We start from the raw sequence: 57,671 nt of genomic DNA, 5'->3' as shown, positions 1-57,671 counted from the left end.
GCGTACGCATCGAGGGCGTGCGCTATCTGCCGGTCAGCGACGCCGGCGCCTACCTGTCGCTGGGCGTGGCGACCCGCAAGGGCGACCGCAATCCGCTGGTGGAACAGTTCCTGTCCAACCTGGAGCCGGCCCGCGAAGGCTGACGACGCACCACCGGTAAACGGACGAAGCCCCCGGAAACACACGGTTTCCAGGGGCTTCGCCGGGCAGGCAACGCGACAGGCTCAGCGCCCGATGCGTCCCTTGCCACGGGCCAGCCGGTGCAGCACCGCGACGAGGGCATCGACCTCTTCGCAGGTGTTGTAGAAGGCCAGCGACGGCCGCACCGTGGCTTCCTGCCCGAAGCGGCGCAGGATGGGCTGGGCGCAGTGGTGGCCGGAGCGCACCGCGATGCCTTCCTCGTTGAGGGCACGGCCGACTTCCTCGGGCCGGTAGCCGTCGAGCACCAGGGACAGCACCGAAGCCTTGTCCCGGGCGGTGCCGATCAACTTGAGGCCGGGCACGGTGAGCACGCCGCGGGTCGCATAGACCAGCAGGTCATGCTCGTAGCGGGCGATGTTGTCCATGCCGATGCGCTCCACGTAGTCGATCGCCGCGCCAAGCCCCACCGCGTCCGCGATGTTGCCGGTGCCGGCCTCGAAACGGGTCGGCGGCGCATGGTAGATCGTCTTCTCGAAGGTCACGTCGGCAATCATGTTGCCGCCGCCCTGCCACGGGGGCATGTCCTCGAGGACGGCGCGCTTGCCATACACCGCGCCGATGCCGGTCGGCCCGAAGACCTTGTGGCCGGAGAACACGAAGAAGTCCGCGCCGATGTCCTGCACGTTGACCCGCATGTGGGACACCGACTGGGCACCATCCACCACCGCCACCGCGCCGGCACTGTGGGCGATTGCGACGATCTCCTTGACCGGCACGACGGTGCCGAGGGCATTGGAGACCTGGGTCACCGAGACGATCTTGGTGCGGCTGGTGAGCAGCTTGCGGAACTCGTCGAGCAGCACCTGGCCCGTGTCGTCCACCGGGATCACCTTCAGCTTGGCGCCCTTGGCGGCGGCGAGCTGCTGCCAGGGCACGATGTTGGCGTGGTGCTCCAGGTGGGAGACGATGATCTCGTCGCCCTCGCCGACGTTCTTCCAGCCCCAGGTCTTGGCGATCAGGTTGATGCCTTCGGTCGCCCCGCGCACGAAGATGATCTCCTCCGTGGACGCCGCGCCGAGGAAGCGCGCCACCTTGCTGCGCGCCCCTTCGTAGGCGTCCGTCGCCCGTGCCGCCAGTTCGTGCGCGGCGCGGTGGATGTTGGAGTTCTCGTGCTGGTAGAAGTAGGCCAGCCGGTCGATCACCGCCTGCGGCTTGTGGGTCGTCGCGGCGTTGTCGAACCACACCAACTGCTTGCCATTGACCCGCTCCTGCAGGATCGGGAAATCCCGGCGTACCGCCTGCACGTCGAAGGCCGGATGGGCCGCCGACTGGGGCTTGGGCGCTTCCGCCTGGCGGCTGGGTTCAAGCCCCGTGTCCAGGAAGTAGAAATGCCCGGGCGCGCTGGCCGTCGGCGCCGTGGCGGCACGCCGGTCACCGGCGATCTCCGCCAGGATGGAGTGCAGCTCGGCCTCGCCCGGCAGCCCGAAGGACTGCGGCACGACGCGGTTCTCGGCGACCGGCAACGCGCCCTGCGGCGCCGACTGCACGGCACTCGCCTCGCCCAGGAAGTAATAGGGCGTGGACGGTGCCGGCGTCGGCGGCGAAGCCGGCGGGCTGAAGGTCGGCAAGGCGGCCGCGTAGGCTTCCGGTACGCCGAGGGCGGGGTTGCCGGCCTTGCCGGCGGCCGCAGCGTGATCCAGCGGCACCGACTCGGCGGCGACCGGCGCCACCGGCGCGGCGGCCGTCAGCTGTGGACCGACGTCGCCGAGGCGGATCTCCGGCGGCACCTCGGGCTGCGGCGCGGCGGCTCCGAAGCCGCCGAGGCTGTTCGGCCCCGGCAGCCCGTTGGGCAGCGCAGCGAAGAACTCACCGGCCAGCCGGGCCAGCACGCTCTCGTCGGGCACGCCCGCCGGTGCGTTGCCGCCCAGGGCCGCGAGCCCCTCACTTGTAGGTGTCGGGATAGTCATGGTACTTGCCGATCTCCACGTCATCGAGGACAGCCAGTGCGTCTTCGGTCAGCACGGCCAGCGAGCAGTACAGCGAAATCAGGTAGGACGCGATGGCGTTGCGGTTGATGCCCATGAAGCGCACGGACAGGCCCGGGCTCTGCTCGCCGGCCAGACCGGGCTGGAACAGGCCGACCACGCCCTGGCGCTTTTCGCCGGTGCGCAGCAGCAGGATCTTGGTCTTGCCGTCCTCGATGGCCACCTTGTCCGACGGCACCAGCGGGATGCCGCGCCAGGTCAGGAACTGGGAACCGAACAGGCTGACGGTCGGGGGCGGCACACCGCGGCGGGTGCATTCGCGGCCGAAGGCGGCGATGGCCAGCGGGTGGGCCAGGAAGAAGCCGGGCTCCTTCCACACTTTGGTGATCAGGTCGTCCAGGTCGTCCGGGGTCGGCGCGCCGGTCAGCGTGGAGATGCGCTGCTCGTCGGACACGTTGGCCAGCAGGCCGTAGTCCGGGTTGTTGATCAGTTCGCTTTCCTGACGCTCCTTGATGGTCTCGACGGTCAGGCGCAGCTGTTCCTTGATCTGGTCGTGCGGGCTGCTGTACAGGTCGGAGACGCGGGTATGCACGTCGAGGATGGTGGTGACCGCGTTCAGGAAATACTCGCGGGGCGCCTCGTCGTAATCAACAAAGGTCTGCGGCAGCTCGGACTCGTCGCGCTGGGAGCAGGCCACGCGCACGTCGCGGGGGTTCTTGACCTTGTTCAGGCGGTAGATACCAGCCTCGACCGGCAGCCATTGCAGCAGGTGCACCAGCCAGCGCGGGGAGATCGTGGAAAGCTGCGGAACGGTTTTGGTGGCATTCGCCAACTGCCGGGCGGCATTGTCGCCAAGGGCAGTCGGAACATCGATATGGTCGGCCATGGGAGCTCCTTATGAATTAAAAGTGGAATCGTTATGAAATCTGGAGATAAGCGAGTGTCCTTTCCGGACACCTTCGCTTCAACCGGCTATAGACGGCAAAGGCCCGGGCGGCGGGCCTTTGCGCAGAGCGTCAGGCTTCCAATCGGCTTAGAAAAGCACTGCCCTACTCCGCCGCCAGGCCCTCGAAGCGGGCGATCAGCGCCGACGCGGGCAAGCCGAGCGCATAGGCCAGCTTGCCGACGGTGAGCAGGGACGGCATGGCCTTGCCGCGCTCCAGGTCACCGACATAGGTGCGGTTGAGGTCGGCATATTCGGCGAGCTGCTCCTGGGACCAGTCGCGCTCCTCGCGCAGGCGGCGCACCAGGGCGCCAAAGCGGTTGGCCAGACCGGAGAGACCGATGGATGTGAGCATGGTGTGGGTCCTAGTTCGAGTCGGTGCGGGTTCAGTCCTGGACCCACGGCAGGCCACGCAGGCGCCAGCCGCCGAGCGCGCCGCGGCGCTGCTCGCCGTCCAGGTCGCCCTCGAAGCCCTCGAGAATGTTGAATGCATTGAGGAAACCGGCCTTGGCGGCCGCTTCGGCGGCGGAGACGGAACGCTTGCCGCTGCGACAGAGGAAGACCACCAGCGCGTCCTTCTTAACCTTGGCTTCGAGCTCCTTCACGAAGCGCGGATTACGGGTCATCGACGTGCCGGTCGCCCAGGCAACGTGGATGCCCACAGGCACATGGCCGACGAACTTGCGCTCTTCGGCGGTGCGCACGTCCACCAGCACGGCGCGGCCGTCGGCGACGAGCTGCCAGGCGTCGGTCGGCGTGAGGCCGCCGGCATAGGCCAGGCCGTCCGCCAGGGCCTGCTGGCGGGCGTTTTCGAGAAGGGTTTCGGCGATGTCGGCACTGCCGCCGGAGGGTGCTGTCGCACTGTCCGCAGAAGCCGAATCGATGGAGGCATCGAGCATGAGCGTTCTCCCGCAAGTGAATGGCCGGCACCTGATGTGGCCGGCTGACGGGAGAACATTAACGATCCGCTCCGGCGGAACGAACCAAGAAGATTTCAGAAGCCTTGCAGTCCGCGCCTTATATGCACTGCACTAAATCTGATAAGCAAACCGCCCGCGACGGGCGCGGGCGGTGCGGTCTCGCTTATTTGTCGAACTGCGTTGGGGCTTATTCGGCCTCGAAGACGAACTGCTGGGTCGCCACGATCTCCCCGTCGCTGGCCACGCACTTGTACTGCAGCATGGCGTTGCGCACTGCGCCGTGGAGGATCTTCGGCCCGGACAGGATCGTCACCTCGCGCACCGATCCGCCACGGATGACCGCCTGGGCCTTGACCACGCCGGTCACGCCTTCGGCGCCGCGGGGCACCTCGGGACGCACCTGGGTCGGGCAACTGGCGGCCATCTCGGCGCGCACCGGCTTGGGTGCGGCCACCGGTGCCGGCGGCGCGGGCGGGGCCGGCGGCGCGATGACCGGCGGCTCGGCCGGCGGCGTCGGCGTGGCGGCGGCAATCACCGGCGCGGCAACCGGCGGCGCCACGTCGGGCGGCGGCACATAGGCCGGCGGCGGCGGCGTGTTCGGCTTGACCGTCGGCTCCACCTTCACCACCTTCGGCGGCGGGGGCGGCGGAGGCAGCGTCACCTCCTGGATCACCGCCGCCTCCAGCGGCTTCTTGATGACCTTGACGACTTCCCGGGCCAGGCCGGACACCAGCGCATAGCCGAGCACGACGTGCAGGCCGACGACGACGATCAGCCCGGTCGCCTTGCGCTCCGGCGCCTTGGGCTGAAAACTGTAGTTGTTTGCGGTGATCGCGTTCATTCTATGAATTGCTCGCTGCCAATGACACCAATCTTGCTCAAACCGACCCGCTTGGTCGCCGCCAGGATGCCCGCCACCACTTCGTAGCGGGCATGCCGGTCGGGCCGCAGATGGACTTCGGGCTGGGTCGCCAGCGCGGCGACGTCCTTCATCTTCTGCTCCAGTTCGGCCCCGTCCGCCACCGGAACACCCTGCCAATGCACGATGCTCCTGGCGTCCACGTCGATCTTCACGACCTCCGGCTTCACGTCGCTGGGCGGCGGCGTACCGACCGGCAGGTTCAGATTGACCGCGTGCAGCTGGATGGGGATCGTGATGATCAGCATGATCAGGAGCACCAGCATCACGTCAATGAGCGGCGTGGTGTTGATGTCCACCATCACCTCGGCGTCGCTGCTGCTGCTCGAACCTACGTTCATACCCATGATTTCGCTCCCTTTCAGCCGCCACGGGCCGGCGGTTCGGTGATGAAGGCCACCTTGGCGATGCCGGCACGCTGGCACGCATACAGGACCTTGCCGACGCCTTCATACTGGGCCGTCAGGTCGCCGCGGATCTGAACCTCGGGCTGCGGACGCAGCGCGGAAACCTTCTTCAGATGCTCCACCAGCGCCCCGGTACTGGCGACCTTCGAATCCTGGATGAAAATGGCGTTGCTCTTGTCCACCGAGATGACCAGATTCTCGGGTTTGGACTCCCGGACCTCGACGGTTTCCTTGGGCAATTCGACCGCCACCGACGTGGTGGCGACCGGGATGGTGATGAGGAAGATGATCAACAGCACGAGCATCACGTCCACCAGCGGCGTGGTGTTGATCGCGGCGATCACGGCGTCGTCATCCCCCTCGGCGGGTGCTGCACTGATGGCCATGGCGTTGCGCTCCGGCGCTCAGGCCTTGCTGGCGGAAGCCAGGATGACCGAGTGCAGGTCGCTGCCGAAGGCGCGGACGTCGTCCAGCACGCTCTTGTTGCGGCGAACCAGCCAGTTGTAGCCGAGCACCGCCGGCACCGCGACGGCCAGGCCGATGGCGGTCATGATCAGCGCCTCACCGACCGGGCCGGCCACCTTGTCGATGGACGCCTGGCCGGCCACGCCGATAGCGGTCAGCGCGTGGTAGATGCCCCACACGGTACCGAACAGGCCGACGAACGGGGCGGTGGAGCCGACCGTCGCCAGGAAGGCCAGGCCACCCTGCAGACGGCTCTGGATACGTTCGATGGCGCGCTGGATGCTGAGCGTCACCCACTCGTTGAAGCCGACGTGCTGCAGCAGGCCGTCGTGCTTCTTGGTCGCCTCGATGCCGGCTTCGGCGATGAAGCGGAACGGGCTGGAACCCTCCAGGTTCTCGGCGCCCTGCTGCACGGAGCCGGCGCTCCAGAAGTTGTCGGTGGTCTTCTTGGCCTGGCGGCCGATCTTGGCCTGCTCCAGCAGCTTGACGACGATGATGTACCAGCTGCCGATACTCATGGACAGCAGGATCACCAGCACGGTCTTGGTGATCGCGTCGCTGCCCTTCCACAGGGCTTCGAGGCCGTAGGGATTGTCGACGGACTCGCTGGCCGCCGGCTTGCCGGCATGCAGGTCGGTGCCCACGGCAGCGGACGGCGCGGCAGCGGGCGCTGCGGATTCGGCCGGAGCCACGGCGGCACTCGGCTGGGCCAGCACCGAACCGGAGAAGGAGGCACCCGAAGCGGCGATCATGACCGAAGCGATGACGGCCGAAATGCGGGAACGTCCCTTGGTTATCTCAAAATTGAACATGCTAATTCTCCAAACTGATAAACAGGATCGGCAAGGCAAGGCACCGAAATATCGAGGAAAGAGGCAAAAAAGCCGCCAGACGGAATAAGCTAATTCACCATTCGAATAAGGAATTGCCGCCAGCGGAATCGAAAAATGCCCTCACCGCTCGTCTCGCACGCTCCATGCCAGAATTAAAAACACTTAAAAAACAAAACAATGCCAATCCACAAAGGAAAACCGCCAATTCACTTGCTGATCGTTCAGCACATCCGCTGGTGCACAGCCAACAGTTGTGCTGACAAAGGCGCAGATATGTATTCCAGAAATTCTTTGTTACTAATAGGGGAACTCCGTACCTACAATGAGCGCCAATAAAACCCCGGTCTTGACGAAAAATGAACCACGCCCCGCACATCATTACTTTCCCTGACCCACGCTCGGTTTCCATGTCCATCCGCGCCAGCGCCGTCGTATTTGCCGACCCGCGCTCGCTGCAGCTGCTGTCCCTGATCGACCGGGTGGCGCCGAGCAACGCCAATATCCTGATCATCGGGGAAACCGGCACCGGCAAGGAGCTGGTGGCGCGCCAGGTTCATCTTTCCAGCCTGCGGGCCGGCCAGCCTTTCCTGGCCATCAATTGCGGGGCGTTTTCCGAAACCCTTTTCGAAAGCGAATTGTTCGGCTTCGAAAAAGGCGCATTCACCGGGGCAATGACATCCAAGGCCGGCTGGTTCGAAGCGGCCAATGGCGGCACGCTGTTCCTCGACGAGATCGGCGACCTGCCGCTGCCCATGCAGGTCAAGCTGCTGCGCGTGCTGCAGGAAGGCGAAGTGGTGCGCATCGGCGCGCGCAAGCCGGTCAGGGTGGATGTGCGCCTGATCGCGGCAACCAATGTGGACCTGGAAAAGGCCGTTGCCGAAGGCCGTTTCCGCGAGGATCTGTATTACCGGCTGAAAGTCGTTTCCCTCGACCTGCCAATTCTGCGCGAGCGTCCCCGCGACATTCTTCCACTGGCCCGCCATTTCATCCACAAATACGCCACACGCCTGGACATCACCGAACCGGCTATTTCCGCGCAGGCGGAAAGGGCCCTGCTCGAATACCAGTGGCCGGGCAATATCCGCGAGCTCGAAAACGTCATCCATCGGGCGCTGCTGGTCTTCCATGGCCGGCAGATCGAGGCCGACGACCTGCACCTGCTTGGCCCGCAGATCGACCGCACGCCGCGCGATCAGCCGGCCACCCCGGCCGACCTGGAGGATTCGTTCACGCGCTATCTGAAGAATCTGTTCGAGGAAGGCAAGGAAGGCCTGTTCGACCATATCGTCGACCACACCATCAATACCGCCTACGAATGGGAACATCTCAACCAGGTCCGCACCGCGCGCCTGCTCGGCATATCCCGCAATGTGCTGCGCACCCACCTGAAGCGCATGCAATTGATCGATTGAAACGATGGCCGGCAAATCCTACGTCGACGCCAATTACCGTTTCATCGCCGCCTACCAGGAAATAAACGCCCGTATCGCCCAGCGCCAGCAGGCGCTGGCGCTTTACGTGACGCTGGTGGTCAGCATGCTGGCGGCCCTTGTGGCCCTAAAGCCCGGCGTGATTGCCGGGCATGTGCCGGTCGAATGGCTGATCCTCGGTTTCCCGGTGGCCTCCACCTGCCTGGCCTTTCTCAATTTCAAGGCCGAGCGGGCCATTACCAATCTGCGCCGCTTCGTGTCGTCGCTGGAGCGGCTGGAACTCGAAAGCCATGGCCTGCCGAGCTACAACACCGATCCCCAATGGGCCGCCGGTGCCAACAAGGCGCGGCGCTTCCACGATTTCGCGGCCGCCGTGCTGGTGGCAGGCGGCAATGGCATCGGCCTGGCGGCGGGCCTCAGCATCTATCCGGAACGCCTTGGCGACAACACCCTGCTGCTCGGCCCGGCGATCCTGATCAGCCTGCTGTCCCTGGCCGCCCTGCTGCTCAGCCCCAAATGGAGTTTCCGGCCGGACGAATAAGCCCGCGCCTGCTGGGCAGCCAACAGCCCCACAACAGCCATGCTGGCAAATCAACCCATTCCGGCCGGCCAGCCCGGTCACCGCCATTTCCTGCTGCTGCGCAGGAATGCAGATGAAAACGCCGCCCACCACGGGATTTCAGGTGTTTGGACGATCAAATCGAATAGGAAATAGTTTTTCTCGAAAAGAGAAAAAAGAGCGGCACGAAACCTGCAATACCGCCAGCAAACGAATTGCCTCCAGGCCCTGCGAATTGCTCCGGTGCGCTCGATTACGCACCGACATCCGATACCCGCCATGAAAAAGAAAGTCATCTGGACCTCGATCGCCGTCCTGCTCGCCGCCACGGCGGGCACGGCCACCTATTACCGTTCCGGTGAAGCCGCCGAGACCAAAAGGGCCGAAGCCGACCCGCGTGGCGATGGCCCCCGTGGCGAAGGGCCGCGCGGCAAAGGTGGGCGCAACCGGGACTTCGGCAACCGTCCGGTGCCAGTGCAGACCGCCGCCTCCCGCGCCGGCGACATCGACGTCAATGTGAACGCCATCGGCACCGTCACCGCCCTCAACACCGTGACGATCAAGCCCCGCGTGGATGGCCAGTTGCAGAAGATCGCCTTCGGCGACGGCCAGCAGGTGAAGGCAGGCGACCTGCTGGCCGAGATCGACCCGCGCCCCTTCAAGGCCGCCCTCGACCAGGCCACCGGCCAACTGCAGCGCGACGAAGCCCTGCTCGCCAACGCCCGCCTCGACCTGGAGCGCTACCGCGGCCTGCTCGCCAAGGACTCCATCGCCCGCCAGCAGGTGGATGCCCAGGAGGCCCAGGTGCGCCAGCTGGAAGGCACTGTGCTGACCGACCGGGCACTGGTGGATACCGCCCGCCTGAACCTCGGCTTCACCAAGGTCACCGCACCGGTGGCCGGCACCCTCGGCCTGCGCCAGGTGGACGCCGGCAACATGGTGCGTGCCGCCGACACCGGTGGCGTGGTGATCCTGACCCAGACCCAGCCGATCACCGTGCTGTTCTCCATCCCCGCCGCCAACCTGCCGGCCGTGCAGGATCAGCTCAGGAAGGGCAAGAGCCTGGCGGTAGAGGCCTGGGACCGGGACGGCCGCAGCAAGCTGGCCGGCGGCCGCCTGGTCAGCACCGACAACCTGATCGACACCAGCACCGGCACTGTCAAGCTGAAGGCCCAGTTCGACAACAGGGACGGCGCCCTCTTCCCGAACCAGTTCGTCAGCGCCCGCCTGCGCGTGGACACCCGCCACGACGCGGTGCTGGTGCCCTCGGCCGCCATCCTGAAGGGCACCCAGGGCAATTTCGTCTATGTGATCAACGAGCAGGAGAAGACCGCCAGCATGCGCCCGGTGGTCACCGGCCCCGCCACCGCCGACACGGTGGCCATCGAGTCGGGCCTGGCGGCCGGCGAGAAGATCGTCGTGGACGGCGTGGATCGCCTGCGCGACGGCGCCCCGGTGGAGCTGCCGTCGCCCGAAGCCCGCCAGGGCGGCGGACGGCACCGCGGCGAAGGCGGCCGCAATGAGGCCAAACAAGGGGCCGAAAACGGCGGCGACGGCGAGCGTCGCGGCGAACGCAAGAAGCCGGTATGAACCCGTCGCGCGCTTTCATCCTCCGCCCGGTCGCCACCTCGCTGCTGATGGTGGCGATCCTGCTGGTCGGCCTGATCGCCTACAAGATCCTGCCGGTGTCGGCGCTGCCCGAGGTGGAATACCCGACGATCCAGATCGTCACCCGCTATCCGGGCGCCAGCCCGGAGGTCACCACGTCGGCCATCACCGCCCCGCTGGAACGCCAGTTCGGCCAGATGCCGGGCCTCAAGCGCATGTCGTCCACCAGCGGCGAAGGCATCTCGGTCATCACGCTGCAGTTCGACCTGTCGCTGGCGATGGACGTGGCCGAGCAGCAGGTGCAGGCCTCCATCGCCAACGCGGACAACTTCCTGCCGCAGGACCTGCCGATGCCGCCGGTGTACAGCAAGGTCAATCCGGCCGACGCGCCGATCCTGACCCTCGCCGTCAGCTCGTCGAGCCTGCCGCTGGCCAGGCTGGCCGACCTGGTGGATACCCGCGTGGCAATGAAGATCTCCCAGCTGCCCGGCATCGGCCTCGTCACCATCGGCGGCGGGCTGCGCCCGGCGGTGCGCGTGCAGGTCAATCCCCAGGCCCTGGCCTCGGCCGGCCTCAGCCTTGAGGACGTGCGCAGCGCCATCGCCAACGCCAACGTGAACATGGCCAAGGGCAGCTTCGACGGCCCGGTGCGCGCCACCACGCTGGACTCCAACGACCAGCTCAAGTCCGCAGACGACTACCGCAAGCTGACCATCGCCTGGAAGAACGGCGCGCCGATCCGCCTGTCGGACGTGGCCGAGGCCGTCGAGGGCGCCGAGAACACCCGCCTGGCGGCATGGGCCGACCGCAACCCGGCGGTCATCATCAACATCCAGCGCCAGCCCGGCGCCAACGTCATCGAGACCGCCGAGCGCGTGCGCGCGCTACTGCCCCAGCTGGAGGCCGATCTGCCCACGTCGGTAGACCTGCGCCTGCTTACCGACCGCACCACCTCGATCCGCGCCTCGGTGCATGACGTGCAGTTCGAACTGGCCCTCGCCGTGGCGCTGGTGGTCGGCGTGATCTACCTGTTCCTGCGCAGCCTGCCGGCCACCGTGATCCCTGCCGTCGCCGTGCCGCTGTCGCTGGTCGGCACCTTCGCGGTGATGTACGTCGCCGGCTTCAGCATCAACAACCTGACGCTGATGGCGCTGACCATCGCCACCGGCTTCGTGGTGGACGACGCCATCGTGATGATCGAGAACATCAGCCGCCACGTGGAAGAAGGCGAGACGCCGCTGGAAGCAGCCTTGAAGGGGGCGAAGCAGATCGGCTTCACGATCATCTCGCTGACCGTCTCGCTGATCGCCGTGCTGATCCCGCTGATCTTCATGGCCGATGTGGTCGGGCGCCTGTTCCGCGAGTTCGCCATCACGCTGGCGGTGTCGATCCTGATCTCCGCCGTGGTGTCGCTGACCCTCACGCCGATGATGTCGGCGCGCCTGCTGAAGCCCGTCGGCCACCGCCACGACGACAACGGCGCCTTCTTCCAGGCCATCGTGGACCACTACGCGCGCATGCTGCGCTGGGTGCTGGACCGCCAGGGCCTGACGCTGCTGGTCGCCCTCGGCACCCTCACGCTGACGGTGCTGCTATACGTCTTCATCCCCAAGGGCTTCTTCCCAGCCCAGGATACCGGGCTGATCCAGGCCATCTCCGACGCACCGCAGGACATCTCCTTCTCCGCGATGGCCGAGCGCCAGCACGCTTTGGCGGACATCGTGCTCGAAGACCCGGCAGTGGAAAACCTGTCGTCCTTCATCGGCGTGGATGGCGCCAACACCACGCTGAACAGCGGGCGCATGCTGATCAAGCTGAAGCCCAAGGACGAGCGCAACGCCGACGTCGGCGAGGTGATCCGCCGCCTGCAGGAACGCCTGCAGGTGCGCCGCCTCGATACCAGGCTGTTCATCCAGCCGGTGCAGGACCTCTCCATCGAGGACCGCCTGTCGCGCACCCAGTACCAGTTCAGCCTGGAAAGCACCAACGAGGTCCAGCTCGCCCAGTGGTCCGGGCGCCTGCTCGACAAGCTGCGCGGCCTGCCCGAACTGGCCGACGTGGCCAGCGACCTGCAGGACCAGGGCACCCAGGCCTTCGTGGATATCGACCGGGACAGCGCCGGCCGCCTCGGCATCACCCCGGCGGCCATCGACAACGCGCTGTACAGCGCCTTCGGCCAGCGCCAAGTGTCCAACATCTTCACCCAGTCGGCCCTCTACCGCGTGGTGCTGGAGGTGGCACCGGACTTCCAGCGCAGCCCGGCGGCCCTCGAACACATCTACGTGCCGGCCGCCAACGGGCGCACCGTGCCGCTGTCGTCGGTGGCGCGGATCAGCGAGCGCAAGACGGCGCTGGCGGTGAACCACGTCGGCCAGTTCCCGGCGGTGACCCTGTCCTTCAACCTGGCGCCGGGCGTAGCCCTGGGCGACGCGGTCAAGGCGATCCATGCCGCCGAGGCGGAACTGGGCCTGCCGCGCAACATCCGCAGCAGTTTCCAGGGCGCCGCGCTGGCCTTCCAGGCCTCGCTGGACAACACCCTGCTGCTGATCCTCGCCGCGGTGGTGACGATGTACATCGTGCTCGGCGTGCTCTACGAGAGCTACATCCACCCGGTCACCATCCTGTCCACGCTGCCGTCGGCCGGCGTCGGCGCGCTGCTGGCGCTGCTGGTGTCCGGCCACGAGCTGGGGATGATCGGCATCATCGGGATCATCCTGCTGATCGGCATCGTCAAGAAGAACGCCATCATGATGATCGACTTCGCGCTGGAGGCCGAGCGGGAACGCGGCCTGGCGCCCCGCGAGGCGATCTACGAGGCCTGCCTGCTGCGCTTCCGGCCGATCCTGATGACCACCCTCGCCGCGCTGCTCGGCGCGCTGCCGCTGATGCTCGGCAACGGCGTCGGCTCCGAGTTGCGCCAGCCGCTGGGCATCACGATGGTCGGCGGCCTGCTGGTCAGCCAGGTGCTGACGATCTTCACCACGCCGGTCATCTATCTGGCCTTCGACCGCCTGGCCCGGCGCATCCGGGACACCGGTGAGCCGGCCGCGGCGGACCGTCCGGCATGAGTATCGCCTCGACCTTCATCCGGCGCCCGGTCGCCACCTCCCTGCTCGGCCTGGCCATCGCGCTGGTCGGCGCGGTCGCCTATTCGCTGCTGCCGGTGGCGGCGCTGCCGCAGGTGGATTACCCGACCATCTCGGTGTCGGCCAGCCTGCCCGGCGCCAGCCCGGAGACCATGGCTGCAACCGTGGCGACGCCGCTTGAGCGGGCCTTCGGCACCATCGCCGGGGTCACCGAGCTGACTTCCACCAGCACCCTCGGCAGCACCCGCATCACCGTCCAGATGGACCTGGACCAGGACGTGGAGAGCGCCGCCAAGAGCGTGCAGGCCGCCATCAACGTGACCCGCCCGCAGCTGCCCAGCGGCATGGCCGGCAACCCCAGCTACCGCAAGATCAACCCGGCCGACGCGCCGGTGCTGATCCTGTCGATGACCTCCGACACCGTGTCGCGGGCCGCGATGTACGACTTCGCCTCCACCGTGCTGGCTCAGCGCCTGTCCCAGGTGAAGGGCGTCGGCCAGGTCAACCTGGGCGGCGGCTCCCTGCCGGCGGTGCGCGTGGAGGTCGATCCGGCCACCCTCGCCGCGGCCGGCATCGGCGTGGAGAGCGTGCGCCAGGCCATCGACAACGCCAACGTCAATCGCCCCAAGGGCAGCCTGGAGAGCGGCCAGCGCCACTGGCAACTGGGCGCCAGCGACCAGGCCGGCAAGGCCGCCGACTACATCCCGACCATCGTGTCGTGGAAGAACGGCGCCGCGGTGCGCCTGCAGGACGTGGCCCGCGTCAGCGACGGCGAGCAGGACACTCGCAACGCCGGCATCGCCGACGGCAAGCCGGCGGTGATCCTGCTCATCAACCGCCAGCCGGACGCCAACGTCATCGAGACCGTCGAGCGGGCGATGGACGTGCTGCCGATGCTGCGCGAGGAGCTGCCCCCCGGCGTGAAGCTCGACGTGGTGGCCGACCGCACCGTCACCATCCGCGCCTCCCTGCGCGAGGTGCAGCACACGCTGCTGTTGTCGGTGGCGCTGGTGATCATGGTGGTCTTCCTGTTCCTGCGTAACGTGCGCGCGGCGATCATCCCCAGCGTCGCGGTGCCGGTGTCCCTGCTCGGCACCTTCGCGGTGATGTACCTGGCCGGCTTTTCGCTGAACAACATCTCGCTGATGGCGCTGGTGATCGTCACCGGCTTCGTCGTCGATGACGCGGTGGTGGTGCTGGAGAACGTCAGCCGCCACATCGAGGCCGGCATGCAGCCCTTCGACGCGGCCCTCAAGGGCGCCCGCGAAGTGGGCTTCACGGTGCTGTCCATGAGCCTGTCGCTGATCGCCGTGTTCCTGCCGATCCTGCTGATGGGCGGCATCGTCGGGCGCTTCTTCCGCGAGTTCGCAGTCACCCTGTCGGCGGCCATCCTGGTGTCGCTGGTGGTGTCCCTGACCCTCACGCCGATGATGTGCGCGCGCCTGTTGCGCGCCCATCCCAAGCCCGCGCCGGACGCCCGCCCCGGCGTCGGCAGCCGCCTGATGGACGGTGTGCTGCGCGGCTACGGGCGCAGCCTGCGGGTGGTCCTCGACCACCCGTGGCTCACCCTCGGCGTGCTCGTCGGCACCGTGGTCTTCAACGTGTATCTGTACGGCGTGGTGCCGAAAGGCTTCTTCCCGCAGCAGGACACCGGCCGCATCATGGGCTTCATCGACGCGGACCAGCGCACCTCCTTCCAGTCCATGCGCGGCAAGCTGGAGCATTTCGCCGACATCGTCGGGCGCGATCCGGCGGTCGCCAACGTGGTCGGCTACGCCGGCGGCAGCGGCGGCCCGCGCGGCGGAGGCGGCATGATGTTCGTCACCCTCAAGCCGCTCACCGAGCGCAAGGCCAGCGCCGACGAGGTGATCGCCCGCCTGCGCGGCAAGCTCGGCCACGTACCCGGAGCCAGCCTGTTCCTCGTTGCCGCGCAGGACATCCGGATGGGCGGGCGGATGTCCAACGCCCAGTACGAATTCACGCTGCAGGCCGACTCCCTGCAGGAGCTGAAGACCTGGGAGCCACGCATCCGCGACGCGATGCGCAAGCTGCCGCAGCTGGAAGACGTCAATTCCGACCGCCAGGACAAGGGCGAGCAGACCTTCCTGAATATCGACCGCGACGCGCTGGCCCGCCTCGGCCTCAACCAGCGGCTGGTGAACGCGACCCTCAACGACCTGTTCGGCCAGCGCCTGGTGTCCACCATCTACGGCCCGCTCAACCAGTACCGGGTGGTGCTGGAGGCACCGCCGGCCTACCTGCAGGGGCCGGAGGTGCTCAACGACCTGTTCTTCGTCAATCCGAACGGCGATCGCGTGCCGCTGGCCGCCTTCGCCCGCTGGGAGGCCGGCCCGGCGCCACTGGCCGTCAACCACCAGGGCGCCAGTGTGGCGACGACGATCTCCTTCAACCTGCCCCTCGGCACCTCGCTGTCGGAAGCCACCGACGCGGTACGCCAGGAGATGGCCCGCATCGGCGTGCCGACCTCGGTGCATGGCAGCTTCCAAGGCAACGCCAAGGCCTTCCAGGCCTCGCTGCAGAGCCAGCCGCTGCTGATCCTGGCGGCCATCGTGGCGGTGTACCTGATCCTCGGCATCCTCTACGAGAGCCTGATCCACCCGCTCACCATCCTGTCCACGCTGCCGTCGGCCGGCGTCGGGGCAATCCTGGCCCTGCTGCTGTTCAAGACCGAGTTCGGCATCATCGCGCTGATCGGCGTGATCCTGCTGATCGGCATCGTCAAGAAGAACGCCATCATGATGGTGGACTTCGCCATCGACGCCGAGCGCAGCCGCGGCCTGGCGCCGCGAGAGGCGATCTTCGAGGCCTGCCAGCTGCGCTTCCGGCCGATCATGATGACCACCCTGGCGGCCCTGTTCGGCGCGCTGCCGCTGGCCTTCGGCGTCGGCGACGGCGCCGAGATGCGCCAGCCGCTGGGCATCACCATCGTCGGCGGGCTGATCCTCAGCCAGTTGCTGACCCTGTACACCACCCCCGTCGTGTTCCTGCAGCTCGACCGCCTGCGCCGCGCCGCCGGCCGCTGGCGCTCGGCCCGTACGGCCGCCGCCCGGCCCTGAGCCTCCATTCCTGCCATGCCTTTCTCCATGAAGCACAGCCTCCTCGTCTCCCTCAACCTGCTCGCCCTCGCCGGCTGCGCCGTCGGCCCCGACCACCACCGCCCGGAGGCCGCCGTGCCGGCCCAGTTCCGCGAAGCCGCCGGCTGGAAACTGGCCGACCCCGGCAACGGCCCGCAAGCCGGCGAATGGTGGAAACGCTTCGGCGACGCCCAGCTCGACGCGCTGGTGGATGAAGCCGGCCACGCCAACCAGAACATCCGCATCGCCGAGGCGCGCTACCGCCAGGCCACCGCCCTGCTGGGCGCGGCCCAGGCCCAGTACTTTCCGACCCTCAACAGCGGCCTCGGCGTAACCCGCAGCCAGGGCGCCAGCGCAAGCAGCACCGGCACCGTCAGCACGCCGGCCCGCAACACCAACCGGCTGTCCCTCACGGCCAGCTGGGAGGCCGACCTGTGGGGCCGCATCGCACGGACCAACGAAGCCAGCGCGGCCAGCGCCGCCGCCGTGGCCGCCGACCTGGCCGGCGCCCGGCTCAGCGCCCAGGCCGCCGTCGTGCAGGCCTACCTGCAACTGCGCATCAACGACGCCCAGCACGCGCTGCTGGTACGCACCGTCGAGGCCTACAAGCGCTCGGCCGAGATCACCCGCAACCGCTTCGACGCCGGCGTCGCCGCTCGCGCCGACTTAACCCAGGCCCAGGCCCAGCTTAAAACCGCCGAAGCCCAGCTGATCGACCTGGACGTACAGCGCCGGCAGCTCGAACACGCCATCGCTGTCCTCGCCGGCCGGGCACCTGGCGAGCTGGTGCTGGCCCCATCCTCCACCGCGCCGACGCTGCCCGCCGTGCCCGGCGTGCTGCCATCCGCGCTGCTCGAACGGCGCCCGGACATCGCCGCCGCCGAACGCCGCATCGCCGCCGCCAATGCGCAGATCGGCGTCGCCCAGGCGGCCTTCTTCCCGACCCTGACCCTCGGCGCCAGCGGCGGCATGCAGAGCAGCGCGCTGGAACGGGTGTTCTCACTGCCCAACCATTTCTGGTCCCTCGGCCCCAACCTGGCCCTGACCCTGTTCGACGCCGGCACCCGCGACGCCAAGAAGGCCCAGGCTGTCGCCGCCTGGGACGAAACCGTCGCCAGCTACCGCCTCACCGTGCAGACCGCCTTCCAGGAAGTGGAAGACAACCTGGCCGCGCTGCAGACCCTCGAAGCCGAAGCCGCAGCCCAGGCCGAAGCGCTGGCCGCCGCCACCGAATCCCTCGAACTGGTGAACAACCAGTACCTGGCCGGCACGGTCAGCTACCTCAACGTGACCAACGCCCAGACCGTCGCCCTCAATGCCGAGCGTGCCCGCCTCGACATCATGGTGCGGCGCCTGACCGGCAGCGTGGCCCTCTTCAAGGCCGTCGGCGGGGGCACGCTGTGATTACGCCGTCATCCTGTAGCCCGGGCACCGGCCCGACTTGAAAAACCGGATTTCTTCCCCACATCCAGGAGCAAACATGAACCGACAACGCATCTGGGACCTTCCCATCCGTCTCTTCCACTGGTCGCTGGTGGCCAGCGTCGCCTTCGCCTACGTGTCCGGCAAGATCGGCGGTAACCTCATCGAATGGCACGGCCGCGCCGGCTACCTGATCGTCGGCCTGGTGATCTTCCGCATCGTGTGGGGCTTCGTCGGCACCGCCACGGCCCGTTTCGCCAGCTTCATCCGCGGCCCCGGCGCGATCCGCGCCTACCTGCGCGGCGAATGGCGCGGCATCGGCCACAACCCCATCGGCGCCCTGTCGGTGCTCGGCCTGCTGGCCCTGGTCGGCGCCCAGGCCGCCACCGGCTTGTTCACCAACGACGACATCGCCTTCCAGGGCCCCTTCGCCGACCTGGTCGGCAAGGACGCCTCCGACAGCTTTCATTCCTGGCACGCCTGGCTGCAGAACGGCCTGTTGGCGCTGATCGTGCTGCACGTCGGCGCCATCGCCTTCTACCTGCGGGTCAAGGGCGAAAACCTCGTCAAGCCGATGATCACCGGCTGGCGGAACATTGACGCCCGTACCCCGGTCCACCCCGCTCAAGCCAAGCGCGGCGGCGGTCTGGTAGCCTTCATCCTGTCGCTGCTGATCGCCAGTGGCGCCACCTACGCGGTGGCCGGCGGCCTGCTGCCGACCCCCGCGCCCGCTCCGGCCCAACCTGCCGCTACCTCAACCACTCCCGCCTGGTAATCGCCCCATGAAACTGCGCCTGATCGGAACCCTGCTGGCCCTGGCCTTCTGCGGAACGGCGCTCGCCGACGCACCGCCGCCGCGCCTCACGCCAACCTCCGAGCAGGCGCAGGCGGCCTACATCAGCTCGATGTTCCTGAGCCGCTACCACTACGCGGCCAAGCCCCTCGACGACGCGCTGTCGGAAAAGATCTTCGACGCCTACCTGAAGTCCCTCGACCCAGAACGCGTGTTCTTCACCCAGGCCGACATCGACGGCTTCGCCGACCTGCGCACCCAGCTCGACGACGCGATCCTGCAGGGCGATCTGGAGGGCCCGTTCGCGATCTTCCGCCGCTACCAGGAGCGCTCCGCCGAGCGCCTCGCCTACGCCCGCGCCCGGCTGGCCGACGGCTTCGACTTCAGCGTGGCCGAGAGCTATCCCCTCGACCGCAGCAAGGCCGCCTGGCCGAAGGACGACGCCGAGGCCCAGGACCTGTGGCGCAAGCGCGTCAAGAACGACTGGCTGCGCCTGCGCCTGGCCGGCAAGGAAGACAAGGCGATCCGCGAGACCCTCGAGAAACGCTACGACAGCTTCATCGCCCGTGGAGCCAAGAACAAGAGCGACGACGTCTTCCAGATCTTCATGAACGCCTACGCGGGCGCCATCGAGCCGCACACCAGCTACCTGGGCCGTGGCTCGGCGGACTCCTTCGACATCGCCATGCGCCTGTCGCTGGTGGGCATCGGCGCGGTGCTGCAGGAGCGCGACGACTACATCACGATCCGCGAGCTCACCCCCGGCGGCCCGGCGGCGCGCTCCGGCAAGCTGGCGGTCGGCGACCGCATCGTCGGCGTGGCCCAGGGCGAAGGCGCGCCGCTGGCCGACCTGGTCGGCGCCCGCGTGGACGAGGCGGTCAAGCTGATCCGCGGCACCAAGGACACCCGCGTAGTCCTCGACATCCTGCCCGCCAACAGCGGACCCGACGGCCGCCACAAGACCATCGTGCTGGTGCGCGACAAGATCAAGCTTGAAGAGCAGGCAGCCAAGAAATCCATCTCTCGAGTGGAACTCAATGGCAAGAACCTGCGCGTCGGCGTCATCACCCTGCCCGCCTTCTACGAGGACTTCGAAGGCCGCCGCCGCGGTGACAAGGACTACCGCAGCGCCAGCCGCGACGTGGCCCGCCTGATCGGCGAGCTGAAGAAGGAGCGCGTGGACGGCCTGATCCTCGACCTGCGCGACAATGGCGGCGGCTCCCTGCGCGAGGCCGTCGAGCTGACCGGCCTGTTCATCGACAAGGGCCCGGTCGTCCAGCAGCGCAACTCGGAAGGCCAGATCGAGGTGGAGAGCGACGAGCGCGCCGGCGCCGCGTGGGATGGCCCGCTGGCGGTGATGATCAACCGCGGCTCGGCCTCGGCATCGGAAATCCTTGCAGCCGCGCTGCAGGACTACGGCCGCGCGCTGATGATCGGCGAGCCGAGCTTCGGCAAGGGCACCGTGCAGACCCTCATCGACCTGGACGAAGTCGCCAAGAGCAAGAAACCCCAGCTGGGCGAGCTGAAGATGACCATCGCCCAGTTCTTCCGCATCAACGGCGGCACCACCCAGCTCAACGGCGTGACGCCCGACATCCGCTTCCCGTCGGCTTTCGAAGCCAAGGAGTTCGGCGAGACGGGCTTCGACAATGCGCTGCCGGCGATCCAGATCCCGCCCGCCAGCTACAAACCGGCCTCGGACCTGCAGACCATCCTGCCCGAACTGCAGCAGCGCCACGACGCCCGCGCCCGCAAGGACAAGGAACTCCGCGAGCTGGCCGAGGACGTGGCCGAGGCCCTCAAGCTGCGCGACAAGCAGGAGCTCTCCCTGCAGGAAGAAGAACGCAAACGCGAGAAGGAAACCCGCGAGGCGCGCCTGCGCCAGCGCGCCGGCGCCGAAGCCGCCGCCCACCTGGGCGACGACGGCCTGCAGGGAGACGAGCGCAGCCTGCGCGCCGAACTCGACTCCGAAAAGGCCCTCAAGGGCCGCAAGGACGTGCTGCTGCAGGAAGCCACCCGCATCGTCGGCGACGAGATCGAACTGCTCGCCCCCCGCCGGCGTGTCGCCCAGGGCGGCGAGGCACCTGTGCGACGCTGACACCTTGCATCCCCAAAAGAAAGGTCTCCGCGGCGATGATCACGCGGAGATCTGCCATTTTTCCCATCTCCCTTCGCATCTCCCTTCCCGGAGCACGACACGCAGGATTCCGGTATTCCCCCCCTCTTCAACCGGGGCCGAGCATACGTTTTATTCATTTAAAGCAATCATATGATGTGAAGTTCATCACATTCCGTTCCTGCTCCTGCCCGTTTCCTGCACCTGATCTTCCCCGGCCCCTCCGACGAAACCAGCACAGCCCCTGTGTTCAATGCGGATGAATCGTGGCGGGCGCCGCACAGCCGGGCGCTTGCACAAACCGGAGACTCGGTGGCCTCTGCACGCAACGCGCGAGGCTCAAAATGGGAAAATTTCCCGCTCAAAGAATCAATTTATTACATTATCATTATCTCAAATAAATCTATTTGGCATTAAACGCCCCACTCGGCGCGTATAAGAACTGCCGACCCGGAGACTGCCTTGGCATTCCTCAAAGTCCGCGGATTGACCGCATTCGCCGCGAACGGCCAGGCCATTGACGGAAGGCGCGCCGGGACATGAGCCGGGTCTCCGCACTGCTCGTTCTCAAGCTCTGCCTGACGGTCCCCGTCGCGCTGGGGCTGGGATTGCCCTTGGTCTCCCCCTCCCCGGGCGGGGGTGTGCTGCGGGAACTCGCGACCGTCGGCATTCCAGGTAGCCTCGCCGTCGGCCTGCTGTTCCTGTCACTGGTCTTCCTGTACTGCCGCGATCTCCACACCACCCTGTCGTTGATCCATCCCCGCGCCCGCACCGCCTCACCGCGCAGCGTGTGGCTGATGTTCCTGATCCCCTACAACTTCATCGAGGACTTCTTCATCGTCCTCAACGTCACCCGCTCCCTGCAGCGTGAATCAAGCCAGAACGCGGTCTTCGGGCAATTCCGCAACTTCGGCATGCTGAGCGGGATCGGCTGGTGTTCCGCGCAGATCGTCTCCCTCTTGCCCAACGACATCGGCCTGTTCGCCGGATTCGCCGCCCTGCCCCTGTGGATCCTGCACTGGCGACGCATCCGCCAGGCCAACGCCCTGCTGAGCGCCAACCGAGGATTCAGGCACAGCGTGCTGATGTCTTGAGCCACCGCCACCGAACAACGGAATGTCCCGTCACGGGCAATTCGTCGGTACGGCCAGGGGCTCGACGGGGCCGTCGCGGACGAGATCCGACGGGGGTTTGAGGCAATAGACGCGGCCCGACTCGGTGGTGATCCGCAGGATCCCGCCGCCAAGGCGCTCTTCACCGGCGGAGCGCTTGCGCAGGGCGCGGTCGAGTTCCGGCACCACCACACGCGGCACACGGGCGGGCGCCGCGGCCGGCACAGCGCGCAGGCTACGGGCATCGGAGGAAAGGACCGTTTCAGGCAAGGGCCTGGATGGCGAAACGGATGACGGAACAGGCGGCGGAGCGGAAGCCGGTGACTCTGGCGCACGCCAACTCAGTCGCAACGGTGGCGGCACCTGCGTCCCGGCGGGATCGGGCAGCCGCAGCTCGAGGACGCCGCCGCCGTGCAGGAACGCCGCCAACAGGATATACGGGGCCAGCCGCCTCGCCGCGCTGGTGTCGGCGCCACAAAATGGCAAGGCGTGCCCCACCGCGGCCATCCGCTCAGTTGGCAATACGCGCACCGCCGCCGACACCCGGCGGATCGAGCACGTAGGAAACCTGCGGGTAACGCCGGTTGCCCAGGTCGAGCCAGCCGGAGGCGCGCGGCCGGCCGCCGACGCGTTCGTAGAAGGCGCGGGCGTCGTCATTGCCGGCCAGCACCCACACGCCCAGCTCCTCCGCTGCCTGTACGCCGAGGTCGCGCCACAGGGCTTCGAGCAGGCGCCGGCCAATGCCCCGGCCCTGCAGGCGCGGCGCCACGTAGAGGGCGTACAGCTCGTGGCGCCAGCGGTCAGCCGGATCGCGGGCCGGGCCGCCGCAGGCGAAGCCCAGCACCGTGCTGCCCTCGACGGCGACCCGGTGGCAGGCGCCGGGCCGGCTCATCAGGCGCAGCTGGCGGGCGGCCTGCTCGTCGGAGCTCAGGTGGTCGAGAAAACCGTCGGACACCAGGCCACGGTAGTTGGTGCGCCAGGTGCGCACCAGCAGGCGGGCCACGGCGTCCGCGTCCGAGGCCCGTCCCTGGCGCACATGCACGCCGGCGGTCATGAAGTTACTGGCGTGTGGCTGCATCCCAGTGCTCGACGATGCGTCCATCCCGGACCCGGAACAGGTCGAACCAGGTGGACGTGTATGTTTTGCCCGCCTCGCGGGGGTCCGGGTATTCGCGCACGAAGCTCAGCAGCACCAGCTCGCCCTCTGCGACGATGCTGGCTATGGGCGTGCGCACGCGGGCTTCGATCGGTTTCGGCTTGGCAATCTTGCCGAAGAACTCGACGAAGCCGGCCCGCCCGGTGGGCACCCGCGGGTTGTGTTGGATGTAGGACTCGGCCAGGTATTTGTCGGCCAGCTCCAGGTGTCCGCCCTCGAACACCTCGCGCCAGAAATCGTAAACCAGCCGCTTGTTGGCAGCCTGGCGCGGATCAGCGCTGGCGAGCAGCGCGTCATGATCGGGATTGCCGGTGACCGGCTCCGAGGCGGCCACCTGGCCTACGCTGAGCAGGCCCATCAGGGCCAGGGCAAGAAGATTGTTTTTCATTTGATCGTCATTTTACGAAAGAACGCCGGCCACACCACAACCCGAATTGCATCAGGATGCTGCAGCGGCCTGCTGCGGACATATCACGGCGCCGAAGGAACTCAGCAACTTCCGCGCCTGCCTGCTCGGGCCCTGCCGGGCCGTATCTGCGGCGATGTTCCACCGGCAACTGTTGAAATCCACGAAACACCGTTGCCCGGCTGCTCCGCAAACAGCACCCGGCGGGTTCCACGAGGGCCGCCTCGCCTTTCCACCAGGTTTCCGCAGTGCCGCCGGGGATAGGCGGCGTGCGCTTGTTTCGCAAGGCATTTATCGCCGCCGGACCGCCATGCGTCGGTGGCGACACCGGCGATGGCCCCGGAATTGCTGGAAGTGCGCAACTGCGAACAGGAGAAACTCCGTGCCCCATCCCGCCCACCGCCCCCGCCGGCTGCCGGCCCTGGCCCTCGTCGCGCTGCTTGCCGGCAGCAGCCTGCCGGCCCATGCCCACCATGCCTTCGCCGCCGAATTCGACGCCGACCAGCCGCTCGAACTGAAGGGCACCGTCACCAAGGCCAAGTGGGTCAATCCCCACAGCTGGCTGTACTTCGACGTGAAGAACGCGGACGGCACGGTGACCAACTGGGGCGTCGAATTCGGCGCGCCCTTCGGCTACTCGGTGTCGGTCGCACTGGCCGACGGCCGGAACTTCCAGACCGGCGGAGCCCAGGACGTCCCCGCCGCCCCCCGCTGAGGGCAGTTCACCAAGGCCCGTCACCGCCCCCGATCGCCCATGCCCTTGCCCCGCGGCACCTTCCCCCGCATCGGCAGCCGGAACCTGATTGCGCTGGCCCTCGCCACCCTGCTCGGAGCCGGCACCCTGTCCGTCGCCTCGACGGTCGGCGCCTTCCTGCTCGACTGGAGCCGCAGCCTGGACCCCGACACTGGCAGCCTGCTGCGGCCGGCGCTGGTGATGCTGGCCAGCGCGTTCCTGGGCCTCGGCGTGCTGCTGCGGCGGCGCCGGACAAACCGCCACAAACGCTGAAGGCGACCGCCCCTCGCCGACTCCCGACTCCCAACGCACCGTCTCCGAACTGATGACCACAACCGCCACCCGGCGGGCCTTCAGCTTCGCCCTGCTGTGCGCCACGCTGGCCACAGCCTTGCCACCGCTGGCCGGTGCCGCCGGCAGCAGCAGCGCCAAGACGCCCCGCGCGGAACGCATTCCGCGCCTCGCCAACGGCAAGCCCGACCTCGCGGTATCTGGCAGACCACCAGTGCCGCCGACTACGACCTGGAGCCTCACGCCACGCACCGGGACGCACCGCCCGGCCCCGGCATCGTCGATGGCGACGCCCCCCTACCTGCCGCAAGCCCTGGAGCAGCGCCGCAGGAACTTCGAAGCCTGCAACAGCGCCGACCCTCGCCTGAAATGCTTCACTCTCGGCGTACCGCGCGGCATCTACTACCCGGAACCCTTCCAGATCTTCCAACGCGAGCGCAACCTGACCCTGCTGTTTCAGTTCGGCCACTCGGTGCGCACTATCCACACCAACAGCACCGACCACCCCAAGGAGCCAAACGACCGGTGGCTCGGCGACTCCCGCGCGCGCGGGTGATCCGCCTGGACGGCAAACCCCACCTACCGGCGGTGCGCTACACCGCTCAGGATGCGCCGGACGACTAGCACTTCGAAACCACGCTGGCCAACCACCGGAAGGGCGAAGTCATCGTCGGACGGGATGAGCGCATCTGCGTGGAGAACAACGGCGGCTTCGGCAACGTGGCCACCGGCACGCTGAAGCGACAAGGCCCTGCTGCCCGCTCAGCAACAGCACTGACCGCCCGGCTGGTGCGCCGCCAGCAGCCGGGCCGCACGCTGGCCCCCGCCGCAAGCGGTCCACCGGCCGCTGGCAGAACACAAAGGCACAAACTTTCAGGGGCTTGGCTACGTCAGGCGACAAGCACCCGACACCCGTCGCACGCCCATCGCGAGCCGGCGCGATTGTTGCAAAACCAGGGCAGGACACCGCCCCGTGCGGATTCGACCCATACAGCCAACACCAAGGACCAAGATGAAAGCCAAACTCCTGCTCGCCGCGCTGATCGCCGCCGGCTCCACCCTCGCCATCGCCCAGCAGGCCGCTCCCGCCGCCGCGGGTGCCCAGCAACCTTACGTGGCGCCACCCTGGACCTACAAGACCAAGCAGCTCAACCGCGCCGAGATCGACGCGCTGCTGGCCAAGCCCGGCCAGGTGCTGGTCCTCGACGTGCGCCGCCCGGACGAACTGAGCTCCAAGGGCAGCTTCCCGGTCTTCCTCAACATCCAGACCGCCGACGTCGAGAAGTACGCCGACTACATTCCCAAGGACCGCAGCATCATCACCGTCTCCAACCGCGCCCACCGGGCCGGCGACGTGGGCGACAAGCTGACCGCCCGCGGCTTCAAGATCGCCGGCGCCGCCGGCACGCTGGACTACGAAGACCAGGGCGGCAAGGTCGCTCACATCACCCCGCCGGCGCCCCGCCCCGCCACCACCGCGGCCGCCAAGTAAGCCTCCCGATGAAGCCTGCCCGATCCGTTGCAGCAGGAAGCCGCGCGGGCGCTAGCCGGCCGCATCGAGCTGGGCTGGCCCAGCCCGGGGGAGACCGCGCTAGAGCACCTCGCCGTCCGCCCCTGACGCGCCCGGCCAGGCTCACTTGAAACGCCGCCAAAGGGTCAGCGACAGCAGGTTCTGCGTCGCCGACTCGGTGACCGGCGAACGGGCCGCATCGCCCTGCAGGCGGGCCCGGATCCATTGCCCACTCAAGCGCCAGTCCGCATCGAGATGGTATTCGCCGCTGATCGCCAGGCTGGTGTCCTGCTGGCCGGACTGCATCTGCCAGGGACTGCGGTTGCTGCGCTGGGCGGCCCCCTCGTCAAGGCCGAAGTAACTCTGCCGGTAAGCCTGATTGGCCCAGGTGCTGCCGAGCGTCAGAGCCAGCGTGCCGTGTGGCCCCAACGGTGCTCCGACGGTAAGGCCCACTTCGCCCAGCAGACCGTCGCTCCTCACCCCCGAACCGTAACGGACACTGCTCTGCACAAGCAGGAACTCGTAGGGTGCGTAATTGAGAAAAACGCCCTTCTCCAGGCGCGCACCGATATCCGTGGTGCCGGCCAGCAGCGTGCTGGCGCTGGCCTTGCGCTTCAGCTGCGCCCACAGGCGGGCCCCGAACTGCAGGTCGTCGCGCCCCGACAGATTCCAGCCGATGCCATTGTCAGTGGACACAAAGACGCCATTCGCGAAGTACAAGTCAACACCGGGTAGCAGCATCGTATCGGTCTTCCTGCCGCCCGGATAAGCCTGGAACATCCACAGGGACGGCCCCACCGACAGGGTGTAGCCCTGCTCCGGCGGCCGGTCGATGAAGATCGTCCCACCGGCGGCGAGGCCCGCACCACTCGCCAACGACGTCAGCACCAAGAACAGCGCCCGGCTGTGACGGGGAAAGCTCGCCGGCTGGGGCGTAGAATGGCGCCCGGATCTGACCGGCAAACGGAATAAAGAATGGAAATACGTCGAAACTGGGTACAAGGGAGTTCCTACATTCTGGCCGCCGGCGGCATCCTGGCGGTCTTGAGCCTGCACCTGCTGCAGGCCCTGTTCGCCGGCATGCTGGTCTTCCTGCTGGTGCAGCTGACCCAACCGCTGGTCGGCCGGGTGGTCGCCGGGTCGCGCGGCAAGCTGGTGGCGACCGCGGTACTGGCAATGCTGATTATCGCCGGCATGGTGGGGCTGGGCTTGTGGATCGCCTCAATGCTGCATGGTGGTGGTGGCCTCGACGCGATCTGGACCAAGATGGCCGAGGCCCTCGACAGCGCCAACGACGTACTGCCGCCGTGGCTGCTCGGCAGTCTACCCAGCAGCGGCCCCGAGTTGAAGGCCCAGGCGGCGCACTGGCTGCGCGAACATGCGCCGGAACTGCGCCTGCTCGGCAAGGAGGCCGGCGTCGCCGCTGCCCACATCCTGATCGGCATGATCATCGGCGCGATGGTGGCGGTGCACGAGATCTCGGCGCGCAACGAGCGCCGCCCCCTCGCCGCCGCCATGCACGAGCGGGTCGGCACCTTCTACAAGGCCTTCCGCCGGGTCTTCGTCGCCCAGGGCAAGATCGCCGCGATCAACGCCTTCTTCACCGGCCTCTACCTGCTGGCCGTCCTGCCATCACTGGGCATCCACCTGCCCTTCGGCAAGACGATGGTGCTGATCACCGCCATCGTCGGCCTTCTGCCGGTGGTCGGCAACCTGATCTCCAACTCCATCATCGTGATGATCAGCTTCTCTGTGTCGCCCTACGCGGCGCTGCTGTCGCTGCTGTTCCTGATTGTGCTGCACAAGGCGGAGTACTTCCTCAACGCCCGCATCGTCGGCGGCGAGATCGACGCCCGGGCGTGGGAGATCCTGATTGCGATGGTGCTGATGGAAGCCCTGTTCGGCTTCGGCGGCGTGGCCCTGGCGCCGGTGGTATACGCCTACATCAAGGCAGAACTGACGGCGGCGCGGCTGATCTGAGGCATGGGGCATTCAATGGACACAGCCCGATGAAGAATCGCTCCGGCCCCTGGCACGCACTGGCCAGCCGCTGGCCGCAGGCCGCCAACTATCTGCGTCGCATGCTCGGATTTGCCGGCGCCGGCCTGATCGGCACGCCCTTCCATTACCTGACCCTGCTGTGCGGCACCGAGTTGCTCGGCCGCGACCCGGTCAGTGCCAGCGTGGCCGGTGCGCTGGCCGGTGCCATCGTCAATTACCTGGCGAACTACTACCTCAACTACCGCAGCAACCACAGCCACCGCCATACCGGGCCACGTTTCTTTCTCGTCGCGAGCGGGGGATTTGCATTGAACTGGTTGCTGATGGCGCTCTTCGTCCACCAGCTCCATATCCACTACCTAATTGCGCAGATAGTCGTAACGGGCTTGGTGTTCTTCTGGAACTTCACGACGAACCACTTCTGGACCTTCCGCGCCCACGACCCGCATCGACCGCGTTGAACGGCCTCCGTCGGACAGCCGGTCGCGCCGCCTGCGGAGGGGCAGCACGATGGTCGTACCGGGCAGACGACCCGATCGTTGGGCAATCAGGTAAACCGGGCGCCCCTTGATCTCCTCATAGATCTTGGCGATATACGCGCCGAGGATACCGAGGCTGATCATGATGAAGCTGCCCACCAGCAACAGCGTCAGGATCAGCGTCGTGAAGCCGGACACCGCATTGCCGGACAGGCGCGACCACAACGCTTCCGAACCGATCACCACTGCCAGCAGCAAGGTGATCATTCCAAGGATGGTGATGATCTGCAGCGGGGCGCTGGTGAAGGACACCAGCGCAGTTCCCGTGAGGCGCACCAGGCTGCCCAGGGTCCAGTTCCGAGCGGATCGGGTGCTGGGCGCGACCTTGAAGAACACCTCTTCCTGCCGGAAGCCCACCCACTGACTGAGGCCACGGAAAAAACGCTCCCGCTCCGTGAGGCTGGTAATGAGAATGTCGACGACAGCGCGGTCAAGCAGCTTGAAATCGGACGCCGCCCTCAGGGAAATCCCGGTCATCCGGCCGATGCAGCCCGTGATGCCTTCGGCGACGGATGCATACCAGAAATTGTCTTCGGAACGATCGCTCTTGACGCCATTGACGACCTGGACGCCACGCTCCCAGGCGGCGAGAAATTGCGGAATGCTTGCGGGCGGATGCTGCAGGTCGGCATCCATCGTAATCACCGCGTCACCCTGCGCGGCCTCCAGCCCGGCCAGCAAGGCCGCCTCCTTGCCGAAATTGCGGCTGAGGCGAATCACCGTCAACCAGGGCCGGGAGGAACACAAGCCGGAAGCCACATCGAAAGTCCGGTCCGGACTGCCATCGTCCACGACGATGACCTCGAACGCCTGGTTCATGCCACTCAGCACATCCTCGAGCACGGCCAGCATGCGTTCGATCCCGACCTCCTCACGAAAAGTCGGGAGGACGACAGAGAGAAGCCGGGCCCGCCTGCGGCTGGCAGTCTTTTCAGCACTCATTTGCACACCTGTATCTGGCGGTCCGTCACGTGGTAAACAACATCGCTGAAACGCGTCGGTGCAACGGCGAATTCTGCACAAAGATCGACGAATTCCGAACTGCACAGGAGACTGCGCTCCCCTTCCCAGTCATGATAGGCAAACAAGCGCTCATCTGTGACTTCCTGCCCATCCATACGCCCCGGATGACACATCAGCTCAAAGACGCCATCTGCCGGCAGGCGCTCGAAGATGCGTCGCAATGCGTCGATCCCGAGCCGTCCGCTGGCCGCCAGTCCGGCGCAATCCAGCTTTCGCTCGCTGGGGAGCACTGGCGGGATGGACTGCAGCGATGCCGCGGCCACGAAACGGACCCATGCCCCCGGAGATCCACCTCCCGACTCGGGCAGCAAACCGCGTACCCAGGGAATATCGTAGCGGCGGGCCAGATCGATGATCAGCTTGCGCAGGGACGGCAGCAAATGAACGTGTTCATGGGAGTTCAGGAAACATATCCGCAGCCCGGCATCGAGGGCCCGCTCGATCTGGGCCCGCCATTCGTCCTCGACCACCCGGACCGACAGCGCCCCCGTCATCACGGCAAACATCGCTTTCCCCTTGCCGGGGAAGATGCCTCCCCAACGTGTCAGCGAGCGGCTCATCGACGCGGTCAGGGGCGTGCCCCGGCTGAGGTTCAAATGGACACCGCAATCCAGCCGGGGGAAGGCCTTCAGGCTCTCAGCCAGTTCAGGAAACAAGGGGCTCGAGGTCATCACGCCAGTCGCGGACACGGCCCCCGCCTCGACACAATCGAGAATACCGGCGGACACACAGCGGTACTCGCCGAAATCGTCCGCGTTGACGATCAGACGGATCACCGCCCCGCACCTCCATTCACAGCCGCAGCCTCGGGCGGCAGCACGGCGACCCACAGGCGCACCGGCGGCACGCTTGCATCCGTGTGCTGCCGGAAAGTCGTCACCGTCTCGTGCTGCAGCCCCGGGAAGCGCGCACGCATGGCAGCGATCAACTCATCATCGATGGGTTTGAGCATCGGCTGGACGAACACGGCCCCCTGGGCACGCAGCTCAGCCTCGTTCAGCCATGGGCTCTGGGCAGCACTGGCCTCGAAATAAGGCGTCGGCTTTTCCCTGGAAAAGGCACTGATCGTGGCAATGGTCCATCGATCACCCGCGATGTACTTCAGAGGTTTCCCCGTGTGCTCATGCCAGCGGTTGATCACATAGTCCGACACGGTCTGCCCGGGATAGGCAATCGAATACGGTGCGACGCCAGTGGATGCGGGACGAATGAAAATGACCCAGTACGTTCCGCCAATCTCCACGGCGAGCAAGGCCAGCCAGATGTAAAGGAAACGACGCCAGCTCCGGGTATCCAGTTCCGGCGGAAACACCAGCACCAGTGCGATACCTGCCAGCGAAAAGAACGGGAAGCCCCAGCGCGCAATCAGTTGCGCATTCGTCAGCGTGGCGAGTCCCAGCGTGACCAGCAGCGGGCCACAGGTCATCAGAAAGACGAAACGGCGACCAAAGGTGCTGAACGTGAAATCCCGGTTCTTCCAGCGCACGAAAGGCAGATAGAGCAGCACCATCGGGAGCAGGGCCCCCAGTTGCTCCAGCAGGAACATCAAGGGCGGATACAGACCGTGTTGGTGCGCACCTGCGCCCGGCTCGGTATAGACGTTGTGCTCGAGATCGAGATTGTTGAGCGCGTAATGAAAAGGCCCGAAATCGTGTTTCGCGAGCCACAGCAGATTCGGGGAAACCACGACCACAGCCATCGCCAGCCCCGCGTAGAAGCTCCGCGTGCGCAGGGCGCGGCGCCCCTCCGGCAGCAAGCCAAGGGCAATCAGCATGACCATGAACAGAATGGCCGACTCATACTTGGCCAGCGTGGCCAGACCGGCACACGCGCCGGCCATGACCCAGCGCGGGGTATCCGGGCGCAGCAGCGCCGCCCGGAAGCTCCAGATCGTCAACGCCCACGTCGGCAGCATCGCGACATTGGGATTGAAGGGAATGGCACCGACCGAGTAGTAGTAAACGCCATCGAGCAGCAGCACGGCCAGCACGGCCTTCTGCCGGCCGACAACCGGCAGGGCAATCCGGTACACGACCCAGAAGGTCAGGACCACCGCCGCCTGGGACACGAGATAGATCGGCCACCCCACCGTACCGAATACGCGCGTCGCCAGCGCCGTGAGCCAGGGCGCCAGGAAGGGATGCTTCTCGTAGCCGAACAGCCACATCTGCCCCCAGGCCAGCCCTTCGAGGGAGTCCTTTGGCGGGTTGTGGTACATCAGGGCCGGGACCAGCGTCCACACCACCAGATGAAGCAGACAGAACCAGAGCAAGGTCCGCCCGGCGTTGTCGAAGGTGATCAAGTTGCGGTGCGTGCTCTGCAGTGGCAGGACACCGACAGGCAAGGTTTGCATCATCAATAGTCTGAGAATGGGCAGTGCATTTGAAGGGCCGATTTCCCGGCCTCATCGCTCTCCCGGCACCGGGGCCGGATCACGAGTCGAGAATAAAAGCCTCGGCCCTTCGATTCCCTGACATTGATGGGAGTACGCAGGGGGCTACCGCTTCACCGCAGGATTTCACGGCAACAGGCAACGCCCCCGGAAAGGCGACTCCCAGGCCGACGGCTTACGCGGCCTTCAGCAGCGCACCATGCTGCTCGCGCAGCACCGACACCAGCAGATCGATCTGCTCGCGGGTGTGGCCGGCGTTGAGAATGACCCGCAAGCGCCCCTGATTCTTCGGCACCGCCGGGAACTTGACGCTGTCCACATGCAGCCCGACGCTGCGCAGCAACTGGGACAGTTGGTCGGTCAGCACCTCGTCGCCGATCAGTACCGGCACGATCGGCGTGGTCGTGGATACCAGCGTGTACGGCAGACCCTGCATCGATTCGACGAAATAGCGCTTGTTGTCCCACAGGCGCTGACGGCGCTCGGGTTCGTCCTGGACGATGTCGATGGCCTCGCTGACCGCGAACACCTGGTCCGGCGGCAGCGTGGAGGTGAAGCCGTAGGCCGAGCAGGTCAGGCGCAGCAACTCACCGATGTACTTGTCGGTGGCGATGAAACCGCCGATGGCGCCGTAGGCCTTGCTGAGGGTGCCCATGCAGATCAGGCGCGGATCGTCGACACCGAAGTGTTCGGTGATGCCGCCGCCGTTTGCACCCAGCACGCCGGTGCCGTGGGCATCGTCCACGTACACCATCGCGTCATAGCGGTCGGCGATGGACAGCAGCTCGGGCAGCGGCGCGATATCGCCGTCCTGGCTGAAGACGCCGTCGGTGACGATGATCTTGGTTGTCGCCTCCGACGCCTTTAGCAAGGACTCCAGGTGCTCCAGGTCCAGGTGGCGGAAGGTCAGGCGGTCAGCCCCGGACAGACGGATACCCTCGCGGATGCTCACATGGTTGTACTCGTCGGAGAAGAACGCATAGCTGTGGCGGCCACGGGTGCGAAAGCCGTACATCCGCGCGAACTGGGCCGTCTTGACCAGCGAAGACAGTACGCCGAGGTTGGTCAGGTAGCCGGTGGCGAACAGCAGGGCCGTATCCTTGCCCTTCATGTCGGCAAGTTTCTGCTCCAGCTGGTCATAGATTTCGAGGTCGCCGCCGAGCAGACGCGATTCGCAGTTGCCGACACCGTAGCGCTCCAGCCCTTCCCGGGCCTTGGCGATCATGCGCGGGTGGGACGCCAGCCCGAGGTAGTTGTTGGTACTGAAAGACACATGCTCACTGCCGTCCATGCGGAAGGTCGGCGACGGCAGCGACTCGACGCGGGGAATGAGATGCACGGCGCCACGCTCTTCGAGCCAACGGGCGATATCCTGGAATTCTTTCATGGGGTCGGACCTGCACAGTGAAGACGGAGTGTCAGAACCCCAAAGGCTAGCGATTCAGACTGGCGCGAGTCTGGCAGCTAGCTGTCGACAGACTTGCGCGCATCCTCAGCCCGCTCGAGCCACTGCAACAGGCTTTCGAGCAGGCGGGCGGGCTCCACCGGCTTGGTGATGAAATCGTCCATGCCAGCAGCCAGGCAGGCGCGGCGGTCGTCTTCAAAGGCATTGGCGGTCAACGCGATGATCGGCGTATCCATGTAGCCGGCCAGCGCCCGCAGGCATCCGGCCGCCTCGATGCCGTTCATCACGGGCATCTGCATGTCCATCAGGATCAACGCGTAGGGCTGCTGCTGCGCCATGGCAAGCGCCTCCACACCGTTGCCGGCCACATCGACGACGAGCCCGGCCTCCTCTACAAGGGCCTTCACGACCTCCTGGTTGACCAGGTCGTCCTCCACCAGCAGCACCCGTACGCCGCCAAAACGCTCGCGCAGGCGGCCGCCGCCCCCCACCGTGGCCCGCCCCCATGGCCGGATGGCGCGCTCATCGCCCTTCGGCAGGCGCACCGTGAACCAGAAGGTGCTGCCCACGTCGATCTCGCTCGCCACCCCCATGTCGCCCCCCATCATCCGGGCCAGCTGCCGGCTGATCGCCAAGCCCAGCCCAGAGCCGCCGTACTTGCGGGTCATCGAGCCATCCACCTGCTCGAAGGCGGCGAACAGGCGCAGCTGATCCTCGGCGGCGATGCCGATGCCGGAGTCCGTCACCTCGAAACGCAGCAGCACGTCGGCGGCGGACTCAGTCCCCACTTGCGCGCTCACGCCGATCTGCCCGTCCGGCGTGAACTTGAGCGCGTTGCCGACCAGGTTGACCAGGATCTGCCCCAGGCGCAGCGGATCGCCGCGCAGCGGCATCCGGGCCAACTCCGGCGCCACGTCGATGACCAGGGCCAGCCCCTTCTGCTCCGCCGCGCCTTCCATCAGCGTACGCAGATTGTCGAACACGCCCTGCAGGCGGAAGTCGATCTGGTCGAGGCTCAGGCGGTCGGCCTCGATCCGCGAAATGTCGAGGATGTCGTTGATCAGCGCCAGCAGATGCTGCGACGCCTGCCGGGCCTTGCTGAGCTGCTCGATCTGGCGCGGATCGGTGGCCCGGTGCAGGGCCATCGCCGTCATGCCCATGATGGCATTCATCGGCGTGCGCAGTTCGTGGCTCATCGTCGTCAGGAAGGTGCTCTTCGCCCGATTGGCCGCCTCGGCCGCCTCCTTGGCGATGGACAGGGCCGCCGTGCGCTCCTCGACGACCGACTCCAGATGATAGCGATAGCGCTCCAGTTCTCCTTCGATGCGCCGCTTCTCGGTGACATCCTCCTTGACCGCCAGATAGTGGGTGATCTGCCCGTCCCGCTCGCGGATCGGCGCGATGATCGTGTTCTCGACATAGACCGCGCCGTTCTTGCGCCGGTTGATGAACTCGCCACGCCACGGCAGCCCCGCGTCGAGCGCCGCCCACAGCGCGTCGTAGGTCGCCCGGGGCGTCTGGCCGGACTTCAGCAACGCCGGAGTCTGGCCGAGCACTTCGGTGCGGCTGTAGCCGGAGCTGCGCACAAAAGCCTCGTTCACATACTCGATGCGGGCGTCCAGATCGGTGATGACGACGCTCTCGAGACTCTGCTCGACCGCCATCGACAGCTGGCGGATCTGCTTCTCCGCCGCCTTGCGCGCCGAGATGTCGATGACCTCCCCCAGCACCCGCCCGTCGGGCAGCAGCACGCCGTTGATCTCCACGTCGATCAGGCGGCCGTTCTTGTGCCGGGCAACCGCCTCGAAGAACTCGTGACTGCCCGCCGCATTGCGGCGAAAGCGGATCATCACGCGCTCCACCTCGAAGGGTGGAAAGAGCGCCGCCACATCCATCGCCAGCCATTCCTGCTGGCTGTAGCCGAAGCACAATTCAGCCTGCCGGTTGGCGAAAATGAAACGCGCCTGCTGGCTGGCCATCACGATCACATTCGGCGAGAAGGTCAGCGCGATGCGCAGGCTCTCCTCGCTCTCCCACCGGGCGGCCTCGGCGGCGCGCCTCTCGGTGATGTCGATCCCCATCTTGAGGACCAGCGGCGTGCCATCGGAACCGACCACGGAGCGGTCGTGGATCGCATAGATGCGCTGGTCCGGACCACCCCATTCCCATTCGCAACCCGCCTCTCCCAGATGACGCGCCGCATGGCTGCTGAACAGCGCAGCACAGTTGTCCCCATGCGCCTCTCCGAAGCGCTGGCGATAGATGGCATTGGCGAACACGACCTTGAAATCCGGAGTCCGCAGCACGACGAAGGCCGGCAGGGTCTCGAGAATGTCGTAGAGCCGCTGGCGCTCGCCACGGATGACGCTATCCGCCTTGTTGCGGGCCTGCAGCATGCGTTCGAACTGGGCGGACAGGTGACGGATCTCGGCCGGGCCCTCGGGCGGCACGACCACCCCCGTACCCCCATCGGCAGCGGAATCCACCGCAGCGACGAGGCCCCGCAAGGCCGTCTGCAACTGCCCGCCGAAGCGCCGGGCCAGCAGCAGACTGGCGGCCGTCATGACCGCCACGATCAACGCGCTCAGGGCCAGGTTCCTGAGCAGCTCCCGCTGCAGGGTGCTGGCCGGTACGGCGATCGCCACCGAGTAGCCGGTCAGCGCCGAGCGGCTGTACGCGCCGAAGACCTCCGTCCCCTCCAGGCTCATGCCGTGCACACGGCCTTCCGCCGGCCCGTGCAGCCGCTCCATCAGCGCGGGCGGAACCGGCTGGCCGACAACGCGCGCACCATCGCGGCTGCGCGCGGCCATATGGCCGGTAGCGTCGTACACCGACGCCAGCCAGCCTTCCGGCAAATGCTGGGCGTTGAGGATACGCCCGAAGCGCTCGGGGAACAGGACCAGGTTCAGGTCGAACAACACCTCCCCGTCACGGATCACCGGCACATCGATGGTGATCAGGTAGCGTTTCGCCACCGTACCGACAACCACATCGGAAATGTAGGGGCTGCGGGTCCCGAAGATCCGGCGCACCCGGATCATGTTCTTCGTCGTCGGCAGCGGCTGCCCTTCGGGGATAAGGGTATTGAGGTACTGCTTGCCGCTCGCGTCGGTGACCACCAGCGCATCGGCAAAATCGGTCTCCGCCAGCAGTTGCATGGCCTGCTGGCGCAGCGCCGTGTAGTCCCGCTGGTCGAAGATGCTTCGCATCGCGAAACCCTGCAGCACCTTCTGCTTGCCGATGATCTGCTCGTCCACCACCTGGCGCAGCGCCCGCGCCGTCTGCAGCGCGTTCTCCTGCAGATTGGCCTCCTCGCGCAGGTAGGAGTCCACCATCAGCACGACCAGCGCAACGACGCCCGGCAGCAGGACCGCAAGGAACAGCCAGTGCAGCTTGACGGGGCGCATGGTGGGCGGGGACGGCGGACCGTGGCATGGAATTGCGGTGGAAGTTACCGCGATATGAACGCCCGGCCCAATACTTTTGCCGCGGAGCCGCACAAATTAATGATTGATGACGGACGGCGAGGCTCTTGCGTCTTCCTGCGCAAACAAAGAAAAACGGGGCGGCCGAAGCCGCCCCGTCACGCGATGTCCGCACCACAGCCGCCGGTCGGGCGAAAAGGCGGGCCCGGACATCTCCGTCAGCTGCTCAGTCCTTCTTGCGGAAGTCGTCGTGGCAGCCCTTGCAGGTCTGGCCGAGCTTGCCGAAAGCAACCTTGACCGCGCCGGCATCGCCGGTGGCCGCGACCTTGGCCAGTTCGTTGGCTTCGGTGATGAACTTCTTGGCGGCTTCGCCAGCCTTGGCCTGCTCGGTGAACAGCTCGGGCTTGACGGTGGTCTCACGCCAGCCCTTGCCGGTTTCGGTGCCGGCCGGGTACAGCGCGCCGAGGCCGGAGTTGGCGATGGCAGCGATGGCGTTGGCGGCGCGGATCACCTCGTCCTTGTTGTAGGTGCCGTCAACGCTGGCCTTGATGCGGCCATTGTTCCAGGCCAGCACTTGATAAACCGACTGGCGCCACTTGATGACTTGCTCAGGCTTCGGCGCCTGCTGGGCGAAGGCCAGGGTGGACGCCGCGGTGGTGGTCACGATCAGGGCGGCAAGCAGGGGTTTGACGAACTTCTTCATTGTTTCTCCGTACGGTCTCGGTGATGAGTAAGGTGATGGGTCAGGCCTTCAGGTGCTGCTTGAAGAAGGCCACGGTGCGCGCCCACGCCAGCTTGGACGCGCTGGCGTCGAAGCGCGGCGTGGTGTTGTTGTTGAAGCCATGCTGGGTGCCCGGGTAGATGTAGGCCTCGTACTTCACGCCAGCCGCCTTCAGGGCCGTTTCGTACTTGGGCCAGCCGGCGTTGATGCGTTCGTCGTTCTCGGCGTAGTGGATCAGCAGCGGGGCCTTGATCTTGGCGGCCTCCTCGGCCGTCGGCTGGTTACCGTAGAAAGGCACTGCGGCGGCCAGGTCGGGGATGCGGGTGGCGAGGAAGTTGGCGATACCGCCGCCGTAGCAGAAGCCGGTCACGCCGACCTTGCCGTTGCCCTGAGGCAGCTTCTTGAGGATCGCCGCGGCGGCCACGAAGTCCTCGCGGGTCTTGCCCTGGTCGAGCTTGGCGAACAGGTCGCGGGCCTTGTCCTCGTCGCCGGGGTAGCCGCCGAGGGGGAACAGCGCGTCCGGCGCGAAGGCGATGAAGCCGTCGAGGGCCAGGCGGCGGGTGATGTCCTCGATGTGCGGGTTGAGGCCACGGTTCTCGTGCACCACCAGCACCGTCGGCAGCTTGCCGCTGGCGTTGGCCGGCTGCACCAGGTAGCCGCGCAGGGTGCCGTAGCCGGCCGGCGACGGGTATTCCACATACTGGGCCTTGATGCGCGGATCGTTGCCCTGCACTTCCTGGGCTTCGGCGAACTTCGGGCTGAGGGCTTCGAGCAGGCCTTCGGCGGTCACGCCGGCCACCGCGAACTTGGCGGCGTTTTTCAGGAACTCCCGGCGCGGGATGATGCCATGCACGTACTTGTCGAACAGCTTGAGCACTTCGGGCTCGAAATCGGCAGCGGTCTTGCGGGTCATGGAAAGCTCCTTCAATCGGTAATCGGCGGGCTTACTTGGCGCGGCCGGCGTAGCCGGCGGTCAGCACCGGAATACGGTAGACCGCACCGCGGCCAACAACATACAGCTGCTGCTTGCCGGGCCCGGCAAAGGCCAGGTTCTGCGGCGCCTTCGGCAGCGCGATGATGCCGAGAGGCTCGCCCTTGGTGCTGAACACCTGCACGCCTGCGCTGCTGGCCACGTAGAGGCGCCCATCCTTGTCCACCGCCAGCCCGTCGGCGCCGCTGGACGGACCGTTGTCGGTCTGGCGGAAGCCTTCAAGCTTGGCGAACTGGCGCTTCGGGCCAAGCTTGCCATTGGCGCCGATGTCGTAGGCGAACACGTACTCGCCGGCGGTGTTGGCCACGTACAGCACCTTCTCGTCGGGACTCAGCTGGATGCCGTTGGGACGCTCGATGTCCTTGGCGAGGCGCTCGATGACGAACTCGGGGCTGATGCGATAAACCGCCGGCGGCGAAATCTTGGACAGGTCCGGCTTGGGATTGGCATTGGCATTGGCGTTGACGCCGGAATCGGTGAAATACACGTTGCCGGCCTTGTCCACCACCAGGTCGTTGGGACGGCCGAAGGACAGGCCGCCGTCCACCTTCTCGGCCAGCGTGCGCGCGTTGCCGGCGGGCAGGATCACGCCGACCTTCGGCTGCAGCGTCTGCACCGCCACCAGGTCGCCGTTGGTGGCGAAGGCCAGCGCATTGACGCCGTTGGTGTTGTCGAGGAAGACCGACGTGGAGCCGTCCGGTGCGATGCGGATCACGCGGGCGTTCTGGTTCTCGGTGAACAGCACGCTGCCGTCCGGCGCGGCGATCGGGCCTTCGGTGCCCTTGAAGCCGTCCTTGATCAGTTCGATTTTCGTGCCGGCAGCGACCACGCCGGAGATGGCCGGGGTCACGGCTTCCTGGGCATGGGCGCAGGACAGGCTCAACAGTACGCCGCCAAGGGCGGCCAGGGCACGGAAGGAGGCTTTGAGTTTCATGGCTGTCAGTAAGGAGTGACGGGCTGTGAGGTGCGCGGCCTCGGCCGCGGGGGCAGGCCCTGCTCCTGCACGGCCCGTGCCAGCCATGCTTGCCGGCCACCGAAAGTGGCCGGCATACAATTGATTTATCAAAATAAATCAGCTTTTCAGCAGGCATCGGGCCGCGCTTCTGGAAACGCCGCGCGCGATGTCCGCTGTTGCGCTGCACACAGCCACGGCCGCGAACTGCTGCCGGCCTGCTGATTTCCCAACCTTCGCGTACGGATTCGCCGAACCGGCTTAGGGAGTGGCAAAACCCCGTTCGAGACGCAGCAGCTCGACCTGATGAGCTGCGGCCTCCGGCCGGCCGAGGCGGCGCTCGATCTGTACCAGGGCGCGCAGCAAGGCCACGTCCTCCGGCAGGCGTGTCCGCGCCGCCGCCAGCGTGGCCAGCGCCGCGTCACCCTGCCCGCTCTCCAGCTGCGCGACGGCCAGCACCAGCGCGTAGCGGCCGTTGTCCGGCGCCAGCGCCGCCGCCCGCACCAGCTCCGGCAGCGCGGCGTCGCGGCGGCCCTGGCGAATCAGCGCCAGACCGAGGGCGTGGGCCGGTTCGGCCGCTGCCGGGGCGAGTTTGACGGCCTGGCGCAGCGCGGCCTCGCCGTCGGCCTCGCGGCCGCTGGCGCGGTACAGGTCGGCCAGGTTCACCAGTGCCGGCACGAAGGCGGCATCCAGGCGCAAGGCGGTGCGCAGGGCCTGCTCAGCCGCCTCGGGCTGGCCTTGCGCGGCGTGAATACGGGCCAGGTTGACGTGGCTCTCGGGGCGATCCGCGGCCAGCTCCTCGCTGGCAATCAACTCCGCCAGCACGGCGCCGAGGCGCACCCGGCGAGCCGGCGGCAGACGCTCGGCCGGCACACCGGCCAAGGTGCGGGCGGCCTCGGTGCGCACCGCGCGCAGCGGGTCGTCGAGCAAGCCATCGCCGATGCGCCAGGCCTCGGGCAGCGTGAGCCCCGCCAGCGCCCGCGCGGCGCCGAGGCGCAGCAGGCCTTCGTCGGAGCGGGCAGCACGGGCCACCGCGTCCGCCGCCCCCCCTGGGCTGCCGGCCAGACGCAGCAGCGCGGCGGCCTGCTGGATCGCGGCGGCCTGCTGGATCGCCGGGTAATCGGCGGACAGCAGTTCGGCCAGCGGCACGCCAGCGCGGCGCCCTGCCAGCACGGCGACCGGCGGCGTGTCGGCGGCTTCCGGCCGGCCGGTCCAGCGCTCGATGGCAGCGGCGGCCCAGGCCGGGCTCTTGTCCTTGTGGCAGGCCGTGCAGGCGTCCGGCGTGCCCAGGCGCGCGCTCTGGGCCGGGCGCGGCACCGCCAGGCGATGGTCGCGGCGCACGTGCGCGCCCATGTAGGTCTTGGTCGGCATGTGGCAGCTGACGCACTGGGCGCCGGCCGAGCCCTCGCCGTGACGGTGGTGCTCCGGCCGGTCGTAGCGGGACGGTAGGTGGCACTGTCCGCACAGGGCATTGCCGTCGGCGCGCAGCTCGAGGCTGTGGCTGTCGTGGCAATGGCTGCAGGTGACGCCGGCCCGGTGCATGCGGCTCTGCACGAAGGAGCCGTACTCGAAGACCTCGTCGTCGATCTGCCCGTCCGGGTGGTAGAGGCCGGGCTCGACCAGCACCGGCCGGTAGTCGTCGAGGAAGGCCGCGCCGGGCCGGGGTTCCGCCGTGAGCTGCTGGCGCCGGGAGTGGCAGCCGAAGCAGGCTTCACCGGCTTTCTGACCCGCTTTCGGGTCGCCGGCGCTGCGGGCGATGGGATGGGTGCCGTCGTAGCGGAAGACCAGCCGGCGCAGCTGCCGCGTCGCCACCGTCAGGCCCGCATCGGCCACTGCCGTCGGCTTGCCGCCCCGTGCCCAGGCCAGGTGCGCCGAAGCGGGCCCGTGGCAGGCCTCGCAGCCAACCGCCATCTCGGCCCAGCGCGTGCGGTAGCGGTCGGACTGGAGATCGTAGTTCTTCACCAGCCCGGTGGAATGGCAGGACGCACACATGAAGTTCCAGTTCTGCTCGCGGCCGCTCCAATGCACCGGCTCGCCGGGCTTCGGCGGCGCATCCGGGTAGAGGTGATACCAGCGCTGGCCGCCCTCCTCCCGGCGGCGTGCGTCCCACGCCACGCCGAGCGCCTGCAGGCGCCCGCCGGGCAAGGCGACGAGATACTGCTGCAGCGGATGCACGCCGAAGGTGTGGGTGACCTGGAAGTCCGCCTCGCGCCCGTCCGGCCCGGCGGTGCGCGCGTAGAAGGCCTCGCCCTTGCGGAAGAAGCGCGTGGTCTGGCCGTGGTGGCTGACGCTCACATCTCGGAAGTCGCCGAGCACCGTGGCCGGGCTGGCGACCTGCATCGATTGGGCGTGGTGGGACGCCTGCCAGCGCCGGGCCTCGTCGGCATGGCAGTCGGCACAGGCGCTGCTACCCACGTAGCGCACCGGCTCGTCAGCCGGTGCGAGGGCCGGCAGCGCGAGCACGCACAACAGGAAGACGATGCGCCACCACCCGCCGGATAGCGGGCGATGGCGGCTGAGGGCAGCTTTCAGCGCAACTCCACCTCGAGCTTGCCGAGGATACCGGTGAAGGAGAACGGCACCTTATAGTCCGGACTCACCGGCGAACCAAGATCGGCACCGATGTCGAGGGACTCGTAAGGGCCGTAGACGATCTTGGCGATGCGCCCTTCGCCGACCTGCTCGCCATTCACAAACAGCCGCCCGACACCGGGCACCGCCACCGGCGGCTGGCCCTGCACGACGGGCGCGGATGGCGCGGCGCTATCCGGCGTGAAGCTGAAGGCGACCTGCAGCTTGCCCTTCGGCAACGGGCGGGACGACACGATGTGGCCGCTGCGATGGCCGTGGGCATTGGCCTCATAAACCAGCCGGCCGTCCTTCACGAACAGGCTGAAGCCGCCCCAGCGGCCGCCATCGGCAATCAGCACGCCGTCGCCGCCGCGGGCCGGCAGCTCGATGTCGGCGGTGATGCGGTGGGCGCGCCGCGTCACGTCCGGCCCGACCCGCGACGGGATGCGGGTGACGCCGGCCCGGTAGGTGAACAGCGTGCGGCCGGCGGCCGGGCTCGGACGACCGACGCCGACCTCCGGCGTCAGCGGATAGACGTCGTTGCGCCAGGCTTCCTTGTCGAAGGTGGCCACCAGTTCGGCCAGCTTGTCCGGGTTGCCGGCGGCCACGTCATGGGCCTGGCTGTAGTCCGCGTTCAGGTTGTAGAGCTGCCACTGGCGCTGGCCGAAGGGTGCCTGGTTGAGCACCGCGTTGCCGCGTGGCGCCACGTTGCGGCTGCCGGCCCACCAGCCGTCCTTGTAGATGCCGCGGCTGCCGCCCATCTCGAAATACTGCAGCGTGCGCGGCGATTCGGCCCTGGCGTTGTCGAAGCTGTACACCAGGCTGCGCCCTTCCAGCGGGACTTGCTGGATGCCCTCGACCTTGTCAGGAAACTGGATGCCGGCCAATTCATAGATCGTCGGCGCGATGTCGGTGACGTGGCTGAACTGGCTGCGCACCACGCCCTTGTCGCGCAGGCCCTTGGGCCACGACACCACCAGCGGGTTGCGGGTGCCGCCCAGGTAGGACGGAATGCCCTTGCCGTACTGGAAGGGCGTGTTGTCGGCCCAGCCCCAGGCGGAACCGTAGAGGTTGTCGAAGCGCGCCGTGCCCAGCGCATCGATGTCCTTCAGGCGTTCTTCCAGCGCTGCCGGCTGCCCGTCGGGCCCGGTGGCATCGCGGCCGAGCAGCGGCGAGCTGACCTCGGCGCCGTTGTCGCCGACGATGTAGAACACCACCGTATTGTCGGACTTGCCCTGCGCGCGGACTTCAGCCAGCAGGCGGCCGACCTGGAAGTCGGTATAGGCCAGGTAGGCGGCGGAGATTTCGGCCGCCCGCGCCAGCAGGCGGCGCTGCTCGGCGGGCAGGGAATCCCAGGCCGGCAGCTCGGGCGGGCGCGGCGTCAGCTCCGCATTGGCGGGGATCACGCCGAGCTTCTTCTGGCGCGCGAAGGTCTCCTCGCGCAGTTTGTCCCACCCCTGGTCGAACTTGCCCTTGTACTTGGCGATCCAGTCCTGCGGCACATGGTGCGGCCAGTGGGTGCCGCCGGGGGCGAACCACACGAAGAAGGGCTTGTCCGGATACACCGCATCGTGGGTGCGCAGCCAGCGGGTGGCTTCGTCAGCCAGGTCGGCGGTCAGGTGGTAGCCCTGCTCCGGCGTGGCCTTGGGTTCCACCGGCGTGGTGTTGCGGTACAGGCGCGGCTCCCACTGGTTGTCGGCGCCGCCCATGAAGCCGTAGAAGAACTCGAAGCCGAGGCTGGTCGGCCAGTGGTCGAAGGGGCCGGCCGGCGTGATCTCCCACTGCGGCGTGTTGTGCCACTTGCCGAAGGCCGAGGTGCTGTAGCCGTTCTGGCGCAGCACCTCGGCCACAGACACGGTGTCCTTGGCCCACACCGAGTTGTAGCCGGGAAAGCCGGACGAGCTGTCGGCCACGGTGCCGAAGCCGACCTCGTGGTGGTTGCGGCCGGTGAGCAGCGCCGCGCGGGTCGGCGAGCACAGGCTGGTCACGTGGAACTGGTTGTAGCTGAGACCGTTGCGGGCCAGATCCTGCAGTGCCGGCGTATCGGCGACACCGCCGAAGGTGGACGCCGCGCTGAAGCCCACGTCGTCGAGCAGCACGACCACCACGTTGGGCGCCCCCTTCGGCGCCTGCGCCTGCTTGGGCCAGGCCGGCACCGATTTGTCGCGGGAGGAGTCGATCTTGCCGGCGAAGGGCTCGGGCGGACGGGGCAGGACTTGCTGGGCGCCGGCACTACCCGCGGCGGCCAGGCCAAGGGCCAGCGCAGCGGAACGACCCAGCCAGACGTAGATGCGTTTCTTCATTGTTGTTCCTGTGCGGTCTTCTGTAGATGGCTGCCGGGCTGACGTAATCCGGGGAATACCCGGCGAACACGCCAGCCCGAAACAAACCGCAAGCAGGTGCACGGCCCGTGCCAGCGCCCCCGCGACGGCGTGCGGCCCCGCAGCGCCGGGGCTGTGCGGACGTCCGCCCTCAATCCCACCGTGCGCCGGCCCCTCACCCTCTGCTGGAAAATCAACTTTTCCGCTGACCGGCTGCTGCCTGCCGCGCAGTCCGCCAACCCCAGATCGGGCAATTTCCCGCACAGGCACAGGTTTTTTGCCCATGGCCCGGAATTTGCCCGATACAGCGGTTTGTTCCAGCCCGGCACCGGCGCGCCTCCGCAACCCTGCCCCGCGCAACCGGCCCCAGAATTCCCGATGTGGATCGTCAATATCGCCCTGCGGCGCCCCTACACCTTCCTGGTCATGGCGCTGCTCATCCTGCTGTCCATGCCTTACGTGCTGAAGAAGATGTCCGTGGACATCTTCCCGGACATCGACATCCCGGTCGTGGCCATGCTGTACAGCTACAACGGCCTGCCCGCGCCGGAGATCTATAGCCGCATCAGCCGCAACGCCGAGCGGGCGATGACCCAGTCGGTGGACAATATCGAGCACACCGAATCCCTGTCGGTGGCCGGCGCGTCCATCATCAAGGTGTTCTTCCAGCCCGGCACCGACATCGGTACCGCGCTGGCCCAGGTGCAGTCGGCGGCCAACTCGGCCTACCGCTCGATGCCGGTCGGCATCGCGCCGCCGCAGGTGGTGCAGTACTCGGCCACCGACCTGCCGCTGCTGCAGGTCGGCGTATCCAGCGCCACGGTGCCGGAAACGGAAGTGGGCGAACTGACCAACGACGTGGTGCGCAACACCCTGCGCACCAAGAAGGGCGTGGAGCTGACCGCCCCCTTCGGCGCCCGCAACCGCCAGATTTCGGTGGACATCGACACCAACGCGCTCTTGGCCCGCGGCCTCACGCCGGCCGATGTCAGCGACGCCATCGGCAACCAGACCCTCACGCTGCCCACCGGCACCATCAAGATCGGCGAGCGGGAATACGACGTGGCGCTGAACGGCTCGGTGGCCACGCTCGCCAAGATCGGCGACATCCCGGTCAAGACCATCTCCGGCAAGACCATCCACGTACGCGACGTGGCCAGCGTGCGCGACGGCGCCGGCCCACTGCAGACCATCGTCCGCCACAACGGCGAGCGCGGCATCCTGACCTCGGTGTTCAAGGTCGGCGGCGTGTCCACGCTGGAGGTGGTTGATCAGGTGCGCGCGGAGATCCCGCGCATCCTCGACAAGCTGCCCGAGGACATGAAGCTGACGCTGATGTTCGACCAGTCCCTGTTCGTGCGGGCGGCCATCGGTAACGTGCTGCACGAGGCGCTGATCGCCGCCTCGCTGACCGCCGCGATGATCCTGCTGTTCCTCGGCAACTGGCGCAGCACCTGCATCATCGCGGTGTCCATCCCGCTGTCGATCTGCTGCTCGCTGATCGTTCTCTACCTGCTCGGCGAGAGCCTCAACCTGATGACCCTCGGCGGCCTGGCGCTGGCGGTGGGCATCCTGGTGGACGACGCCACCGTCGAGATCGAGAACATCGAGCGCCAGATGGGCCTCGGCAAGCATCCCCACCAGGCCATCCTCGACGGCGCGCAGGAGATCGCCGTGCCGGCCTTCGTATCCACGCTGTGCATCTGCATCGTCTTCGTGCCGATGTTCTTCCTCACCGGCGTGGCCCGCTCGCTGTTCGTGCCGCTGGCCGAGGCGGTGGTCTTCGCGATGCTGGCCTCCTACCTGCTGTCGCGGACCCTGGTGCCGACGCTGGTGATGTACCTGATGGCCAGCCAGCACGGCGTACACCGCCCGGCACCGGTCGCCGGCTTCGCCGCGCTGTGCCACCGCATCCACGTCGGTTTCGAGAACGGCTTTGGCCGCCTGCGCGAGCACTACACGGTGCTGCTGGCCGCCCTGCTGCGCCAGCGCCGCCGCTTCGGCAGCGCCTTCGCCGGCCTGTGCCTGCTGTCCCTGGGCCTGGTGCCGCTGCTCGGGCAAGACCTCTTCCCGGCGGTGGACGCCGGCCAGCTGCGCCTGCACGTGCGTGCACCATCGGGCACCCGCCTGGAGGAGATGCCCCACCTGGTGGACCAGATCGAGGCGGCGATCCGCGAGACCATCCCGGCCGACGAGCTGGGCGACATCCTCGACATCGTCGGCGGCCCCTACTCCACGCGCAATACGCTGTTCGGCAACTCCGGCACGACCGAGACCGCCGACACCGAGATCATGGTGTCCCTCAAGCCGGGCCACGCCCCCAGCGGCGACTACGCGACCCGCCTGCGCACACTGCTGCCGGAGCGCTTCCCCGGCGTGGAGTTCTTCTTCCAGCCCGCCGACCAGGTCAGCCAGACCCTCAACTTCGGCACGCCGGCCCCCATCGACATCCAGTTCATCGGCGGCAAGCCGGCCGAGGTGACGCCGCTGGCGGTGGAACTCAACAAGCGCCTGCGGGCCATTCCCGGCATCGTCGATGCCCACGTCTATCAGCGCTGGAGCAAGCCGGCGCTGGCCTTGGACATGGACCGCGTGCGCCTGCAGCAGCTCGGCCTGGCCGCCAAGGACGTGGCCCAGAACGTGATGGTGTCCCTGTCCGGCAGCATGCAGGCGGCCCCTGCCTACTGGCTCAACCCGAGCAACAACAATCTGTACACCATCGGCGTGCGCACGCCGGAAACCGCCCTCGACAGCCTCGACAGCCTGCTGCGCACACCGGTCGGCGCCAGCGAGGACGGCGCCCAACTGCTCGGCAACGTGGTCGGCCTGTCCCGCCAAGCGCTGGCGCCGATGCTCACCAGCTACAACACCAACCCGATCTTCAACGTCTATGCCAACGTGGAAGGCCGCGACCTGGGCAGCGTCAGCCGCGACATCGCGGCGGTCCTCGACGACATCCGCGCCAAGCTGCCGCGCGGCGTGGACCTGGTGATGCGCGGCCAGGTGGAAACCCTGCACGACGCCTTCGTCGGCCTGGCCACCGGCCTGGCGGTGGCCATCGTGCTGGTCTACCTGCTGCTGGTGGTCAACTTCCAGTCGTGGATCGACCCGCTGATCATCGTCAGCGCGCTGCCGGCAGCGCTGGCCGGCATCGCCTGGCTGCTGTTCCTGTCCGGCACCACCCTCAGCGTGCCAGCGCTGACCGGCACCATCATGACGATGGGGGTCGCCACCGCCAATTCGATCCTGCTGGTGTCCTTCGCCCGCACGCGCCTCGCCGAGGGCGTGCCGCCCCTGAGCGCGGCGCTGGAGGCCGCGTCCACCCGCCTGCGCCCGGTGCTCATGACCGCCTTCGCGATGATCGTCGGGATGCTGCCGATGGCCCTCGGCCTCGGCGAAGGCGCCGAGCAAAACGCGCCGCTGGGCCGCGCGGTGATCGGCGGGCTGGCCTTCGCCACCGCCTCCACGCTGCTCTTCGTTCCCCTCGTCTTCGCCGCCGTCCATCTGCGGCTGGAGCGCCGCGGGCCGCGCCACCAACTGGCCCCCGCCTGACCGAACCGGAATCGCCCCATGTCAGACCTCACCCCGCCTCCTCCCCTCGCCGCCCACACCGGCGGCAAAACCTTGCGCTACGCGCGCCGTGCCGGCCTCGTGCTGATCGGGCTGCTGCTCGCCGGCGGCGCCCTGCGCTTCGCCTTTGAACACCAGCAGGCCCGCGCCCTCGAACAGCGCACCGCCGACAACCTGCTCCGCACCGTCTCCACCATCGTCGCCCGCCCCGGCGACAGCCAGCGCAGCGTCGCACTGCCGGCCACCCTGCAGGGCCGCAGCGAGATCAGCGTGATCGCCCGCAGCGGCGGCTACCTGGCAGCCTGGCACAAGACCATTGGCGAGCGCGTGAAGAAGGGCGAACTGCTGGCCACCATCGAGGCCCCCGAGCAGGACCAGGAGCTTGAGCAGGCCCGCGCCAGCCGCGAGCAGGTCAAGGCCCGCGTGGACCTGACCCGCGACACGCTGAAACGCTGGGAACACCTGGCCAGCCTCGACAGCGTGGCCCGCCAGGACCTGGACGAGAAACGCAGCGCCGCCGCCCAGGCCCGAGCCGACCTCGCCGCGGTAGAAGCCAACGTGCGCCGGCTCGAACAGCTCAAGCAGTTCCGCCGCATCACCGCCCCCTTCGACGGCGTGGTGACGCGCCGCAGTGTGGAAGTCGGCGACCTGATCGCGGCCAACGGCAAGGAACTCTTCGCCCTCGCCCAGACCGACCCGCTGCGCCTGACCCTGTGGATCCCGCAGGTGTACGCCAGCGAGATCGCCCCCAGCCAGGAAGTGACGCTGCGCATCCCCGAAAACCCGGGCAGGAAATTCACCGCCAGAGTCGCCCACGCCGCCGGCGCCCTCGACCCGGTGACCCGCACGCGCCAGGTGGAACTGGAACTGCCCAACCCCGACGGCAAGCTGCTGCCCGGCACCTACGGCGAGGTGACGTTCAGCCTGTCGAGCAGCGTCAAAGCGCTACTGGTGCCGACCAACGTGCTGGTCACCGGCCAGGACGGCACCCGCGTGGTGAGCGTCGGCCAGGACAACACGGTCAGCTTCCGCAAGGTCACCCTCGGCCGCGACCTCGGCCGGGAGATCGAGATCATCGACGGCATCGCGGCCGGCACGGTGCTGGTCAGCAGCCCGTCCGACCTGCTCGCCGACGGCGAGACCGTGCGCCCCAAGGCCCTGCCCGAGAAAGCCCGCAAGGGCGGCCCCGGCGACAAACCGGCCGCACCGAAGACCGCCGCCACCGACACCCCCAACTCCCCCCAAGCCCCCCGGCCCGCCTCCAAGGGCTGACCCACCGGAGAACAAGCATGACCCGCCAGCTCGCCCTCATCCTCGCCACCGCCAGCCTCGCCGCCACCCTGCCCGCCCACGCCGGCAAGATCGACAACGGCAGCTGGACCCACGCCTGCGGCCCGCGCCCGGCCGAAGTCAGCCTCGACCTGAAGAACCCCGACGCCTTCAACAAGAGCGTCGGCACGGTGAACACCTACCGCCAGACCCAGCGCGCCTGGCTCGACTGCCTGCAGAAGGAAGGCAACGCCGACATCCAGGCCACCAGCCAGATCATCAGCCAGTTCATCAACGCCGAAGCCCAGGCCGCCAAACAGGCTAACGACAGGATCGCCGCCGATGCCAAGGCGGCGGAGGCAAAGTTCGGCAACGGGAAGTAAGGTGAAGCCGGGTCGCCACCATATTCGTGGCAGCCGCGCACCCGCGCTAATCTCAAAACTGCATAAGCTCAGGCGCCTTTCAGCTCATAAGCATCGGAAAATATAATGGTTCGGGCATCGCCCCGAGCTTTCTAAAGTACAGCTTTCCTTTCCCGCACAGGCCGGTTCCAGCCGGCCCGACACATCATGGAAGCTGTACTCAATTCGCCCGCCGGCGCACGTGCCCAGTCCTTCGAGATCCGCCCCTTCGACAGCGCAGTGGGGGCCGAGATCATCGGCCTCGACCTCGCCCAGCCGGTCGGCGACGCGGATTTCCGCCGCATCCATCAAGCCCATCTTGAACACCATGTGCTGGTCTTCCGTGACCAGCACATCACGCCGGCCCAGCAGGTGGATTTCAGCCGCCGCTTCGGCCCGCTACAGCTCCACGTGCTGCACCAGTTCGCGCTGCCCGAGCACCCGGAAGTGCTGATCGTCTCCAACATCCGCGAGGGCGGCCAGCCCATCGGCCTCGGCGACGCCGGCCATTTCTGGCACTCCGACATCTCCTACGTGGACAAGCCCAGCCTCGGCTCCTTCCTGCACGCCCAGGAGCTACCCGCCGAAGGCGGCGACACCCTGTTCGCCAACCAGCACAGCGCCTACGACGCGCTGCCCGCCGAGCTGCGCAAGGCCATCGCCCCGCTGCGCGCCGAGCACAGCTACCTGGCCAAGTACGAGGAACTGCGCAGCCGCAGCCCGTGGCGCCCCAAGCTGAGCCAGGAGCAGATCGAGCAAGTGAAGCCGGTGGTCCATCCGGTGGTGCGCACCCACCCGGAAAGCGGCCGCAAGGCGCTGTTCGTCAGCGAGCACTTCACGACCCGCATCGTGGATGTGCCCGAGGACGAGAGCCGCCAGATCCTCGCCGAGCTGTTCGACCTCAGCACCCGCCCGGAGCACGTCTATCGCCACGCCTGGCAGCCGCAGGACATGGTCTTCTGGGACAACCGCTCGGTGATGCACGTCGCCGCCGGCACGCCCGACCACCTGCGCCGCAAGCTGTACCGCACGACCATCGAAGGCGACGCGCCGTTCTGAATCCCGGAAAAAACAGAGAGAGAGAGAACATGAAATCCCTGACCCGCAAGACCTTCGCCCTGCTCGGCGGCCTCGGCCTGCTGGCGGCCAGCTGGACCGCCCACGCCGAAGGACAGATCCGCGTCGCCCAGCAGTTCGGCATTTCCTACCTGATCCTCGACGTGGTCCATGACCAGAAGCTGATCGAGAAGCACGGCAAGGCCCTCGGCCTTGACATCAAGGTGGAATGGGCGCAGATCTCCGGCGCCACCGCAATGAACGAAGCCCTGTTGTCCGGCAGTCTGGACATCGTGTCGGCCGGCCTGCCTCCGATGCTCGCCCTATGGGACCGCACCAAGGGTAAGCAGAACGTGAAGGCGGTGGCCGCCCTCGGCAGCCTGCCCAACTACCTGCTGAGCAGCAACCCGAACGTCAAGACCATCAAGGACTTCAGCAACAAGGACCGCATCGCCGTGCCGGCCGCCGGCACCAGCTTCCAGTCCCGTGTGCTGCAGATCGAGACCGCCAAGGTCTTCGGCAAGGACGACTACAAGCGCTTCGACACCCTCTCGGTGAGCCTGGCCCATCCGGACGCCACCGCCGCGCTGGTCGCCGGCGGCTCGGAGATCAACGCCCATTTCTCCAGCGCGCCGTTCTACTACCAGGCCCTGGAAGCCAACAAGAACGTGCACAAGGTACTCAGCTCCTACGACGTGCTCGGCGGGCCGGCCACCTTCAACGTGTTGTACACCACGCAGAAGTTCCACGACGAGAACCCCAGGACCTACCAGGCTTTCTACGCCGCCCTCGACGAGGCGGCCAAGCTGGTCAAGGCCGACAAGGCGAAGGCCGCCGAGATCTTCATCCGCGTGCAGAAATCCAGGCTGGCGCCCGAGCTGGTGCGCAAAATCATCGACGACCCGGAGAACGCCTACACCATCCAGCCCCAGCGCAGCCTGGTCTATGCCGAGGAGCTCTACAAGCTGGGCGTCCTGAAGAACCGCGCCGCCTCCTGGAAGGATTACTTCTTCCCGGAAGCCTACGCGCAACCGGGGAGCTGAGTCCGCCATGTCCATCGTCACCCCCCTCAACGCCTTCCCGCCCGAGCCGTCGGCGCCGCCGCTGCTGGCGGTGGACAAGCTGAGCCTGGAATACCGCACGCCGGGCCGCGTGGTGCGCGCGACCCATGAAGTCAGCTTCGACGTGCATGCCGGCGACCGCTTCGTGCTGCTCGGCGCCTCCGGCTGCGGCAAGTCCAGCCTGCTCAAGGCGGTGGCCGGCTTCCTGCCGCCCAGCGACGGCGAGATCCGCCTCGACGGGCGCCCAATCAGCGGCCCCGGCCCGGACCGCATCGTGGTCTTCCAGGAATTCGACCAGCTGCCGCCGTGGAAGACCGTCAAGGACAACGTGATTTTCCCGCTGCGCGCCACCGGCACGCTGGGCCGCAAGGAGGCCGCGGAGCGGGCCCTGCACTACCTGGATAAGGTCGGTCTGGCAGCCTTCGCCGGCGCGTACCCGCACACCCTGTCCGGCGGCATGAAGCAGCGCGTGGCGATCGCCCGCGCGCTGGCCATGCAGCCGCGAGTGCTGCTGATGGACGAGCCCTTCGCCGCCCTCGACGCGCTGACCCGCCGCAAGATGCAGGAGGAACTGCTGGCCCTGTGGGACGAGGTCCGCTTCACGCTGCTGTTCGTCACCCACTCCATCGAGGAGGCGCTGGTGGTCGGCAACCGTATCGGCCTGCTGTCGCCGCACCCCGGCCGCATGCGCGCCGAGATCAACAGCCACCATTACGGCCTGCACAGCCTCGGCGGCGCCGACTTCCAGGCCAGCGCCCAACGCATCCACCGCCTGCTGTTCGACGAGGAACCGAGCGGCATTACCACCGACGTGACGCCCCACAACCTGAAGAGATTCGCATGACCGCCCTCCACGCCCCGATCCGGCCGGAATACGAACGCCAGCTGGAACCCCTCACCCACGTCAGCCTGGAACGCCGGCTGCCGCTCGCTACACGCCTGTGGGAACAGGCCTGGCTGCGCAAGAGCGTGCTCCTCGCGCTGCTGGCGCTGGCCTGGGAGATTGTCGCCCGGCAACAGGACAACGAACTGCTGCTGCCGACCTTCCTCGCCACCGCCAGTGCGCTGGTGGACGGCCTGGCGTCCGGCGAGCTACTGGAGCGCACCGCGTTGTCCCTCGAAGTGCTGCTGCAGGGCTACATCGGCGGCGTGCTGGCGGCCTTCGTGCTCACCGCGCTGGCGGTCAGCACACGGCTCGGGCGCGACCTGCTGTCCACGCTGACGACCATGTTCAACCCGCTGCCGGCCATCGCACTGCTGCCCATCGCGCTGCTGTGGTTCGGCATCGGTCACGGCAGCCTGGTTTTCGTGCTGCTGCATTCGGTGCTATGGCCGCTGGCCCTCAACACCTACGCCGGCTTCCAGGGCGTACCGCAGACCCTGCAGATGGCCGGCCGCAACTACGGCCTGCGCGGCGTCCGCTACGTGCTGCAGATCCTGGTGCCGGCGGCACTGCCGTCCATTCTGTCCGGACTCAAGATCGGCTGGGCCTTTGCGTGGCGCACGCTGATCGCCGCCGAGCTGGTCTTCGGCGCCTCGTCCGGCAAGGGCGGGCTGGGCTGGTACATTTTCCAGAACCGCAACGAGCTTTTCACCGACCGGGTCTTCGCCGGGCTGGCGCTGGTGGTCATCATCGGCCTGATCGTCGAGAACCTCGGCTTCAACACCCTGGAACGGCTCACCGTGCGACGCTGGGGCCTGCTACGCTGAAAGCGTCGAACGCGCCCGGAACGCCCAAAACCTATGCCTGCCGACGATCTCGCCCCTTTGCTGGCCGAACTCCGCCGCACCGCCGTCGAGCGGGACAAGCGCGGCGGCCACCCGGCCGAAGAGAAGGCTCTGCTGCAGGCGGCCGGCCTGCTGCGCGTGTCCATCCCGGCCCAACTGGACGGAGACGAACGCCCGTGGCCGGAGATCTTCGCGCTGGTACGCCGCGTCGCCACCGTGGACAGCGCCCTCGCCCACCTGCTCGCCTTCCATCACCTGCAGGTCGCCACGCTGCGCATCTACGGCAACGACGCCCAGCAGAGCTACTGGCTCGGCCGCACGATTGCGGAAGGCGGCTGGTGGGGCAACGCGGTGAATCCCCTCGATGCGGGCCTGACGGCCGTCGCGCAGCCCGACGGCTACCTGCTCGACGGCCGTAAGGGCTTCTGCTCCGGCACCCGCGGCTCGCGCTTCATGACCCTCACCGCCCGCCTTGCCGACGGCAGCAGCGTGATGGGCGTCGTACAGACGGAGCAGCCGGGCATCGTCGTCCATGACGACTGGGACCCCATCGGCCAGCGCCAGACCGACAGCGGCTCGGTGAGCTTCCAGCAGGTGCTGCTGCGGCGTACCGACGTACTGCGCGCCCACAACGCCGTGCCGTCCGCCTTCCACACCCTGCGCAACAGCTTCGGCCAACTGATCCTCGCCAACCTGTTCGTCGGCATCGCCATCGGTGCCCGCGACGAGGCACGGGACTTCGCCCGCACGCAGGCCCGTCCGTGGGTCGCCTCGGGCGTCCAGCACGCCACCGAAGACCCCTACACGTTGCAGCGCTTCGGCGAGATCCACGTACAGATCGCCGCCGCCGAGGCCCTTACCGACCGGGCCGGCACCGCGATCCAGGCCGCCTTCGAGCGCGGCCCGGCGCTGAGCGAACGCGAACGGGCCGAAACCGCCCTCGCCATCGCCGAAGCCAAGGTCATCGCCCACCGGGCCGGCCTGTTCGCCAGCCAGGAACTCTTCGAGGTGGTCGGCGCCCGCGGCACCCGCGCCAGCCTCGGCTACGACCGCTTCTGGCGCAACGTGCGCACCCACACGCTGCACGATCCCATCGACTACAAGCTGGCGATGCTCGGCCGCTGGGCGCTCAACGACGAGTTTCCGCCGCCGAACATGTACACCTGATGAACCAAGCCGCGGCCGGCCGGTCCATAGGCCACATCACAACCCATGAGAATGGCATGAAAGACTTGCTCAAGAACAACCGTGGATTCCTGCTCTTCCTGCTCTGCTTCGGCTTTTTCCGCTCCGCCATTGCCGACTGGAACCCGATCCCGTCCGGCTCCATGCGCCCGACGCTGCTCGAAGGCGACGTGGTGCTGGTCAACCGCCTGGCCTACGACGCCAAGCTGCCCCTCACCGACATCGCCGTCGCCCACCTCGGCGACCCGGCCCGCGGCGACGTGGTGACCTTCAAGTCGCCCAAGGACGGCACGCTGCTGATCAAGCGCGTCATCGGCCTGCCCGGCGACACGGTGGCGATGCGCGACGGCGCGCTGACCATCAACGGCGAAGCCGCCCGTTACGACGTCGTCGGCGTGGTCTCCGAACCCATAGGCCAGGGCCGCGAGGTGGACGCCATCCGCGCCACCGAGACGGTGGCCAGCACCCGGCGCACCGTGCAATACCTGCCCAGCGTGCAGACCCTGCGCAACTTCGCCCCCGTCACCATCCCGCCCGGCCAGTACCTGATGCTCGGCGACAACCGCGACAACAGCGCCGACTCCCGCGTGATCGGCCTCGTCCCCCGCCAGCTTCTGGTCGGCAAGGCCCACCACATCCTCGTCTCGGCAGACATCCTCGGCAACTGGCTGCCGCGCCTGGAGCGCATCGCGCAGGCGCTGTAAGAGGCCGTTCCCCGCACGGGCTGCCGCTCAGCCGACCGGCAGCCCGGCTGATGAAATACCAGCACGCCATCAGCACCTTCTGCTGAAATCCGGACAGGCGCCATCCTGGGCTCCGACGCCGGACCGCGTAAACAGTGCCCGGGACGGGCAGTTTTCTCCATACTCCCGGCCGCGGGTACGGCTGGCGCAGTCTTTGCCTGCATCCTCCCCCACCCCATCCAGCCCTTCAACAAATCCGCACGGCACAAGACAGGAGAAAGCGTGTTACGCAAATTCATCGGCGGCTTCCGCCGCGAATGGACGACGGTGCTGCTCGTCTATTTCTGCTACGGCGCGAGCACCATCACCGGCATCGCCGAGGTCTTCTTCCAGAAGGAGACCCTCAAGCTTTCTCCCGTCGAAGTCACCAGCATCGGCTTCTGGCTGATGCTGCCCTGGTCCATGAAGATGGTGGTCGGCGCCGCGGCCGACATCCACCCCTTCTTCGGCAGCCGCCGCACGCCCTGGCTGCTGGCCGGCTGCGTGGCCACCTTTGCCGGCTATGTGGCGCTGGCCACGGTGGTGGAGACGAAGAGCGGCTACCTGGCCGCCTCCCTGCTGACCGCCATCGGTTTCATGGTCCAGGACGTGATCGCCGACGCGCTGAGCGTCGAAGTGGTCGAGACCGAAGAAGAACGCAACCAGATCCAGACCCTCGGCCGGGCGGCGCTGCTCGTCGGGGCCATCAGCGTCGGCTACCTGTCCGGCGTGCTGGCGGGGGCCATCGGCACCCGCAAGGTCTACGCGCTAGCCTCCCTGCTGCCGCTGCTGGTGGTCGCCAGCCTGCCCTTCTCGCGCGTGCGCCGCAGCGCGGATGCTCCCGCCCCGGCGCGGCCGGCCCCGGCTCCCGACAACGACATCCTGGGCGGTGGCAATGCCCGGCTAGTGGTGCTGATCGGGCTGGCCTACGCGGCCATCGGCGTCGGCCTGGAGCTGCTCGACGTGCCTTACGCCCAGGAAATCGTGCTGTTCATCTCCCTGCTGCTGATCAGCATCGTGCTGTGGCGGGTCGGTATTTCCCGGGAGATCGCCATCGCCGCGGTCGTCATTTTCCTGTTCCGCGCCACGCCGGATGTCGGCCAGGGCTACAGCTACTGGGCCATCGACAAGCTCGGTTTCGATCAGCAGTTCCTTGGCGTGCTGGCCCAGGCGAGCTCCATCCTGAGCCTTGTCGGCCTGCTCGTCTTCCGCAAGTACATCGTCAGCATGCCGGTCAGCTTCACGCTGGGCTGGGTGATGATCATCGGCACCATCCTCTACCTGCCGAACATCGGGCTGTTCTATGGTCTCCACGAATGGCTAGGCCTGTCGGCCCGGACCTTCGCCTTCATCGACACCACCATCTCCGCGCCGCTGGGCCAGCTGACCATGGTCCCGATGCTGATCCTCACCGCCCGCGCCGCGCCCAAGGGCGCCGAAGCCACCATGTTCGCAGTGATGGCATCCCTGATGAACCTGGCCCTGTCGGCCAGCCAGCTGTTCACCGGCTACCTCAACGACGCCTTCAAGATCACCCAGCAGGATTATTCCAACCTCGGCCTGCTAATGATCGCGGTCACCGTAATCGGTTTGCTGCCGCTGCTTGCGCTCCCCCTTCTGCGCGAGGTCGAGGGCGAGCCTCCCGAGTCGGCACGAAAAATGCAAGAAGCATAACCCAATCACCCTACCAGACTCGGCCCCGGCTCTGATCCAAGACCGGACTGCGGACATGCGGGATTTCCGCGATGGCTCACATCCAGCAGACGAAAGGGATCTGGCCGGAACCGGGAAGCCCGATGCCGCACCTTCCGTACAGTCTTGCCAAAGTCCTCGTCATTGCGGCGATATGCGCTGCTCACCAGCCGGCGGCCGTCGCCAAGGCGTTCACGTGGCACGTCGACCGGAATGGCGATCTCGTCACCGTCCCGGTCGATGCCCCTCCCGCATCGGCCCCCGATCCTTCCAGAGGTGGCCGGCCAGCTTCTGGCGCATCCGCGCCCTATCCTGCATCGACACCACCAGAACCCGAGGCCGACACTTCGCAAGCAGCCAGCGCTCTGGGGCTGCTCTTCGGCATTTTGCTCAGCGGGAGCGGCTATATCTGCGGCAGACGCTTATACCGCCGACTCATGGGAGCCGAGGCGCCGCACCACCCCGACTAGGACCGGGAGTCACACCGACAACTTAGAATCCCACCTCCCGCACCAGCACCGCTACGGCCTGCTTGAGATAGCGCTCGGCTGGTGGCGTCCAGTCCGAATGGATGGTGACCTTGCCCCGCCAGCTCATGCCATTCCAGTCATCCAATGCCAGGTTTGTCGGTTGCAGCGTGACACGGTAAATGGCGTGCTCGGGCACCATCTGGCCGGCTTTTTCACGCGTCAGTACATGTCCACCCAATTGGGCCG

At 67.3% G+C, this 57,671-nt stretch carries 49 protein-coding genes (2 of these 49 cut by a window edge); 26 read left to right on the top strand and 23 right to left on the bottom strand.

All coding sequences use genetic code 11. The annotated features are described in order from the left end of the window. On the top strand, nt 1-143 hold the final stretch of the coding sequence (locus AC3QL2_RS18560) for a LysR substrate-binding domain-containing protein (RefSeq protein WP_493235214.1). 751 nt of this gene lie to the left of the window's left edge; 143 of the gene's 894 nt are visible here — the last part of the coding sequence; the start codon falls outside the window, past its left edge; its stop codon occupies nt 141-143. 81 nt (nt 144-224) lie between these two features. Here AC3QL2_RS18560 and AC3QL2_RS18555 read toward each other — a convergent pair whose 3' ends face one another. The 8 genes from AC3QL2_RS18555 to AC3QL2_RS18520 form a co-directional block, all read right to left on the bottom strand. After that, the gene (locus tag AC3QL2_RS18555) at nt 225-2,108 is read right to left on the bottom strand and encodes a family 2A encapsulin nanocompartment cargo protein cysteine desulfurase (protein ID WP_493235215.1); all 1,884 of its coding nucleotides are present in this window, start codon (nt 2,106-2,108) and stop codon (nt 225-227) included. Beyond that, nucleotides 2,083-3,012, bottom strand: coding sequence for a family 2A encapsulin nanocompartment shell protein (locus AC3QL2_RS18550; protein WP_493235216.1), 930 nt, complete (start codon nt 3,010-3,012; stop codon nt 2,083-2,085). Before AC3QL2_RS18550 ends, AC3QL2_RS18555 begins: the two co-directional genes overlap by 26 nt. A 163-nt stretch (nt 3,013-3,175) precedes the next feature. Continuing rightward, nucleotides 3,176-3,424: a helix-turn-helix domain-containing protein gene (locus AC3QL2_RS18545; RefSeq protein WP_374480774.1), complete on the bottom strand. Its 249-nt coding sequence runs from the start codon at nt 3,422-3,424 to the stop codon at nt 3,176-3,178. A gap of 31 nt (nt 3,425-3,455) precedes the next feature. Beyond that, a complete protein-coding gene (locus AC3QL2_RS18540) occupies nt 3,456-3,968 on the bottom strand; it encodes a rhodanese-like domain-containing protein (protein WP_493235217.1) in 513 nt (170 codons plus the stop codon). A 208-nt stretch (nt 3,969-4,176) separates the two neighbouring features. After that, nucleotides 4,177-4,830: an energy transducer TonB gene (locus AC3QL2_RS18535; RefSeq protein ID WP_481121857.1), complete on the bottom strand. Its 654-nt coding sequence runs from the start codon at nt 4,828-4,830 to the stop codon at nt 4,177-4,179. Then, complete coding sequence (locus AC3QL2_RS18530) at nt 4,827-5,255, bottom strand: ExbD/TolR family protein (RefSeq protein ID WP_493235218.1); 429 nt, start codon at nt 5,253-5,255, stop codon at nt 4,827-4,829. The genes AC3QL2_RS18535 and AC3QL2_RS18530 overlap by 4 nt, the downstream gene beginning before the upstream one ends. Before the next feature lie 14 nt (nt 5,256-5,269). Then, nucleotides 5,270-5,701: an ExbD/TolR family protein gene (locus AC3QL2_RS18525; RefSeq protein WP_493235219.1), complete on the bottom strand. Its 432-nt coding sequence runs from the start codon at nt 5,699-5,701 to the stop codon at nt 5,270-5,272. Between the two features lie 18 nt (nt 5,702-5,719). Beyond that, nucleotides 5,720-6,592 (bottom strand): MotA/TolQ/ExbB proton channel family protein, encoded by an 873-nt coding sequence (locus AC3QL2_RS18520; protein ID WP_493235220.1) that lies wholly within the window; start codon nt 6,590-6,592, stop codon nt 5,720-5,722. 428 nt (nt 6,593-7,020) lie between these two features. Here AC3QL2_RS18520 and AC3QL2_RS18515 point away from each other — a divergent pair, with 428 nt between their 5' ends. From AC3QL2_RS18515 to AC3QL2_RS18475, 9 genes are all read left to right on the top strand, one after another. After that, entirely contained in the window at nt 7,021-8,025 is a 1,005-nt protein-coding gene (locus tag AC3QL2_RS18515) for a sigma-54 interaction domain-containing protein (protein ID WP_493235221.1), read from the top strand. A 4-nt stretch (nt 8,026-8,029) separates the two neighbouring features. Further along, a complete protein-coding gene (locus AC3QL2_RS18510; protein ID WP_493235222.1) occupies nt 8,030-8,584 on the top strand; it encodes a hypothetical protein in 555 nt (184 codons plus the stop codon). A gap of 297 nt (nt 8,585-8,881) precedes the next feature. Further along, nucleotides 8,882-10,192: an MdtA/MuxA family multidrug efflux RND transporter periplasmic adaptor subunit gene (locus AC3QL2_RS18505; RefSeq protein ID WP_493235223.1), complete on the top strand. Its 1,311-nt coding sequence runs from the start codon at nt 8,882-8,884 to the stop codon at nt 10,190-10,192. Beyond that, nucleotides 10,189-13,278 carry an MdtB/MuxB family multidrug efflux RND transporter permease subunit gene (locus AC3QL2_RS18500; RefSeq protein WP_493235224.1) on the top strand — a complete coding sequence of 1,030 codons (3,090 nt, stop codon included), beginning with the start codon at nt 10,189-10,191 and terminating at the stop codon, nt 13,276-13,278. Before AC3QL2_RS18505 ends, AC3QL2_RS18500 begins: the two co-directional genes overlap by 4 nt. Further along, complete coding sequence (locus AC3QL2_RS18495; protein ID WP_493235225.1) at nt 13,275-16,373, top strand: multidrug efflux RND transporter permease subunit; 3,099 nt, start codon at nt 13,275-13,277, stop codon at nt 16,371-16,373. Before AC3QL2_RS18500 ends, AC3QL2_RS18495 begins: the two co-directional genes overlap by 4 nt. A 27-nt stretch (nt 16,374-16,400) precedes the next feature. Continuing rightward, nucleotides 16,401-17,795, top strand: coding sequence for an efflux transporter outer membrane subunit (locus AC3QL2_RS18490; protein WP_493235226.1), 1,395 nt, complete (start codon nt 16,401-16,403; stop codon nt 17,793-17,795). 76 nt (nt 17,796-17,871) lie between these two features. Next, nucleotides 17,872-18,588 carry a cytochrome b/b6 domain-containing protein gene (locus AC3QL2_RS18485; protein WP_493235227.1) on the top strand — a complete coding sequence of 239 codons (717 nt, stop codon included), beginning with the start codon at nt 17,872-17,874 and terminating at the stop codon, nt 18,586-18,588. Nucleotides 18,589-18,595: 7 nt separating this feature from the next. Then, nucleotides 18,596-20,704, top strand: coding sequence for a carboxy terminal-processing peptidase (locus AC3QL2_RS18480; protein WP_493235228.1), 2,109 nt, complete (start codon nt 18,596-18,598; stop codon nt 20,702-20,704). A 557-nt stretch (nt 20,705-21,261) separates the two neighbouring features. Next, complete coding sequence (locus AC3QL2_RS18475; RefSeq protein WP_493235229.1) at nt 21,262-21,816, top strand: hypothetical protein; 555 nt, start codon at nt 21,262-21,264, stop codon at nt 21,814-21,816. Between the two features lie 30 nt (nt 21,817-21,846). Here AC3QL2_RS18475 and AC3QL2_RS18470 read toward each other — a convergent pair whose 3' ends face one another. The 3 genes from AC3QL2_RS18470 to AC3QL2_RS18460 form a co-directional block, all read right to left on the bottom strand. Continuing rightward, on the bottom strand, nt 21,847-22,104 hold the full coding sequence (locus AC3QL2_RS18470; RefSeq protein WP_493235230.1) for a hypothetical protein: 258 nt from the start codon (nt 22,102-22,104) through the stop codon (nt 21,847-21,849). Nucleotides 22,105-22,345: 241 nt separating this feature from the next. Further along, nucleotides 22,346-22,912, bottom strand: coding sequence for a GNAT family N-acetyltransferase (locus AC3QL2_RS18465; protein WP_493235231.1), 567 nt, complete (start codon nt 22,910-22,912; stop codon nt 22,346-22,348). After that, on the bottom strand, nt 22,893-23,378 hold the full coding sequence (locus AC3QL2_RS18460) for a nuclear transport factor 2 family protein (protein WP_493235232.1): 486 nt from the start codon (nt 23,376-23,378) through the stop codon (nt 22,893-22,895). Before AC3QL2_RS18460 ends, AC3QL2_RS18465 begins: the two co-directional genes overlap by 20 nt. A gap of 400 nt (nt 23,379-23,778) precedes the next feature. On the opposite strand from AC3QL2_RS18460, the gene AC3QL2_RS18455 reads away from it, so the two are divergent. The 4 genes from AC3QL2_RS18455 to AC3QL2_RS18440 all read left to right on the top strand — a co-directional run bounded on the left by AC3QL2_RS18455 (nt 23,779) and on the right by AC3QL2_RS18440 (nt 25,912). Beyond that, nucleotides 23,779-24,111, top strand: coding sequence for a DUF6152 family protein (locus AC3QL2_RS18455; RefSeq protein WP_493235233.1), 333 nt, complete (start codon nt 23,779-23,781; stop codon nt 24,109-24,111). Nucleotides 24,112-24,150: 39 nt separating this feature from the next. Next, complete coding sequence (locus AC3QL2_RS18450) at nt 24,151-24,402, top strand: hypothetical protein (protein ID WP_493235234.1); 252 nt, start codon at nt 24,151-24,153, stop codon at nt 24,400-24,402. 52 nt (nt 24,403-24,454) lie between these two features. Continuing rightward, complete coding sequence (locus tag AC3QL2_RS18445) at nt 24,455-24,976, top strand: hypothetical protein (RefSeq protein ID WP_493235235.1); 522 nt, start codon at nt 24,455-24,457, stop codon at nt 24,974-24,976. Between the two features lie 456 nt (nt 24,977-25,432). Next, a complete protein-coding gene (locus tag AC3QL2_RS18440; RefSeq protein ID WP_493235236.1) occupies nt 25,433-25,912 on the top strand; it encodes a rhodanese-like domain-containing protein in 480 nt (159 codons plus the stop codon). A 141-nt stretch (nt 25,913-26,053) separates the two neighbouring features. Here AC3QL2_RS18440 and AC3QL2_RS18435 read toward each other — a convergent pair whose 3' ends face one another. Next, nucleotides 26,054-26,818, bottom strand: coding sequence for a MipA/OmpV family protein (locus tag AC3QL2_RS18435; protein WP_493235263.1), 765 nt, complete (start codon nt 26,816-26,818; stop codon nt 26,054-26,056). Between the two features lie 87 nt (nt 26,819-26,905). Here AC3QL2_RS18435 and AC3QL2_RS18430 point away from each other — a divergent pair, with 87 nt between their 5' ends. Together AC3QL2_RS18430 and AC3QL2_RS18425 are read left to right on the top strand one after the other, a co-directional pair. Then, nucleotides 26,906-27,910: an AI-2E family transporter gene (locus AC3QL2_RS18430; RefSeq protein WP_493235237.1), complete on the top strand. Its 1,005-nt coding sequence runs from the start codon at nt 26,906-26,908 to the stop codon at nt 27,908-27,910. Between the two features lie 29 nt (nt 27,911-27,939). Continuing rightward, nucleotides 27,940-28,392 carry a GtrA family protein gene (locus tag AC3QL2_RS18425; protein ID WP_493235238.1) on the top strand — a complete coding sequence of 151 codons (453 nt, stop codon included), beginning with the start codon at nt 27,940-27,942 and terminating at the stop codon, nt 28,390-28,392. On the opposite strand, the gene AC3QL2_RS18420 is transcribed toward AC3QL2_RS18425, so the two are convergent. From AC3QL2_RS18420 to AC3QL2_RS18375, 10 genes are all read right to left on the bottom strand, one after another. Beyond that, nucleotides 28,291-29,412 carry a glycosyltransferase family 2 protein gene (locus AC3QL2_RS18420; protein WP_493235239.1) on the bottom strand — a complete coding sequence of 374 codons (1,122 nt, stop codon included), beginning with the start codon at nt 29,410-29,412 and terminating at the stop codon, nt 28,291-28,293. The genes AC3QL2_RS18425 and AC3QL2_RS18420 overlap by 102 nt on opposite strands. Continuing rightward, nucleotides 29,409-30,269 (bottom strand): carbohydrate deacetylase, encoded by an 861-nt coding sequence (locus AC3QL2_RS18415; protein ID WP_493235240.1) that lies wholly within the window; start codon nt 30,267-30,269, stop codon nt 29,409-29,411. Before AC3QL2_RS18415 ends, AC3QL2_RS18420 begins: the two co-directional genes overlap by 4 nt. After that, entirely contained in the window at nt 30,266-31,849 is a 1,584-nt protein-coding gene (locus AC3QL2_RS18410; RefSeq protein ID WP_493235241.1) for a glycosyltransferase family 39 protein, read from the bottom strand. The genes AC3QL2_RS18415 and AC3QL2_RS18410 overlap by 4 nt, the downstream gene beginning before the upstream one ends. Before the next feature lie 211 nt (nt 31,850-32,060). Next, nucleotides 32,061-33,272: an aminotransferase class I/II-fold pyridoxal phosphate-dependent enzyme gene (locus AC3QL2_RS18405; protein ID WP_493235242.1), complete on the bottom strand. Its 1,212-nt coding sequence runs from the start codon at nt 33,270-33,272 to the stop codon at nt 32,061-32,063. Nucleotides 33,273-33,349: 77 nt separating this feature from the next. Further along, nucleotides 33,350-36,697 carry a PAS domain S-box protein gene (locus AC3QL2_RS18400; protein WP_493235243.1) on the bottom strand — a complete coding sequence of 1,116 codons (3,348 nt, stop codon included), beginning with the start codon at nt 36,695-36,697 and terminating at the stop codon, nt 33,350-33,352. 244 nt (nt 36,698-36,941) lie between these two features. Next, entirely contained in the window at nt 36,942-37,418 is a 477-nt protein-coding gene (locus tag AC3QL2_RS18395; RefSeq protein ID WP_493235244.1) for a c-type cytochrome, read from the bottom strand. A gap of 40 nt (nt 37,419-37,458) precedes the next feature. Next, nucleotides 37,459-38,349: a dienelactone hydrolase family protein gene (locus AC3QL2_RS18390; RefSeq protein ID WP_493235245.1), complete on the bottom strand. Its 891-nt coding sequence runs from the start codon at nt 38,347-38,349 to the stop codon at nt 37,459-37,461. A 31-nt stretch (nt 38,350-38,380) separates the two neighbouring features. Further along, entirely contained in the window at nt 38,381-39,361 is a 981-nt protein-coding gene (locus AC3QL2_RS18385) for an SMP-30/gluconolactonase/LRE family protein (protein WP_493235246.1), read from the bottom strand. A gap of 279 nt (nt 39,362-39,640) precedes the next feature. Beyond that, nucleotides 39,641-41,842, bottom strand: a complete 2,202-nt coding sequence (locus tag AC3QL2_RS18380; RefSeq protein WP_493235247.1) for a tetratricopeptide repeat protein — start codon at nt 41,840-41,842, stop codon at nt 39,641-39,643. Between the two features lie 65 nt (nt 41,843-41,907). After that, nucleotides 41,908-44,253: an arylsulfatase gene (locus tag AC3QL2_RS18375; protein ID WP_493235248.1), complete on the bottom strand. Its 2,346-nt coding sequence runs from the start codon at nt 44,251-44,253 to the stop codon at nt 41,908-41,910. Between the two features lie 396 nt (nt 44,254-44,649). Between AC3QL2_RS18375 and AC3QL2_RS18370 the strand changes: the two genes are divergently transcribed. From AC3QL2_RS18370 to AC3QL2_RS18325, 10 genes are all read left to right on the top strand, one after another. Then, entirely contained in the window at nt 44,650-47,823 is a 3,174-nt protein-coding gene (locus tag AC3QL2_RS18370) for an efflux RND transporter permease subunit (protein ID WP_493235249.1), read from the top strand. Between the two features lie 18 nt (nt 47,824-47,841). After that, nucleotides 47,842-49,113: an efflux RND transporter periplasmic adaptor subunit gene (locus AC3QL2_RS18365; RefSeq protein ID WP_493235250.1), complete on the top strand. Its 1,272-nt coding sequence runs from the start codon at nt 47,842-47,844 to the stop codon at nt 49,111-49,113. A 17-nt stretch (nt 49,114-49,130) separates the two neighbouring features. After that, nucleotides 49,131-49,493, top strand: a complete 363-nt coding sequence (locus tag AC3QL2_RS18360; RefSeq protein WP_493235251.1) for a hypothetical protein — start codon at nt 49,131-49,133, stop codon at nt 49,491-49,493. Between the two features lie 186 nt (nt 49,494-49,679). Next, nucleotides 49,680-50,570, top strand: coding sequence for a TauD/TfdA dioxygenase family protein (locus AC3QL2_RS18355; RefSeq protein ID WP_493235252.1), 891 nt, complete (start codon nt 49,680-49,682; stop codon nt 50,568-50,570). Nucleotides 50,571-50,599: 29 nt separating this feature from the next. Then, a complete protein-coding gene (locus tag AC3QL2_RS18350) occupies nt 50,600-51,610 on the top strand; it encodes an ABC transporter substrate-binding protein (protein ID WP_493235253.1) in 1,011 nt (336 codons plus the stop codon). 7 nt (nt 51,611-51,617) lie between these two features. Next, a complete protein-coding gene (locus tag AC3QL2_RS18345; RefSeq protein WP_493235254.1) occupies nt 51,618-52,472 on the top strand; it encodes an ABC transporter ATP-binding protein in 855 nt (284 codons plus the stop codon). Continuing rightward, nucleotides 52,469-53,338 carry an ABC transporter permease gene (locus AC3QL2_RS18340; RefSeq protein WP_493235255.1) on the top strand — a complete coding sequence of 290 codons (870 nt, stop codon included), beginning with the start codon at nt 52,469-52,471 and terminating at the stop codon, nt 53,336-53,338. The genes AC3QL2_RS18345 and AC3QL2_RS18340 overlap by 4 nt, the downstream gene beginning before the upstream one ends. A 33-nt stretch (nt 53,339-53,371) precedes the next feature. Then, nucleotides 53,372-54,523, top strand: coding sequence for an acyl-CoA dehydrogenase family protein (locus AC3QL2_RS18335; RefSeq protein ID WP_493235256.1), 1,152 nt, complete (start codon nt 53,372-53,374; stop codon nt 54,521-54,523). 56 nt (nt 54,524-54,579) lie between these two features. After that, on the top strand, nt 54,580-55,245 hold the full coding sequence (gene lepB / locus AC3QL2_RS18330; protein ID WP_493235257.1) for a signal peptidase I: 666 nt from the start codon (nt 54,580-54,582) through the stop codon (nt 55,243-55,245). Nucleotides 55,246-55,506: 261 nt separating this feature from the next. Further along, nucleotides 55,507-56,937, top strand: a complete 1,431-nt coding sequence (locus tag AC3QL2_RS18325; RefSeq protein WP_493235258.1) for an MFS transporter — start codon at nt 55,507-55,509, stop codon at nt 56,935-56,937. Nucleotides 56,938-57,447: 510 nt separating this feature from the next. Here AC3QL2_RS18325 and AC3QL2_RS18320 read toward each other — a convergent pair. Continuing rightward, on the bottom strand, nt 57,448-57,671 hold the 3' end of the coding sequence (locus AC3QL2_RS18320) for a site-2 protease family protein (RefSeq protein ID WP_493235259.1). The gene runs 1,885 nt beyond the window's last position; 224 of the gene's 2,109 nt are visible here — the last part of the coding sequence; its start codon lies off the right edge, out of view; the stop codon is at nt 57,448-57,450.

The organism is Zoogloea sp. GW822-FHT05C07 (genome assembly GCF_058800215.1).
The sequence above is the reverse complement of the archived record's forward strand: the minus strand, read 5'-3'. Positions and strand labels throughout refer to the sequence as shown.

Excerpts from the sequence above, each read along its gene's own strand:
- AC3QL2_RS18555 (WP_493235215.1), bottom strand. The coding sequence starts at position 2,108 with ATGACTATCCCGACACCTACAAGTGAGGGGCTCGCGGCCCTGGGCGGC.
- AC3QL2_RS18550 (WP_493235216.1), bottom strand. The coding sequence starts at position 3,012 with ATGGCCGACCATATCGATGTTCCGACTGCCCTTGGCGACAATGCCGCC.
- AC3QL2_RS18545 (WP_374480774.1), bottom strand. The coding sequence starts at position 3,424 with ATGCTCACATCCATCGGTCTCTCCGGTCTGGCCAACCGCTTTGGCGCC.
- AC3QL2_RS18540 (WP_493235217.1), bottom strand. The coding sequence starts at position 3,968 with ATGCTCGATGCCTCCATCGATTCGGCTTCTGCGGACAGTGCGACAGCA.
- AC3QL2_RS18535 (WP_481121857.1), bottom strand. The coding sequence starts at position 4,830 with ATGAACGCGATCACCGCAAACAACTACAGTTTTCAGCCCAAGGCGCCG.
- AC3QL2_RS18530 (WP_493235218.1), bottom strand. The coding sequence starts at position 5,255 with ATGGGTATGAACGTAGGTTCGAGCAGCAGCAGCGACGCCGAGGTGATG.
- AC3QL2_RS18525 (WP_493235219.1), bottom strand. The coding sequence starts at position 5,701 with ATGGCCATCAGTGCAGCACCCGCCGAGGGGGATGACGACGCCGTGATC.
- AC3QL2_RS18520 (WP_493235220.1), bottom strand. The coding sequence starts at position 6,592 with ATGTTCAATTTTGAGATAACCAAGGGACGTTCCCGCATTTCGGCCGTC.
- AC3QL2_RS18515 (WP_493235221.1), top strand. The coding sequence starts at position 7,021 with ATGTCCATCCGCGCCAGCGCCGTCGTATTTGCCGACCCGCGCTCGCTG.
- AC3QL2_RS18510 (WP_493235222.1), top strand. The coding sequence starts at position 8,030 with ATGGCCGGCAAATCCTACGTCGACGCCAATTACCGTTTCATCGCCGCC.
- AC3QL2_RS18505 (WP_493235223.1), top strand. The coding sequence starts at position 8,882 with ATGAAAAAGAAAGTCATCTGGACCTCGATCGCCGTCCTGCTCGCCGCC.
- AC3QL2_RS18500 (WP_493235224.1), top strand. The coding sequence starts at position 10,189 with ATGAACCCGTCGCGCGCTTTCATCCTCCGCCCGGTCGCCACCTCGCTG.
- AC3QL2_RS18495 (WP_493235225.1), top strand. The coding sequence starts at position 13,275 with ATGAGTATCGCCTCGACCTTCATCCGGCGCCCGGTCGCCACCTCCCTG.
- AC3QL2_RS18490 (WP_493235226.1), top strand. The coding sequence starts at position 16,401 with ATGAAGCACAGCCTCCTCGTCTCCCTCAACCTGCTCGCCCTCGCCGGC.
- AC3QL2_RS18485 (WP_493235227.1), top strand. The coding sequence starts at position 17,872 with ATGAACCGACAACGCATCTGGGACCTTCCCATCCGTCTCTTCCACTGG.
- AC3QL2_RS18480 (WP_493235228.1), top strand. The coding sequence starts at position 18,596 with ATGAAACTGCGCCTGATCGGAACCCTGCTGGCCCTGGCCTTCTGCGGA.
- AC3QL2_RS18475 (WP_493235229.1), top strand. The coding sequence starts at position 21,262 with ATGAGCCGGGTCTCCGCACTGCTCGTTCTCAAGCTCTGCCTGACGGTC.
- AC3QL2_RS18465 (WP_493235231.1), bottom strand. The coding sequence starts at position 22,912 with ATGCAGCCACACGCCAGTAACTTCATGACCGCCGGCGTGCATGTGCGC.
- AC3QL2_RS18460 (WP_493235232.1), bottom strand. The coding sequence starts at position 23,378 with ATGAAAAACAATCTTCTTGCCCTGGCCCTGATGGGCCTGCTCAGCGTA.
- AC3QL2_RS18450 (WP_493235234.1), top strand. The coding sequence starts at position 24,151 with ATGCCCTTGCCCCGCGGCACCTTCCCCCGCATCGGCAGCCGGAACCTG.
- AC3QL2_RS18445 (WP_493235235.1), top strand. The coding sequence starts at position 24,455 with ATGACCACAACCGCCACCCGGCGGGCCTTCAGCTTCGCCCTGCTGTGC.
- AC3QL2_RS18440 (WP_493235236.1), top strand. The coding sequence starts at position 25,433 with ATGAAAGCCAAACTCCTGCTCGCCGCGCTGATCGCCGCCGGCTCCACC.
- AC3QL2_RS18430 (WP_493235237.1), top strand. The coding sequence starts at position 26,906 with ATGGAAATACGTCGAAACTGGGTACAAGGGAGTTCCTACATTCTGGCC.
- AC3QL2_RS18425 (WP_493235238.1), top strand. The coding sequence starts at position 27,940 with ATGAAGAATCGCTCCGGCCCCTGGCACGCACTGGCCAGCCGCTGGCCG.
- AC3QL2_RS18420 (WP_493235239.1), bottom strand. The coding sequence starts at position 29,412 with ATGAGTGCTGAAAAGACTGCCAGCCGCAGGCGGGCCCGGCTTCTCTCT.
- AC3QL2_RS18410 (WP_493235241.1), bottom strand. The coding sequence starts at position 31,849 with ATGATGCAAACCTTGCCTGTCGGTGTCCTGCCACTGCAGAGCACGCAC.
- AC3QL2_RS18405 (WP_493235242.1), bottom strand. The coding sequence starts at position 33,272 with ATGAAAGAATTCCAGGATATCGCCCGTTGGCTCGAAGAGCGTGGCGCC.
- AC3QL2_RS18400 (WP_493235243.1), bottom strand. The coding sequence starts at position 36,697 with ATGCGCCCCGTCAAGCTGCACTGGCTGTTCCTTGCGGTCCTGCTGCCG.
- AC3QL2_RS18395 (WP_493235244.1), bottom strand. The coding sequence starts at position 37,418 with ATGAAGAAGTTCGTCAAACCCCTGCTTGCCGCCCTGATCGTGACCACC.
- AC3QL2_RS18390 (WP_493235245.1), bottom strand. The coding sequence starts at position 38,349 with ATGACCCGCAAGACCGCTGCCGATTTCGAGCCCGAAGTGCTCAAGCTG.
- AC3QL2_RS18385 (WP_493235246.1), bottom strand. The coding sequence starts at position 39,361 with ATGAAACTCAAAGCCTCCTTCCGTGCCCTGGCCGCCCTTGGCGGCGTA.
- AC3QL2_RS18375 (WP_493235248.1), bottom strand. The coding sequence starts at position 44,253 with ATGAAGAAACGCATCTACGTCTGGCTGGGTCGTTCCGCTGCGCTGGCC.
- AC3QL2_RS18370 (WP_493235249.1), top strand. The coding sequence starts at position 44,650 with ATGTGGATCGTCAATATCGCCCTGCGGCGCCCCTACACCTTCCTGGTC.
- AC3QL2_RS18365 (WP_493235250.1), top strand. The coding sequence starts at position 47,842 with ATGTCAGACCTCACCCCGCCTCCTCCCCTCGCCGCCCACACCGGCGGC.
- AC3QL2_RS18360 (WP_493235251.1), top strand. The coding sequence starts at position 49,131 with ATGACCCGCCAGCTCGCCCTCATCCTCGCCACCGCCAGCCTCGCCGCC.
- AC3QL2_RS18355 (WP_493235252.1), top strand. The coding sequence starts at position 49,680 with ATGGAAGCTGTACTCAATTCGCCCGCCGGCGCACGTGCCCAGTCCTTC.
- AC3QL2_RS18350 (WP_493235253.1), top strand. The coding sequence starts at position 50,600 with ATGAAATCCCTGACCCGCAAGACCTTCGCCCTGCTCGGCGGCCTCGGC.
- AC3QL2_RS18345 (WP_493235254.1), top strand. The coding sequence starts at position 51,618 with ATGTCCATCGTCACCCCCCTCAACGCCTTCCCGCCCGAGCCGTCGGCG.
- AC3QL2_RS18340 (WP_493235255.1), top strand. The coding sequence starts at position 52,469 with ATGACCGCCCTCCACGCCCCGATCCGGCCGGAATACGAACGCCAGCTG.
- AC3QL2_RS18335 (WP_493235256.1), top strand. The coding sequence starts at position 53,372 with ATGCCTGCCGACGATCTCGCCCCTTTGCTGGCCGAACTCCGCCGCACC.
- lepB (WP_493235257.1), top strand. The coding sequence starts at position 54,580 with ATGAAAGACTTGCTCAAGAACAACCGTGGATTCCTGCTCTTCCTGCTC.